57 protein-coding genes and 1 pseudogene (1 of these 58 cut by a window edge) are annotated in these 55,275 nt (G+C 73.3%); 23 read left to right on the top strand and 35 right to left on the bottom strand.

Annotated elements, in window-relative coordinates:
• The 4 genes from AB0H57_RS13635 to AB0H57_RS13620 all read left to right on the top strand — a co-directional run.
• Positions 1-67, top strand: partial view of a hypothetical protein gene (locus AB0H57_RS13635; protein WP_357506018.1) — the 3' portion only. Its footprint begins 56 nt before the window's first position; the window shows 67 of its 123 coding nt (coding positions 57-123); its start codon lies beyond the left edge, outside the window; it ends in the stop codon at positions 65-67.
• 31 nt (positions 68-98) lie between these two features.
• Complete coding sequence (locus tag AB0H57_RS13630) at positions 99-902, top strand: ABC transporter ATP-binding protein (RefSeq protein ID WP_357506016.1); 804 nt, start codon at positions 99-101, stop codon at positions 900-902.
• A 1-nt stretch (position 903) separates the two neighbouring features.
• Entirely contained in the window at positions 904-3,429 is a 2,526-nt protein-coding gene (locus AB0H57_RS13625; protein ID WP_357506015.1) for an FtsX-like permease family protein, read from the top strand.
• An 87-nt stretch (positions 3,430-3,516) separates the two neighbouring features.
• A complete protein-coding gene (locus AB0H57_RS13620) occupies positions 3,517-3,990 on the top strand; it encodes a GNAT family N-acetyltransferase (RefSeq protein ID WP_357506013.1) in 474 nt (157 codons plus the stop codon).
• 47 nt (positions 3,991-4,037) lie between these two features.
• Here AB0H57_RS13620 and pdxY read toward each other — a convergent pair whose 3' ends face one another.
• Positions 4,038-4,889 carry a pyridoxal kinase PdxY gene (gene pdxY / locus AB0H57_RS13615; protein WP_357506011.1) on the bottom strand — a complete coding sequence of 284 codons (852 nt, stop codon included), beginning with the start codon at positions 4,887-4,889 and terminating at the stop codon, positions 4,038-4,040.
• A 108-nt stretch (positions 4,890-4,997) separates the two neighbouring features.
• Between pdxY and AB0H57_RS13610 the strand changes: the two genes are divergently transcribed.
• Positions 4,998-5,612 (top strand): HD domain-containing protein, encoded by a 615-nt coding sequence (locus tag AB0H57_RS13610; protein WP_357506009.1) that lies wholly within the window; start codon positions 4,998-5,000, stop codon positions 5,610-5,612.
• Between the two features lie 61 nt (positions 5,613-5,673).
• Here the strand turns inward: AB0H57_RS13610 and AB0H57_RS13605 are convergent, their stop codons facing one another.
• Together AB0H57_RS13605 and AB0H57_RS13600 are read right to left on the bottom strand one after the other, a co-directional pair.
• Complete coding sequence (locus tag AB0H57_RS13605) at positions 5,674-6,900, bottom strand: sigma-70 family RNA polymerase sigma factor (protein WP_357506007.1); 1,227 nt, start codon at positions 6,898-6,900, stop codon at positions 5,674-5,676.
• On the bottom strand, positions 6,897-7,223 hold the full coding sequence (locus AB0H57_RS13600; protein WP_357506005.1) for a YciI family protein: 327 nt from the start codon (positions 7,221-7,223) through the stop codon (positions 6,897-6,899). Before AB0H57_RS13600 ends, AB0H57_RS13605 begins: the two co-directional genes overlap by 4 nt.
• Before the next feature lie 142 nt (positions 7,224-7,365).
• On the opposite strand from AB0H57_RS13600, the gene AB0H57_RS13595 reads away from it, so the two are divergent.
• Positions 7,366-8,022, top strand: coding sequence for an HAD family hydrolase (locus AB0H57_RS13595; RefSeq protein ID WP_357506003.1), 657 nt, complete (start codon positions 7,366-7,368; stop codon positions 8,020-8,022).
• Here AB0H57_RS13595 and AB0H57_RS13590 read toward each other — a convergent pair.
• Positions 8,019-8,285 carry a helix-turn-helix transcriptional regulator gene (locus tag AB0H57_RS13590; protein WP_357506001.1) on the bottom strand — a complete coding sequence of 89 codons (267 nt, stop codon included), beginning with the start codon at positions 8,283-8,285 and terminating at the stop codon, positions 8,019-8,021. The genes AB0H57_RS13595 and AB0H57_RS13590 overlap by 4 nt on opposite strands.
• A gap of 75 nt (positions 8,286-8,360) precedes the next feature.
• Between AB0H57_RS13590 and map the strand changes: the two genes are divergently transcribed.
• Entirely contained in the window at positions 8,361-9,179 is an 819-nt protein-coding gene (gene map, locus AB0H57_RS13585; protein ID WP_357505999.1) for a type I methionyl aminopeptidase, read from the top strand.
• A gap of 237 nt (positions 9,180-9,416) precedes the next feature.
• Entirely contained in the window at positions 9,417-10,841 is a 1,425-nt protein-coding gene (rox, locus tag AB0H57_RS13580) for a rifampin monooxygenase (protein ID WP_357505997.1), read from the top strand.
• A gap of 11 nt (positions 10,842-10,852) precedes the next feature.
• Here the strand turns inward: rox and AB0H57_RS13575 are convergent, their stop codons facing one another.
• The 5 genes from AB0H57_RS13575 to AB0H57_RS13555 form a co-directional block, all read right to left on the bottom strand.
• Positions 10,853-11,323: a hemerythrin domain-containing protein gene (locus tag AB0H57_RS13575; RefSeq protein WP_357505995.1), complete on the bottom strand. Its 471-nt coding sequence runs from the start codon at positions 11,321-11,323 to the stop codon at positions 10,853-10,855.
• A gap of 146 nt (positions 11,324-11,469) precedes the next feature.
• A complete protein-coding gene (locus AB0H57_RS13570; protein ID WP_357505993.1) occupies positions 11,470-11,688 on the bottom strand; it encodes a hypothetical protein in 219 nt (72 codons plus the stop codon).
• Complete coding sequence (locus AB0H57_RS13565) at positions 11,685-11,861, bottom strand: hypothetical protein (RefSeq protein WP_357505991.1); 177 nt, start codon at positions 11,859-11,861, stop codon at positions 11,685-11,687. Before AB0H57_RS13565 ends, AB0H57_RS13570 begins: the two co-directional genes overlap by 4 nt.
• Before the next feature lie 220 nt (positions 11,862-12,081).
• Positions 12,082-12,327: a hypothetical protein gene (locus AB0H57_RS13560; protein WP_357505989.1), complete on the bottom strand. Its 246-nt coding sequence runs from the start codon at positions 12,325-12,327 to the stop codon at positions 12,082-12,084.
• 153 nt (positions 12,328-12,480) lie between these two features.
• Positions 12,481-13,677, bottom strand: coding sequence for a helix-turn-helix transcriptional regulator (locus tag AB0H57_RS13555; RefSeq protein WP_357506034.1), 1,197 nt, complete (start codon positions 13,675-13,677; stop codon positions 12,481-12,483).
• A 210-nt stretch (positions 13,678-13,887) separates the two neighbouring features.
• On the opposite strand from AB0H57_RS13555, the gene AB0H57_RS13550 reads away from it, so the two are divergent.
• From AB0H57_RS13550 to AB0H57_RS13540, 3 genes are all read left to right on the top strand, one after another.
• Entirely contained in the window at positions 13,888-14,439 is a 552-nt protein-coding gene (locus AB0H57_RS13550; RefSeq protein ID WP_357505987.1) for a YciI family protein, read from the top strand.
• Between the two features lie 182 nt (positions 14,440-14,621).
• Positions 14,622-14,921, top strand: a complete 300-nt coding sequence (locus tag AB0H57_RS13545) for a GrpB family protein (RefSeq protein ID WP_357505985.1) — start codon at positions 14,622-14,624, stop codon at positions 14,919-14,921.
• A gap of 207 nt (positions 14,922-15,128) precedes the next feature.
• A complete protein-coding gene (locus AB0H57_RS13540) occupies positions 15,129-15,836 on the top strand; it encodes a DUF6745 domain-containing protein (RefSeq protein WP_357505983.1) in 708 nt (235 codons plus the stop codon).
• A 109-nt stretch (positions 15,837-15,945) separates the two neighbouring features.
• On the opposite strand, the gene AB0H57_RS13535 is transcribed toward AB0H57_RS13540, so the two are convergent.
• From AB0H57_RS13535 to AB0H57_RS13525, 3 genes are all read right to left on the bottom strand, one after another.
• Positions 15,946-17,454 (bottom strand): ATP-binding protein, encoded by a 1,509-nt coding sequence (locus AB0H57_RS13535; protein WP_357505981.1) that lies wholly within the window; start codon positions 17,452-17,454, stop codon positions 15,946-15,948.
• A gap of 305 nt (positions 17,455-17,759) precedes the next feature.
• A complete protein-coding gene (locus AB0H57_RS13530; RefSeq protein WP_357505979.1) occupies positions 17,760-18,929 on the bottom strand; it encodes an acyl-CoA desaturase in 1,170 nt (389 codons plus the stop codon).
• A 14-nt stretch (positions 18,930-18,943) separates the two neighbouring features.
• On the bottom strand, positions 18,944-20,035 hold the full coding sequence (locus tag AB0H57_RS13525) for a ferredoxin reductase (protein ID WP_357505977.1): 1,092 nt from the start codon (positions 20,033-20,035) through the stop codon (positions 18,944-18,946).
• An 85-nt stretch (positions 20,036-20,120) separates the two neighbouring features.
• Between AB0H57_RS13525 and AB0H57_RS13520 the strand changes: the two genes are divergently transcribed.
• Positions 20,121-21,350: a helix-turn-helix domain-containing protein gene (locus tag AB0H57_RS13520; protein ID WP_357505975.1), complete on the top strand. Its 1,230-nt coding sequence runs from the start codon at positions 20,121-20,123 to the stop codon at positions 21,348-21,350.
• A gap of 81 nt (positions 21,351-21,431) precedes the next feature.
• Here the strand turns inward: AB0H57_RS13520 and AB0H57_RS13515 are convergent, their stop codons facing one another.
• From AB0H57_RS13515 to AB0H57_RS13460, 12 genes and pseudogenes are all read right to left on the bottom strand, one after another.
• Positions 21,432-21,701 carry a GlsB/YeaQ/YmgE family stress response membrane protein gene (locus tag AB0H57_RS13515; protein WP_357506032.1) on the bottom strand — a complete coding sequence of 90 codons (270 nt, stop codon included), beginning with the start codon at positions 21,699-21,701 and terminating at the stop codon, positions 21,432-21,434.
• Positions 21,702-21,803: 102 nt separating this feature from the next.
• Positions 21,804-22,529, bottom strand: a complete 726-nt coding sequence (locus AB0H57_RS13510) for a nucleotidyltransferase domain-containing protein (protein WP_357505973.1) — start codon at positions 22,527-22,529, stop codon at positions 21,804-21,806.
• Between the two features lie 45 nt (positions 22,530-22,574).
• Positions 22,575-22,697: a hypothetical protein gene (locus AB0H57_RS13505; RefSeq protein WP_357506036.1), complete on the bottom strand. Its 123-nt coding sequence runs from the start codon at positions 22,695-22,697 to the stop codon at positions 22,575-22,577.
• A gap of 56 nt (positions 22,698-22,753) precedes the next feature.
• A pseudogene (locus AB0H57_RS13500) lies at positions 22,754-23,299 on the bottom strand (DUF993 family protein); the annotation flags it as partial.
• Between the two features lie 29 nt (positions 23,300-23,328).
• Positions 23,329-24,495, bottom strand: a complete 1,167-nt coding sequence (locus tag AB0H57_RS13495; protein ID WP_357505971.1) for a Gfo/Idh/MocA family oxidoreductase — start codon at positions 24,493-24,495, stop codon at positions 23,329-23,331.
• Positions 24,496-24,615: 120 nt separating this feature from the next.
• The gene (locus AB0H57_RS13490; RefSeq protein ID WP_357505969.1) at positions 24,616-26,721 is read right to left on the bottom strand and encodes a PQQ-dependent sugar dehydrogenase; all 2,106 of its coding nucleotides are present in this window, start codon (positions 26,719-26,721) and stop codon (positions 24,616-24,618) included.
• A 37-nt stretch (positions 26,722-26,758) separates the two neighbouring features.
• Positions 26,759-27,751 carry a hypothetical protein gene (locus AB0H57_RS13485; RefSeq protein WP_357505967.1) on the bottom strand — a complete coding sequence of 331 codons (993 nt, stop codon included), beginning with the start codon at positions 27,749-27,751 and terminating at the stop codon, positions 26,759-26,761.
• Positions 27,752-27,843: 92 nt separating this feature from the next.
• Positions 27,844-28,593, bottom strand: coding sequence for an ABC transporter ATP-binding protein (locus AB0H57_RS13480; protein WP_357505965.1), 750 nt, complete (start codon positions 28,591-28,593; stop codon positions 27,844-27,846).
• The gene (locus AB0H57_RS13475; protein WP_357505963.1) at positions 28,583-29,323 is read right to left on the bottom strand and encodes an ABC transporter ATP-binding protein; all 741 of its coding nucleotides are present in this window, start codon (positions 29,321-29,323) and stop codon (positions 28,583-28,585) included. The genes AB0H57_RS13480 and AB0H57_RS13475 overlap by 11 nt, the downstream gene beginning before the upstream one ends.
• A gap of 31 nt (positions 29,324-29,354) precedes the next feature.
• Entirely contained in the window at positions 29,355-30,545 is a 1,191-nt protein-coding gene (locus AB0H57_RS13470) for a branched-chain amino acid ABC transporter permease (RefSeq protein ID WP_357505961.1), read from the bottom strand.
• Positions 30,529-31,416, bottom strand: coding sequence for a branched-chain amino acid ABC transporter permease (locus tag AB0H57_RS13465; RefSeq protein ID WP_357506030.1), 888 nt, complete (start codon positions 31,414-31,416; stop codon positions 30,529-30,531). The genes AB0H57_RS13470 and AB0H57_RS13465 overlap by 17 nt, the downstream gene beginning before the upstream one ends.
• 5 nt (positions 31,417-31,421) lie before the next feature.
• Entirely contained in the window at positions 31,422-32,645 is a 1,224-nt protein-coding gene (locus AB0H57_RS13460; RefSeq protein ID WP_357505959.1) for an amino acid ABC transporter substrate-binding protein, read from the bottom strand.
• 113 nt (positions 32,646-32,758) lie between these two features.
• Between AB0H57_RS13460 and AB0H57_RS13455 the strand changes: the two genes are divergently transcribed.
• The 3 genes from AB0H57_RS13455 (at position 32,759) to AB0H57_RS13445 (ending at position 34,498) form a co-directional block, all read left to right on the top strand.
• Positions 32,759-33,793, top strand: coding sequence for a LacI family DNA-binding transcriptional regulator (locus tag AB0H57_RS13455; RefSeq protein ID WP_357505957.1), 1,035 nt, complete (start codon positions 32,759-32,761; stop codon positions 33,791-33,793).
• A 101-nt stretch (positions 33,794-33,894) separates the two neighbouring features.
• Positions 33,895-34,158 carry a nucleotidyltransferase domain-containing protein gene (locus AB0H57_RS13450; RefSeq protein WP_357505955.1) on the top strand — a complete coding sequence of 88 codons (264 nt, stop codon included), beginning with the start codon at positions 33,895-33,897 and terminating at the stop codon, positions 34,156-34,158.
• A gap of 10 nt (positions 34,159-34,168) precedes the next feature.
• Positions 34,169-34,498, top strand: coding sequence for a hypothetical protein (locus AB0H57_RS13445; RefSeq protein WP_357505953.1), 330 nt, complete (start codon positions 34,169-34,171; stop codon positions 34,496-34,498).
• A gap of 6 nt (positions 34,499-34,504) precedes the next feature.
• On the opposite strand, the gene AB0H57_RS13440 is transcribed toward AB0H57_RS13445, so the two are convergent.
• Complete coding sequence (locus tag AB0H57_RS13440) at positions 34,505-35,200, bottom strand: helix-turn-helix domain-containing protein (RefSeq protein WP_357505951.1); 696 nt, start codon at positions 35,198-35,200, stop codon at positions 34,505-34,507.
• A 60-nt stretch (positions 35,201-35,260) separates the two neighbouring features.
• Here AB0H57_RS13440 and AB0H57_RS13435 point away from each other — a divergent pair, with 60 nt between their 5' ends.
• A complete protein-coding gene (locus tag AB0H57_RS13435; RefSeq protein WP_357505949.1) occupies positions 35,261-36,097 on the top strand; it encodes an alpha/beta hydrolase in 837 nt (278 codons plus the stop codon).
• On the opposite strand, the gene AB0H57_RS13430 is transcribed toward AB0H57_RS13435, so the two are convergent.
• The 4 genes from AB0H57_RS13430 to AB0H57_RS13415 all read right to left on the bottom strand — a co-directional run bounded on the left by AB0H57_RS13430 (position 36,088) and on the right by AB0H57_RS13415 (position 41,718).
• On the bottom strand, positions 36,088-37,248 hold the full coding sequence (locus AB0H57_RS13430) for a glycosyl hydrolase (protein ID WP_357505947.1): 1,161 nt from the start codon (positions 37,246-37,248) through the stop codon (positions 36,088-36,090). The genes AB0H57_RS13435 and AB0H57_RS13430 overlap by 10 nt on opposite strands.
• A 112-nt stretch (positions 37,249-37,360) precedes the next feature.
• On the bottom strand, positions 37,361-38,527 hold the full coding sequence (locus AB0H57_RS13425; RefSeq protein ID WP_357505945.1) for a glycosyl hydrolase: 1,167 nt from the start codon (positions 38,525-38,527) through the stop codon (positions 37,361-37,363).
• Positions 38,515-40,293, bottom strand: a complete 1,779-nt coding sequence (locus AB0H57_RS13420) for a glycosyltransferase family 2 protein (protein WP_357505943.1) — start codon at positions 40,291-40,293, stop codon at positions 38,515-38,517. Before AB0H57_RS13420 ends, AB0H57_RS13425 begins: the two co-directional genes overlap by 13 nt.
• A gap of 255 nt (positions 40,294-40,548) precedes the next feature.
• Complete coding sequence (locus AB0H57_RS13415) at positions 40,549-41,718, bottom strand: glycosyltransferase family 39 protein (RefSeq protein ID WP_357505941.1); 1,170 nt, start codon at positions 41,716-41,718, stop codon at positions 40,549-40,551.
• A 255-nt stretch (positions 41,719-41,973) separates the two neighbouring features.
• Here AB0H57_RS13415 and AB0H57_RS13410 point away from each other — a divergent pair, with 255 nt between their 5' ends.
• From AB0H57_RS13410 to AB0H57_RS13385, 6 genes are all read left to right on the top strand, one after another.
• Positions 41,974-42,858, top strand: a complete 885-nt coding sequence (locus AB0H57_RS13410) for an aminoglycoside phosphotransferase family protein (protein WP_357505939.1) — start codon at positions 41,974-41,976, stop codon at positions 42,856-42,858.
• Positions 42,859-43,065: 207 nt separating this feature from the next.
• Positions 43,066-43,590 (top strand): sigma-70 family RNA polymerase sigma factor, encoded by a 525-nt coding sequence (locus AB0H57_RS13405; RefSeq protein WP_357505937.1) that lies wholly within the window; start codon positions 43,066-43,068, stop codon positions 43,588-43,590.
• Positions 43,574-44,662, top strand: coding sequence for a hypothetical protein (locus AB0H57_RS13400; protein ID WP_357505935.1), 1,089 nt, complete (start codon positions 43,574-43,576; stop codon positions 44,660-44,662). Before AB0H57_RS13405 ends, AB0H57_RS13400 begins: the two co-directional genes overlap by 17 nt.
• On the top strand, positions 44,650-45,645 hold the full coding sequence (locus tag AB0H57_RS13395; RefSeq protein ID WP_357505933.1) for an ABC transporter ATP-binding protein: 996 nt from the start codon (positions 44,650-44,652) through the stop codon (positions 45,643-45,645). The genes AB0H57_RS13400 and AB0H57_RS13395 overlap by 13 nt, the downstream gene beginning before the upstream one ends.
• Entirely contained in the window at positions 45,642-46,490 is an 849-nt protein-coding gene (locus AB0H57_RS13390) for an ABC transporter permease (protein WP_357505931.1), read from the top strand. The genes AB0H57_RS13395 and AB0H57_RS13390 overlap by 4 nt, the downstream gene beginning before the upstream one ends.
• 140 nt (positions 46,491-46,630) lie before the next feature.
• Entirely contained in the window at positions 46,631-47,959 is a 1,329-nt protein-coding gene (locus tag AB0H57_RS13385) for a PHB depolymerase family esterase (protein ID WP_357505929.1), read from the top strand.
• An 87-nt stretch (positions 47,960-48,046) separates the two neighbouring features.
• On the opposite strand, the gene mnhG is transcribed toward AB0H57_RS13385, so the two are convergent.
• Genes mnhG through AB0H57_RS13355 form a run of 6 tightly spaced genes read right to left on the bottom strand, consistent with a single transcriptional unit; the run spans position 48,047 to position 54,182 of the window.
• A complete protein-coding gene (gene mnhG, locus AB0H57_RS13380; protein ID WP_357505927.1) occupies positions 48,047-48,448 on the bottom strand; it encodes a monovalent cation/H(+) antiporter subunit G in 402 nt (133 codons plus the stop codon).
• A complete protein-coding gene (locus AB0H57_RS13375) occupies positions 48,445-48,708 on the bottom strand; it encodes a monovalent cation/H+ antiporter complex subunit F (RefSeq protein ID WP_357505925.1) in 264 nt (87 codons plus the stop codon). Before AB0H57_RS13375 ends, mnhG begins: the two co-directional genes overlap by 4 nt.
• Positions 48,705-49,328, bottom strand: coding sequence for a Na+/H+ antiporter subunit E (locus tag AB0H57_RS13370; RefSeq protein ID WP_357505923.1), 624 nt, complete (start codon positions 49,326-49,328; stop codon positions 48,705-48,707). Before AB0H57_RS13370 ends, AB0H57_RS13375 begins: the two co-directional genes overlap by 4 nt.
• Positions 49,325-50,896, bottom strand: coding sequence for a Na+/H+ antiporter subunit D (locus AB0H57_RS13365; protein ID WP_357505921.1), 1,572 nt, complete (start codon positions 50,894-50,896; stop codon positions 49,325-49,327). The genes AB0H57_RS13370 and AB0H57_RS13365 overlap by 4 nt, the downstream gene beginning before the upstream one ends.
• Positions 50,893-51,351, bottom strand: coding sequence for a Na(+)/H(+) antiporter subunit C (locus AB0H57_RS13360; protein WP_357505919.1), 459 nt, complete (start codon positions 51,349-51,351; stop codon positions 50,893-50,895). Before AB0H57_RS13360 ends, AB0H57_RS13365 begins: the two co-directional genes overlap by 4 nt.
• Positions 51,348-54,182, bottom strand: coding sequence for a Na+/H+ antiporter subunit A (locus tag AB0H57_RS13355; RefSeq protein ID WP_357505917.1), 2,835 nt, complete (start codon positions 54,180-54,182; stop codon positions 51,348-51,350). The genes AB0H57_RS13360 and AB0H57_RS13355 overlap by 4 nt, the downstream gene beginning before the upstream one ends.
• Before the next feature lie 504 nt (positions 54,183-54,686).
• Between AB0H57_RS13355 and AB0H57_RS13350 the strand changes: the two genes are divergently transcribed.
• Positions 54,687-55,169, top strand: coding sequence for a helix-turn-helix domain-containing protein (locus AB0H57_RS13350; protein ID WP_357505915.1), 483 nt, complete (start codon positions 54,687-54,689; stop codon positions 55,167-55,169).
• Positions 55,170-55,275: the final 106 nt, after the last annotated feature.

The raw sequence follows: 55,275 nt of genomic DNA, 5'->3' as shown, positions 1-55,275 counted from the left end.
CCGGCTGCGCCGTCGCGCCCGGCACCGCGTCGAGGTCCGCCCCGCCCGCACCACCCGAGTCCGCTGACCGGCCGTCCCGCACCGAGGAGAGGAACGCCATGACCAACCGCACCGCCGTCCTGCCGTCCGCCGCCGACCCGCGTCCCGCGGCCGAGCCCGACGTCGCCGCCCGCACCCGGGCGGTGGTCAAGACGTACGGCCGGGGCACGACCGCCGTCCGCGCCCTGGACGGGGTCAGCGTGTCCATCGCCCGCGGCCGGTTCACCGCCGTGATGGGCCCGTCCGGCTCCGGCAAGTCCACCCTGCTGCACGCGTTGGCCGGACTGGACACCGTGGACTCCGGCGAGGTCCTGCTCGGCGGAACCGACCTGGCCCGCCTCGGCGAACGGCAGCGCACGCTGCTGCGCCGCGACCGGGTGGGCTTCGTCTTCCAGAGCTTCAACCTGGTGCCCACGCTGACCGCGCGGGAGAACATCCTGCTCCCGCTGACCCTGGCCGGGCGCCGCCCCGACCCCGAGCGGCTGGACCACCTCGTCGCCACCCTCGGCCTGGCCGAACGACTACGGCACCGACCCGGTGAGCTGTCCGGCGGTCAGCAGCAGCGGGTCGCCGTGGCCCGCGCCCTGATCACCCGGCCGGAGATCGTCTTCGCCGACGAGCCGACCGGCAACCTGGACTCCCAGTCGGCCCGGGCGCTGCTCGGGTTCCTGCGCCGGGCCGCCGACGAGCTGGGCCAGACCATCGTCATGGTCACCCACGACCCGCACGCCGCCGCGTACGCCGACCGGGTGCTGTTCCTCGCCGACGGCCGGGTCGACGGCGAACTGGCCGATCCGACGGCGGCGTCGGTGCTGGACCGGATGGCGCGGCTGACCCGCTCCACCGACGAGGAAGGTGCCTGAGATGTGGCGGTTGACGCTGCGCAGCACGCTGGCCCGCCGGGCCCGGCTGGCGCTCACGGTGGTCGCGGTCGTGCTCGGGGTGGCCTTCGTGACCGGCAGCCTGGTGCTGACCGACACCTCGGGCCGGCTGCTCGACGACCAGTTCCGCACCGCCACGGCGGGCACCGACCTGACCGTGCGGGACGCCGTCGCGTTCGACTCGGCCATGGGGGTCGAGGTGGCCCGCGACCCGCTGCCCGACGCCACCGTGCGGCGCGTCGCCGCGCTGCCCGGGGTGTCCGCCGCCCGGCCGCTGGTGCGCGGCGAGGGCCTGCTGGAGGTGGCCGGCCGGCCGGTGGTCCCCCGCGGGGCCTCGGTGCTGGCCTCCTGGGAGCCGGCCCCGGTCGGGGCGTTCCCGGTGCGCGCCGGCCGGGCGCCGGCGGCGGCCGACGAGGTGGTGGTCGACGAGGACACCGCGCGCGCCCACGGCGTACGGGTGGGCGACACCGTGACGGTCCGCGCGGTGGAGAGCGCCCGGCTGCGGGTGGTCGGCCTGGTCGGGTTCGGGGACCGGTCCGGCCTGCCCAACAGCACGGTCACGCTGGTGGACCTGGCGACGGCCCAGCGGCTGCTCCGGCTCGGCACCGGCGTCTCCGAGGTGGCGGTGGTCGCGGCGCCGGACGTTCCCGCGGGTGACCTGCGGCAGCGGCTCAGCCAGGCGTTCGGCGCCGAGGTGGAGGTCGCCACCAGCCAGGACATCGCGGCGGCCGGCGCGAAGGCCGCCCGCTCCCAGCTGGACCTGATCCGGGTGATGCTGCTCGCGCTGGCCGCCGCCGCGCTGCTGGTCGGCGGCTTCCTCATCGCCAACACGTTCTCGATCGTGGTCACCCAGCGGGCCCGCGAACTGGCCCTGCTGCGGGCCGCCGGCGCGACCGGTGGGCAGGTGCTGCGGTCCATCCTCGGCGAGGCGCTGCTGGTGGGCGTGGCCGCCGCCGGGCTCGGCGCCGCGCTCGGGGTGGGCGCCGCCGCGGCGATGCGACGGCTGGCGGGCGTGTTCGGCGTAGCGCTGCCGGACGGCGGGCTGGTGGTCACCCCACGTACGCTGCTGGTCGCCGCCGTGGTGGGGGTGCTGGTCACGGTGCTCGCGGCGGCCGGGCCGGCCCGCCGGGCCGCCACGGTCGCACCGGTGGCGGCGCTGCGCCGGGCCGGCGCCGCCGGCACCGGCCGGGCCCGGACCGGGCTGGGCCTGCTGGCCGCCGCGACGGGCGGCACCGCGGCCGTGCTGGTCGCCACGGGCGGACCGGTCACCCTGCTGGCGGTCGCCGCGACCGGGGCGGTGACGGGCCTGGCGCTGCTCGGCCCGGCTCTCGCCCCGCCCCTGGTCCGCCTGCTCGGCCGGCCGCTGCGGCTGGCCGGTACGCCGGGCCGGCTGGCCGTCGAGGCCGCCGCCCGCACCCCCGCCCGGACCGCCGCCACCGCGCTGGCCCTGGCCCTCGGGCTGGCGCTGATCAGCTACATGGCGGTGCTCGGCACGTCGGTGAAGAACTCGATCCGCGACTCGTACGCCGAGGTGGTCACCGCGGACCTGGTGGTGGAGAGCGCCCGCGGCGAGATGCTCGGCGGCCTCGCCCCGGAGGTGCACGAGCGGATCGCCCGGCTGCCCGAGGTGGCGGTGACCTCCCGGATCCGGTACGGGCACTGGCGCGACGGCGAGCAGGTGTCCGCGCTCACCGCCGTGGACCCGGCCACCCTCCCCCGGGTCGCCGCGCTGCGGATGACCGCAGGCAGCCTGGACGCGCTGCGCGGCGGCGGGGTGGTGCTCGCCGAGCACGTGGCCCGGCAGCGCGGACTGCGGGTCGGCGACGAACTGCCGATGACGTTCTCGCACACCGGCACCCGCCGGCTGCCGGTGGTCGGCCTGCTGCGCGACTCCGACGCCCGGGCGCTCGCCACCGACCACATCATCGCGCTGGACACCTTCGCCGCGCTCTACCGGGAGCGGGCCGACGCGAGCGTGCTGGTCCGGCTCGCACCGGACGCCGACCCGGCGGCCGCGCGGCGGGCGGTCACCGCGGCCCTGGCCGACACCCCCACCGCCGACGTACGCGACCAGGCCGCCGCGGTGGCCGGGCGGACCGGGATGGTGGACCAGGTCCTCGGCCTGGTGACCGCGCTGCTGATGCTGGCCGTGCTGATCGCCCTGCTGGGCATCACCAACACGCTGGCCCTGTCCATCACCGAACGGACCGCCGAGCTGGGCCTGCTGCGGGCCGTCGGGGCGAGCCGCCGCCAGGTGGGCTGGACCATCCGCTGGGAGGCCGTGCTCGTCGCCGCCCTGGCCACCACCGTCGGGGTGACGCTCGGCGCCGGGTTCGCCGCGGCCACCGTGGCGGTCCTCGACCGGAACGCCCCGACCGCGCTGGCGCTGCCGGCGGGCCGGCTGGCGGCGGTGGTGGCGGTCGCCCTCGCCGCGGGGCTGCTGGCCGGGCTGCTGCCGGCCCGGCGGGCCGCCCGGATGGACGTACTGCGGGCCATCGCCACTCCCTGACCCACGACGGCGGTGGCGGTCCGCGCCGCCGCCGCACCGACCGCCGGCCGACCGGCCGGCGAGGCGACGACGACGAGAGGAAAGACCATGATCACCGACAGCGTGCCGACCCTGCGCCGGGCCGCCCCGGCCGACGCAGCGACCGTGGACGCCCTGGTCCGGGAGCTCGCCACGCACGAGGGCGACGCCGAGCATGTCACCACCGACGTCCCGCGCTGGCGGGAGATGCTGGGCCGCGACGACGTGGTGGTGCTGCTCGCGGAGCGGGCCGGCCGCCCCCTCGGGTACGTCTCCGCGCAGCGCCGCCCGCACCTGTGGAGCGGCCGGGACATCCTCGCCCTCGACGACCTGTACGTGCGGGCGGACGCCCGGGACGCGGGCGTCGGCCGGCGGTTGATGACCGGCCTGGCCGCCTCGGTGGCCGATGAGGGCCTGCTGATCCGGTGGGAGGTGAAGCCGGGCAACGCCGCCGCGCAGCGGTTCTACCGGCGGCTCGGCGCGAAGCTGTGGACCAAGGTGGTGGCGGCCTGGCAGCCGGCCACCGCGCCCACCCGGCCGTAGCCGGCTGCCGGGTCGGGCGGCCGGTCCGCTGGGACCGGCCGCCCGGTTCAGCGCACCCGGCGGGCGGCGAACCTGGCCGGCGGCGCGGCGATCGCGTCCTGGGCCGCGATCAGCTGCAACTCCCGGGTGCCCGCCGCGAGGGTTGCCTCGAGCACGGCGAACACGGAGTTGATGGTGCGTTCCAGCGCCGTCGCCGGCGAGCCCGTCGTCGACAGGTGCGCCAGGTACAGCGCCGCGGTCACGTCGCCGCCGCCGTTGGGGGTGATCGGCAGCAGCGGCGTGGTCAGCGCCCAGGCCCCCTCGTCCGAGACGGCCACCACCTCCAACGACCCCTCCGGCACGTCACCGTGCAGCACGCTGGTGACCAGGACGTGCCGCGGCCCGGTCGCGCGGACCATGTCCACCGCGGCCAGCACCTCCGGCAGGGTGGTCGTGGTACGGCCGGCGAGGAAGTCCAGCTCGAAGTGGTTCGGGGTGATGATGTCCGCCCGCGGCACGACGACGTCGCGCAGGTACTCGGGGATGCCGGGCCGGACGAACATGCCCCGCCCGACGTCGCCCATCACCGGGTCGCAGCAGTAGACGGCGTCCGGGTTCGCGGTCTTCACCAGGGTCATCGCGTCGAGGATGACCGCACCCATCGCCGGGTCGCCCTGGTAGCCCGAGAGCACCGCGTCGGCGTCACCGAGGACCCCGCGATCGGCGATGCCGGCGATCACCTCGGCGACGTCGGCCGGGGCCAGCAGCGGGCCGCGCCACGCGCCGTACCCGGTGTGGTTGGAGAAGTGCACGGTCAGCACCGGCCACACCTCGTGCCCGAGCCGCTGGAGCGGGAAGACGGCCGCCGAGTTGCCGACGTGGCCGTAGGCGACCGAGGACTGGATGGACAGGATCTTCACCAGCTCATCATGCCGGTTCCGCCGGCACGCGATGCGTCAGGAGGGCTCCTTGGGCGCCGGCGTAGGGTGTGGCGGTCAGCGGCGGCCAGGTGCAACGGGGCGAGGGACGTGACGATCCAACACGCGTCGGTCATCCCGACCGACGAGCAGATCCGGGCGCTGCACGAACGGTACGCGCCGACCGAGGAAGCCTTCGACCTCGTCTACACCCACTGCCGGATCGTGTGCGACGTGGCCGAGCAGCTGCTCGACCGGCACCGCCCGGCGGTCGACGTCGAGCTGGTACGCGCCGGAAGCCTGCTGCACGACATCGGCGTGTACCGCCTCTACGACGCGACCGGGCGACTTGATCACGAGAACTACCTCCGGCACGGCGTGCTGGGCCAGGCGCTCCTGCGTGACCTCGGCTTCCCCGAGCTGGTGAGCAGGTTCTGCGCCCACCACACCGGTGTCGGGCTCACCCGCGACGACGTGCTGCGGCAGGGCCTGGCGCTGCCGGTCGGCGACTACACGGCAGACACCGTGGAGGAGCAGCTGGTGATGTACGCCGACAAGTTCCACAGCAAGACAACACCACCGGCCTTCGTGAGCGCGGCGTCCTATGCCGCCGGGGTGCGGCGGTTCGGCGCGGACAAGGTGGTCCGGTTCGCGGAGCTGGTGGAGAGGTTCGGCGAGCCCGACCTGCTCGCTCTGTCCCGGCGTCACCAGCACCCGGTGCGCTGAGCCACGCGCGTCGTCTCGAACGGCCCGGCGATCGCGAGCGGTCCGATGTGGATGGCGCGGCTCACCGAGCGGCCAGCTGATCGCGGCGGCGGATCAGGTACGCCGTCTCGGCGGTGTTGCCGGCCAGCCCGATGGCCCGCTCGTACGCCGCCCGCGACTGCGCGCTCCGGCCCAGCCGGCGCAGCAGGTCGGCGCGGGTGGCGTGGTAGGCGTGGTAACCCTCCAGGGGCAGACCGTCCACCTGCGCCAGCGCGACCTGCGGGCCGTCGACCTCGGCGACCGCGATCGCCCGGTTGAGCCGCACGATCGGCGAGGGGTCGAGGCGGACCAGCTGGTCGTAGAGCGCGACGACCTGCGACCAGTCGGTGTCACGGGCGTCCCGGGCATCGGTGTGGACGGCGTTGATCGCGGCGAGGATCTGGTAGCGCCCCGGCGCCTGGCCGGCGGCGAGGCGCGCGCGGACCAGGGCGTGGCCCTCGGCGATCAGCGCCCGGTCCCAGGCGCCGCGATCCTGCTCGCCGAGGGGGACGAGCTCACCGCTCGCCGACACCCGGGTGGCCCGCCGGGCCTCGGTCAGCAGCATCAGCGCCAGGAGTCCGACCACCTCGCCGTCCGCCGGCATCAGCGCACGGACCAGCCGGGTCAGCCGGATCGCCTCGGCGGTCAGGTCGCCGCGGACCGCCGCCTGCCCGGGGTCCGAGGGCAGGTAGCCCTCGTTGAAGATCAGGTAGAGGACGGCGAGCACCCCGCTGACCCGGGCCGGAAGGTCCGCCCGCAACGGCACGCGGTACGGGATCCTCGCTACCTTGATCTTTGCCTTCGCGCGAGTGATCCGCTGACCCACGGTGGCCTCCTGGACCAGGAAGGCCCGGGCGATCTCGGGCACGGTGAGCCCGCCGACCATCCGCAGGGTCAGCGCGATCCGCGCCTCCATGGCGAGCGCGGGGTGGCAACAGGTGAAGAGCAGGCGGAGCCGGTCGTCGTCGATGGCGCCGAGCGGATCGGGGGTGTCGAACAACATCAGCGCCTCCTTGTGCTTCTCCTCACGCCTGGCCTCCCGGCGGATCCGGTCGATGGCCTTGCGGTGGGCGGTGGTGGTGAGCCATCCGCCGGGATTCGGCGGGACGCCGTCGACCGGCCAGCGCTCGACGGCGCTCGCGAACGCCTCGGCGGCCATCTCCTCGGCGACGTCAAGGTCGCCGAGGCGCCGGGCCAGGGTCGCGACCAGCCGGGCCCACTCCGCGCGGTGCACCCGGATGATCGCCTCGCCGACGTCGGTCGGGCTCACCGCAGCGGCCGGAGCTCGACCCTCCGGTTGCAGCTCTTCGAGCCGAGGGCCGCGAGCCGCAGCGCCACGTCGAGGTCGGGTGCCTCGATGATCCAGCAGCCGGCGATGTGCTCCTTCGACTCCAGGTAGGGGCCGTCGGTGAACACCGGCTCCCCGTGCCGGCCGTCGACGACGGTGGCCGTGTCGGGCGAGGCGAGGCCGCCGGCGAAGACCCAGTGGCCGTCGGCCTGGAGTTGCTCGTTGAAGACGTCGATCGCGGCCATCTCCGCCGTGGTGGCGAGGCCGGCCGTCTCGTCGAGCACGGACATCAGGTACTGCGCCATCGGGATCATCTCCTGCCGTCGGGTGACCGCCCCCTCGGGCAGCCTCTCACCCCTGCTACGAACGCCGCTGCCTCGATCCGACCCGCGCCGCCGAGATTCTTCTATGATCCGTTGGCAGCGCGACCGGGACGGGGGGACTCAGGTGATCGACGCGGTCTTCTTCGATGTCGGCGGGACGATTCTCGACGAGTCCCGCGAGTTCGCGACCTGGGCGGACTGGCTCGGCGTCCCCCGGCACACGTTCTCGGCGGTCTCCGGCGCGGCGATCGCCCGGGGCCTGCACTGGCAGGAACCGTTCCGGGTCTTCCGGCCCGATTTCGATCTCGCGACCGAGATCGAGCGCCGAGCCGCTGCCGGTGACCTGGAGTCGTTCGGCGAAGAGGATCTCTACCCGGACGCGCGAGCGTGCCTGACCTCCTTGAAGGATCAGGGCCTGTTCGTGGGCCTGGCCGGCAATCAGCCGGCTCATGCCGAGGCGACGCTGCGCGCCCTCGACCTGCCGGTGGACGTGATCGGCACGTCGCACGCCTGGGGCGTGGAGAAGCCGTCGCCGGCCTTCTTCGAGCGGGTCGTGCGCGAAGGTGGCGGCGACGCGTCCTCGATCCTGTACGTCGGTGATCGGCCCGACAACGACGCCCGCCCGGCCGGGCAGGCCGGCATGAAGACGTGCCTGATCCGGCGCGGTCCGTGGGGTCACATCCTCGACGACCCGGCGGTGGCTGAGCGGTGCCTGTTCCGCATCGATTCGCTGGACGAACTCCCGGACCTGGTGGCGAAGCACAATGCCACAGGCGGTTAGGACGCCTGGCGGACGGGCATGGCGGCCAGCCAGACATCGGCCAGATCGCTGAGAGGGACGTCGAGGGCCTGGCTGAGGCAGACCACCGTGCCGAACGCCGGTGCGGGCAGCCGGCCCGACTCGATCTTGCGTAGCGTCTCGGGGGAGATCTCGGCCGCCAGGGCCACCTCGACGAGGCTGCGGCCGGCCCGCGCGGCCCGGAGGGCGGCTCCCAGGCGCTGGCCCGCGGCGATCTGTTCGGCGGTGAGTGGTTGGCGAACCATGCCAGCAGGATATCCCTCCGGAGCGCCCCGACCTGACGTGGTATAAAAATACCGCAGACGGAGAGGGAGGCTGTCGTGATCGAGCTCAAGTCCGCCGAGGAAATCGGCCGGATGGCGGTGACCGGCCAGTTCGTCGGCGAGCTGCTCGCCGAGCTGAGCGCTGTCGCCGCGGTCGGCGTCAACCTGATGGACCTCGAACACCACGCCCGTCGCCGGATCGCCGAACGCGGCGCCGAATCCTGCTACTGGGACTACGCCCCATCGTTCGGCCGCGGTCCGTTCCGCAACGTGCTGTGCCTGTCGGTCAACGACGCGGTGCTGCACGGCCTGCCGCACGACTACGTGCTGCGCGACGGTGACCTGCTCAGCATCGACATGGCGGTCGGCATCGACGGCTGGGTCGCCGACTCCGCGCTCTCCGTCGTGGTCGGCACCCCCGACCCGGCCGACCTGAAGCTGATCGAGGCCACCGAGGTCGCCCTGGCGGCCGCCATCGCCGCCGCCCAGCCCGGCGGCCGCCTCGGCGACGTCTCCGCCGCGATCGGCGAGGTCGCCCACTCCTACGGCTACGGCGTCAACGCCGAGTTCGGCGGCCACGGCATCGGCCGCACCATGCACGAGGCCCCGCACGTGGCCAACAACGGCCGCCCCCGCCGCGGCATGAAACTCGTCCCGGGCCTCACCATCGCCATCGAGCCCTGGTTCTGCCGCTCCACCGACAAAATCAGGTACGACAAGGACGGCTGGACGATTCGTTCCGCGGACGGCTCCCGCACCGCCCACTCCGAACACACGGTCGCGATCACGGCTTCCGGTCCCCAGGTCCTGACCCGCCGCCCCGCTCACGGCGGCACCTCGGCCGATCCCACCAGGAAGCCGGCCGAAGCCTCCTGACCGCCGCCCGCCCTGAGCAGGCAGAACTCCACCGACGCAAATGGCAGGGAGATCGCTTCTCCCTGCCATTCTTAACGTATACCGCACTGGGGGCCTTGCCGCAAGACCCGGGTCATGCCGCAGAATTTCCGACCGAAGCCAAATCTGCGGCAATCGGAATCCGCAAAGCGTGCAAACGCGCGCACCCGGCCGCGCCAATCAGCCGGCCGAAACGCGACCCCAGTGAATGGACGGTTCATGTTTGACGTGATCATCGCCGGTGGCGGACCAACCGGCCTGATGCTGGCCGCCGAGTTGCGGCTGCACGGCGTGCGGGTGCTGGTGCTGGAGAAGGAGACGGAGCCGACCCGGTACGTCCGCTCGCTGGGCCTGCACGTACGCAGCATCGAGGTGATGGACCAGCGTGGCCTGCTGGAGCGGTTCCTGGCGCACGGCCAGCGGCACCCGGTCGCCGGCTTCTTCGCGGCGATCCCGAAACCCGCGCCCCGGCTGGACACCGCGCACGGCTACGTCCTCGGCATCCCGCAGACCACCACCGATCGCCTGCTGGCCGAGCACGCCGTCGAGATGGGTACCGAGGTGCGGCGCGGTTGCGCGCTGGTCGGGCTGAGCCAGGACGACGACGGGGTGACGGCCGAGCTGGCCGACGGCACGACACTGCGTTCCCGATACCTCGTCGGCTGCGACGGCGGCCGCAGCACGGTGCGCAAGCTGCTCGGCGTCAACTTCCCCGGTGAGCCCAGCCGCAACGAGACGCTGCTGGGCGAGATGGAGGTGACCGCGTCGCCGGAGACGGTCGCCGCCGTGGTGGCCGAGGTCCGCAAGACCCAGATACGGTTCGGCCTCGGGCCGGTCACCGAGCACGGGGCATACCGGGTCGTCGTGCCCGCCGAGGGAGTGGCCGGGGACCGCACGCCGCCGACGCTGGAGGAGTTCAAGCGACAGCTGCGGGCGTACGCCGGCACCGACTTCGGCGTGCACTCGCCGCGCTGGCTGTCCCGCTTCGGCGACGCCACCCGGCTGGCCGAGCGGTACCGGGTCGACCGGGTGCTGCTGGCCGGCGACGCCGCGCACGTCCACCCGCCGACCGGCGGGCAGGGGCTCAACCTCGGCATCCAGGACGCGTTCAACCTGGGCTGGAAACTGGCCGCCGCGGTCGCCGGCTGGGCGCCGGAAGGGCTGCTGGACAGCTACCACGCCGAGCGGCGACCGGTGGCCGCCGACGTGCTCGCCAACACCCGCGCCCAGATGGAACTGATGTCCACCGAGCCCGGCCCCCGGGCGGTGCGCCGGCTGGTGGCGGAGCTGATGGACTTCGAGGAGGTCAACCGGCACCTGACCGAGAAGGTCACCGCGCTCGGGGTCCGCTACGACTTCGGCGAGGGCCACGACCTGCTCGGCCGGCGGATGCGGGACGTACGGCTGAAGCCGGGCCGCCTATACGAGCTGACCCGCGGCGGCCGGGGCCTGCTGCTCGACCAGACCGGGCAGCTCTCGGTGACGGGCTGGGCCGATCGGGTCGACCACGTCGTCGACGTCAGCGAGGAGCTGGCCGCGCCCGCCGTGCTGCTGCGGCCCGACGGGCACGTCGCGTGGGCCGGCGACGACCAACAGGAGCTGCTGCCCAAGCTGGCCCGCTGGTTCGGCGCCGCCGCCCACTGAGCCGGGCCGGCTCACAGTGGGCCCAGCACGGCCTCCGGGGCCGCGTCCAGCGCCAGGGTCTCCAGCACCGTACGCAGCTGGCGTTCCTCGTACCGGAAGTGCGACTCCATGATGGCCGCCACGCCCTCCAGGTGGCGGGCCAGCTCTTCCGGTGGGGCTGCTCGGGCCACGGCGTCCTGCAACCCGGCCAGCAGATGCGCGATCATCGAGTGGTCCTGCCGCAGGTGGCGCAGCGCCTCGCGCAACTCGGGGTGCCGCTCGGCGATCGCCGGGAACAGGTCGCGATCCTCGCCCTCGTGGTGGGCGGTCAGCGCGGCGCAGAACCCGTGACAGAACAACAGCAGGTCCCTGGTGGCCGGCTGCGCCGGCTCGCCGGCGGCCAGGGCCTGCCGGGTCACGGTCAGCGCTTCGCGGAGCCGGTGATGGACGGCCTGCAACTCTCGACTCCAGGCAACCAGCCTGGTCTTCTCGCCCTCACCCATGGGTGGCGGGCGAAGGGACGACGATCATCACCGTCGTACTCCCCTCGGTCCGGCGCCTCCATGCCTGACACGGCCTGCCACCGGCACGCGACGCTCCGGGCAGCCTACCGCAGCGCCGGGTGCGCGATCGCCCCGCCGCTGGAGGCTCACCGCAGCCAGCCCAGAAAGCGCCGGTGCAGGGTGCCGGCCGGCGCCCAGGTCAGATCCGCGGTGGCGCGGACGAGCTGCGCTCCCAGGTACAACGCCAGCGAGACCGGCGCGTCCGCGTACTCGGCCCGCAGCTCCTGCCGCCGCGTCGCGCACGGCCACGGCGCCCCGCAACCGCCGCAGGTCCAGATCGGCAGCACCGGCCCGTGGCTGGTCACGACCCGACCCCCAGGAAGCGCGCGGTGATCGCCCGCGCCCGCCGGCTGGTCGCCCACTCCACCTGCCAGCACGGGTACGGCGTGAGGCGCCCCCACCACACCCGGCACCCGGCACACATGCCGTCGAGCCCGCGCACGTGCACGGCCAGGATCGCCTGCACCTGGTCGATCATCTGGTCTTCCCCTGCGGCCAGTGGGCGCGACCGATCGGTATCCGGTGACTGGCACGGCAGGGCAGGTCCGCTCCGCAGCGGCAGATCCGACGCCACCTCCGCCATGACCACATCGGCCGGTGGCGTCGGGCGAGGGTCAGCGCGACGGCGAGAAGATATTCCTCGTACGAGACGCGCTGCCTGTCGGACGTCGTGCCATGAGTCGGGCCCGTTGCTCGGCTCACGGGCAGCCCTTCGGCCCGTAGGGGATGCGCTCGCGTGACCACGTCGGCGCAGTGGGAAGAACCTGCGTCAGCTCCCGGTGCAACGTGCTGTCCCGCAACCGCGCTGCCTGCTCAAGCAGCCGCCGCCGTGCCCCCGCCTGCTCGCTCGCCTGGTACCGCTGCCCGGTGCCGGGAGACGGCGGCGGTACCCGCCGCCGGAACAGCCACCGCATCAGGTTGCGCAACTCGGACCGGATCGACACAGGTTCGGCCTCCTCGCCACACGTCGGGAGGCAACGGCGCGTTCTCGTCAGGCCCGCTCAGGCCCGGCCGGAAAGGCGCTCGCCGCCGCCAGTGACCTGGACGCTACGAGCGGTCACGGGCGGCGGCGGGGACAGTTTGTACCCGAGGGAGGGTTACCCAGGCACTCCGATCGCCAGGGCCAGGTCCCGCGCGTCCTCCCCGACTGTCCCCGGCCGGTTCGACAGCTCCAGCGCCACCGTGCGGGCGTACGGGTGGTGGCGCACGGTGTCCACGCTTTCGCGCAGCGCCCGGCCGAGCAGATGTACTGCCGCGACCTCACCCCGGTTCAGCAGGTGCGCCCGGGTGGCCTCGATCAGGGCGGCAGCCCGCCGAGTGTGCGACGGCAGCGCACGGAAGTCCGCCGTGTCGGCCCTCCGGACGGCCTCACCAGGTCGACACAGGTCTGTCTCGATGGTGATCGCGTACGTCGCGCAGGCCGCCGGACCGAACATCAGCCAGGGGTGGGCGTACCCGCTGCCGAGCCGGCGTCCGGCCCCCTCGGCGGCGTCCCACGCACGCCAAGCCTTGCCGGCACGCCCGGCCTTGCTGTGGCCGAGCGCGATGCCGAGCTGCGCCTGCCCCCATCGGGCCAACTGCTCACCATCGGCAGCTGGATCGATCCGGCCTGCGGCGTCGACGAGCACCTGCTCGGCAGCGTCGGTCTGATTGGAACCCCGGTAGACGTGGGCGTAGTACCAGGCGGCGACGGCGATCGCGCAGGGGTCGTCCGCCTCCTGTGCTGCGAGCATCGCTCGGTCGGCGGCGAGCCATACCAACTCCGGACAGGGCTGGTGGGCCAGGTACAACTGCGTGAGGTGGTAGACGCGCGCCAACTCGACCAGTGCCTGCCGGCGGGCCACGCCGTCCAGCCGGCGGACGCTGCGTTGCGCGTCCGCGAGCAGGCCAGGAAGAACTGCGGCCACCTCCGTACGCTCGATGGTCGACCGGTGCCAGAGCGTCCACGCCTGATCGACCAGGCCACGCAGTACGTCAACTGGCGTCGGCTCGCCCACCGGCGCCGTCGCGCGCTGCATCGCGGCGGCGACGTTGTCGATATCGGGGTGACCGGCGCGGGTCACCGACGCCACCGGAAGGGACTGGTCGCCGGTCAGGTCCGCCAGGTCGGAGATCTCCAGCACCTCGGCCAGGCGGAGCAGCATCGGTAGGCGGGGCGGGAGAAGACGGCCGTTCTCCAGGGCCTTGACCCACTCGGCGCTACGGCCGACGAGACCACCGAGCACGGGACGGGTCTTGCCCGCACGTTCGCGGTGGGCGCGGAGGCGCGCGCCGAATGTCATGGAGTCGGTCATCGTCGTCCCCCAGGTAGCGGTCTGGGCGTCGGGCCGCCACTCCGGCATGCCGCCATAGTCGACGGTACCCGGGCGACCGCCTCAACGCAGTCACCTCCGGTTGGCTTCGGCGTGCGAGATTCCACTCGATCACCGCGAGGAGTTGCCGCGACGGTGACCCGGGCGCCACCCGCCTGAATCGACGCCGGACACAGCGAGCAGGATCGCGGCATGGAATTCTTCTGCTATCACCGGGACCGCCACGGCTCGCTGGCCCTGCGCGAGGAACTGCGAGAGGCGCACTGGTCCTACATGGACGGGTTCGCGGCGGTGATGATCGCCCGGGGTCCGACGTTCGCTGAGGACGGCGAGACGCCAACCGGCAGCGTGCACATCGTCGACCTGCCCGATGCCGCGACCGCCCGGGCGTTCGCCTTCGACGAACCTAACTACCAGGCGGGCGCGTACCGGGACGTGCTGCTGCGCCGGTGGCGCAACACGCTGGGGCGCACGATGTGGGACTTCCCCGGCGGTCGGACCGGCGGCAACCGCTACCTGGTGCTCGGTCTCGGCACCGGGCCGGCCGCCGACCTCGCCGTGCCGTCCGGGCGGCAGGAGCTGATCGCGTACGGGCCGCTGCTGTCCGACGACGGTAGGACCTGGCTGGGTACGGCGGCGCTGGTCCGGGCGGCGGACCCGGATGAGGCACGCGCCGTCCTGACCGCCGAGCGGTACGCCGAGATCGAGGTGCACGACTGGACGTTCGGCGGACGGCCGTCCTGACCGGAAGCCCCGGCGGCTACCGACAGCCCGCCCCCACAGGGCGTACGGCGAGGCGCGACCCGTGAGCCGGCGGGCCGCCTCGGCGGCGGTGTTGTAGTCTGGCCGACTTTGATTGTGGGAGGTTGACGTGGCCGAGTACCCGCCGGATGTCGTCGAGCGCTTCCACGGCTCCCCCGAGCAGATTGCCGCGGCACCGGCTGCTGGTCGGCCCCGCGCAGGACGTCAACCTCCACGTCTGGCCGCAGGACGCCCCCGAACCGATCCGGCATCGGCTCTTCCGGGACTGGTTACGCGCGCACCCCGCGGACCGGGACCGCTATGCGACGGCCAAGCGGCGGCTGGCGCGCGACACCGCCGACCGGGCCAGCGACTACAGCCTGGCGAAGAACGACGTCATCGACCAGATCCTGGCGCGCGCCTTCGCGGCGGCCGGCGCCGTGACCGCGGAACCGGTTGCGCCGGTGCCGCGCCGTACGCCATAGTCGGTCCATGATCTCTTACCGGAAGGGCGGCGACGCCCAGGCGCGATGAGCGCCCCCGCGCGGCGTGACGGCGCCGCGAATCCTCTCCAGGCCGCTCGCGGAGGCGACTTCCGCGACCTATGGCAGCAGGCCGAACTGATCCGCCAGGAATGGCTCGGCCACGGTCTGTCCACAGAGCCGGCCGACAGATCGACCGCCGAACGCTGCGTGACCGCCATCTACGCCAGGGCATCGCGGCCACGACCCCGGTTCGAGTGGGTCGACTCCCCGGCCAAGGCACTGCCGTTGGTCACCGGCTGGCCCACCCTCGATGACCTCTACGAGCGGATCCGGGATCCCCACCCGCACGGAACGCCGCCACTGGCCAGCGATCTCGCCATGGTCGTCTCCCAGCTACGCGCCGCGCTGAGCGCGGACGTCACGCACACCGACCCGGAGTTGTCCCCGGCGCGCATGGGCAAGACCAGGGAACCGTGGCCGGAACTGGCGCCGATGTCCGCGCTCGACCGCGGCGTTCCGCTCGCCGTGGTGCTGCACCAGGGCGTACGCACGGCGCTGCACCGGAGCCTCGCGCACGGTTTTCGGCTACCCGTACGCGCGGCACTCGCCGGTGGCACGCCGCTGCCGGTGTGCTGGTACGGGCAGCAGGACGCCTCCTGGATCGCCTACTACGACGTGCTGCGTCGACTCGGCCTGGCCTGGTACGGACCGGACGAGGGCGAGCACCTCGACGTCTGGGCCGGCCTGGCCCGCTCCTGCGGCTGGTGGTGGCCCGGTGAGAACGTCTGTGTCATGGTGGACCGCCCCGAGATGGTACGCACCGAGCCGGTTCCCGGGACGGTGCACGATCAGATCCGGCTCCAGCCTCGCGGCGTGCGCTACCGCGACGGCTGGCAGCCACTCCTGACCTCGTGACCTGAGCGGACAGCCGGGCCGGGACGAGGCGACCTGCCCGTTCCGGCCCGCTCCGCCGGTGGAGCAGGGGCTACCGGCGACCGTCCTACCTGGACCGGCAGGCGACGGCTCAGCCCTGGCGCAGCCCGGCGACGCCCTCGCGCAGGTCGTGCTGGCTGATCGGGCCGACCGGGCCGGCACCGGTCGCCTCCGCCATCGCCTTGGCCAACTGCACCCGGCGCAGCACCTCGCGGATGTCGGCGCCGGTGAGGCCGGGGGTGAGCGCGGCCAGGTCCGCCGGGTCGACGTCCTCGGCGAACATCCGGAAGCCGGCCCGTTCGTGCTTGGTGATCAACTCCCGGATCATCTTGGCGATGATCTCGGCGCGGCCCCGCTCGTCGGGCAGCGGGATGGCCACCTTGATGTCGAAGCGTCCGGACCGGGTGAGTGACGCGTCCACCCGGTGCGGGAAGTTGGTGGTCGCCACCACGATGACGTTCGGGTTCTCCTCGATCAGCGTGTTCATCTCCTGCTTGAAGATGCCCGCGACCGCGTTGACCGCCTGGCTGGCGGCGTCCCCGCCCGCCCCGGCGTAGCTGATGATGCTGTCGAACTCGTCGAAGAGCATCACCGTGGGCTCCCGGTACCGCCGGGCGTCCCGGAAGATCTGCTTGATGTTGCGCTCGGAGCCGCCGAGGTACTTGTCCAGGATCTCCGGGGTGCGGATCTCGACGAACTCCGCGCCGATCTCGTTGGCCAGGGCCCGGGCCAGCATGGTCTTGCCGGTGCCCGGCGGGCCGTACATGAGGATGCCCTGCGGCCGGCGGGCCCCCCAGCGGGCCAGCACGGCCGGATGCCGGAAGGAGATCGCGATCTCCCGGAACCGGGCGACCACCTCGTCGAGGCCGCCGACCATGTCCAGGGTGACCGTCTCGCTGCGCGGGGCGGCGGTGGCGACGACCGGCCCCGCCGGCCGGCCGAGCAGGTACGTACGCCCGCGCAGCACCCGCGGCTCCGGGGTGTCGCCGGCCAGTTCCCGCACGGCCTGGAACACCAACCCGATCATGGCCCGCAGGTGCGCCGGAGTCACCACGGCGCTGGCGACCGACCCGCGGACGATGCTGGTGTGGCCGCCGTCGGGCGTCTCCCGGTGCTCGACGTCCGGGCGCAGGCCCAGCTCCTCGGCCTGGCGCAGCACCGCCGCGCCGGCCTCGTCGGGGTCGGCGACCACGGTCGGCCCGGTGGCGACCAGGCCGAGCCGGCGGGTCGCCTCGGCGGCCACCCGGCCCGCGCCGGCCACCACCCGGCCCGCCGTCGGGTCGGCGGCGGCGAGCCGGCGGGCGAGCAGCACCCCGGCCGGGCCGACGGCCCCCAGCGCGAACAGCCCGGAGGCCCGGCCGCCGGGCGTGCTGCGCACCTCGGCGTCGAAGCGGTGGGTCGGCACGGTGTCGGTCTCGACCACCCGGATCGTGAGCCGCACGTCGCGCACCGGCGCCGGGAACACGCACCCGTTGAACAGCTCCACTGGGCCGGCGCCGGCCGTGGTCAGCAGCGCCGCCGCGTCCAGCAGCGTCACCTGGGCGCCGAACAGGTCGAAGCGCTCGGCGTCCGGCCGAAGGTCGTACTTCTGCTGCGTCATGCGAACCACGCCCCTCGCCCCACGGTGCCAGGTGTTGCCGCGGCAAGTCTGACAGCTGCCCCGGGCGACCGCCACTGTTCGCCGCCCTGGTCAGCAGCGGTCTGGCGGCCCGCCCTGTCGTGACTGAAGTGATGTCGTCCGGGGGGAAGGCCCGGAAGAGCGTGACACCTGTGAGGTATCAATATGACTGAGAGGTATCACGCTCGAAGAGGTGTCGCTCCGCCGCGGCGCGGTCACCGCCGGCGCCGGTGACCGCCGGCGGGACGGGTGACCGCCGGGCCGGCCCCGGGCGAGGATCGTCGAGGTCAGGCGGGCGAGCCGGCCAGCGCCGGCACCGGGGCCTCCGCCGGCCCGCCGTCGATCGGCCGGTCCTGGACCGGTCCGGCCTCGCGGCGGTTGGGCAGGGAGAGCCGGATGACCTTCCACCAGGCCGAGGCGACCTGCCGGGGCAGGGAGCCGGTGGTGTACGTCAGCCCGTACCGGTCGAAGAGGTCGCGGACCTTGGGGGCGATCTCCTGGTAGCGGTTGCTGGGCAGGTCGGGGAAGAGGTGGTGCTCGATCTGGAAGGACAGGTTGCCGGTCATGATGTGCATCAGCTTGCTGCCGCTGATGTTGCCGGAGCCGAGCATCTGCCGCAGGTACCACTCGCCGCGGGTCTCTCCCTCGATGGAGGTCTTCTCGAAGGTCTCCACCCCCTGCGGGAAGTGCCCGCACATGATCACTGAGTGGCTCCACAGGTTGCGGAGCAGGTTCGCGGTGAAGGTGGCGGCCAGGGTGCTCAGGAAGGACGGGCCGGAGAGCAGCGGGTGCACGACGTAGTCCTTGAGCACCTGCCGGCGGATCTTGCGGCCGACCGCCCGGGCCCGCTTGCGGAACTCGGGGGCCTTGTGCCGGCCGTTCTTGAGGTTGTGGCCCAGCTCCAGGTCGTACGCGGCGATACCGTATTCGAAGAAGCACGCGTTGACGAAGTTGTAGAAGGGCTGGCCCAGGTGCGCCGGGTGCCACCGCTGGTCCTCGTCGACCCGCATGATGCCGTACCCGAGGTCGTTGTCCTTGCCGAGCACGTTGGTGTACGTGTGGTGCAGCTCGTTGTGTGAGTGCTTCCACTGGGCGGCGGGCGAGACGTGGTCCCACTCCCAGACCGTCGAGTGGATCTTCGGGTCGCGCATCCAGTCCCACTGGCCGTGCAGGACGTTGTGCCCGATCTCCATGTTCTCCAGGATCTTCGCCACCGTGAGGCCGGCGGTGCCCACCAGCCAGGCCGGCGGGAAGAGCGAGAAGAGCAGCACCGCCCGGCTGCTGATCTCCAACGACCGCTGCGTCTTGATCACGCGACGGATGTAGGCCGCGTCCCGCTCCCCCCGGCTGGCGATCACCTCGTCGCGGATGGCGTCGAGCTCCTTGCCGAGCGTCTCGATGTCCTCGGCGCTGAGGTGTGCGATGGGGTTGCGGGCCTTCTTTTGGATCGCGGTCACGTGTGGTTCCTCCGTCAGAGTTCGATGTCGCAGGGGCCGGCCGCCGCCGACACGCAGGTCTGGATGAGCACCCCGTCGCCCGGCTCGGCCGTGGTCAATTCCCCGTTGCGCAGGTCTCGCACCGCACCATCCCGAAGTGGCGCCACACAGCCGAAGCAGATGCCCATCCGGCAGCCGGACGGCATCAGCACCCCGGCCTGCTCGCCGGCCTCGAGGATGGGGGTGGCCCCGTCGGCCGCCACGGTGACCGCCGAGCGGGCGAAGCTCACCATGCCGCCCTCGCCGACCGCGGCGACCGAGCGGCGGAACCGCTCGATGTGCAGCCGGTCGGCGGCTCCGTGCGACGCCCAGCGCTCCTGCAGCGCGTCGAGCAGCCCGACCGGCCCACAGGCCCAGGTCTGGCGCTCCAGGTGGTCGGGGACCAGGTCGGCCAGCTCGTCCGGGCCGAGCAGCCCCTCGACCTCGGTGTGCCGCTCCACGAGTCGGATGACACCACGGGCGGCGAGCTCCCGCACCTCGGCGCCGAAGATCACGTCCTCCGGACGGGGAGCGGAGTGCACCAGCACCACGTCCGCGTCGCTGTGCGCGCCGGCCCGCAGCATCCCCATCACCGGGGTGACGCCGCTGCCGGCGGTGACGAAGAGCAGCTGCCGCGGCGCCGCCGCCGGCAGCACGAAGTCACCCTGCGCCTGGTCGAGCTGGACGATGGTGCCGGCCCGGACCCGGCGGACCAGGTGGTTGCTGACCTTGCCGTCCGGGATGGCCTTGACGGTGATCGTGATGCAGCGGTCCGGGCGTCCGGGCGGCGAGGTCACCGAGTACGCCCGCCACTGGCGGACCCCGTCGACGTCCACCCCGAGCCGGACGTACTGGCCGGGGGTGTGCCCGCGCCACCCGCGGCCGGGCCGGATGACCACCGTCGCCGCGTCCGCGGTCTCCGGCTCGACGGCCACGATCCGCCCGCGCAGCTCCGCGCCGGCGCGCAGCGGCGCGACCAGGTCGAGGTAGTCGTCCGGCAGCAGCGGGGTGGTGACCGTCTCGGCGAGGCGCAGCAGCCTGTCCCGGAAGGAGACCTTCGCGGGAGGACGCGGGACAGTTGTGGTCATACAACCAGCGTGGCCGCCCTGATCGCATAACATCTTGACCGGCTAAGGTGAATTGTCCAAGGGTTTTTGTTCGGGGAGTACAAGAATGTCGGACGAAACCGGTACGACCCGCTGGGCGGCACACCTGGAACTGGACGAACAGGTCGCCGGCCGGCTACTCGACCGGCTGCCGCTGGTCGCCGAGCGGACGGTCAGCGCGATCACCGCCGAGGTGCCCAGCTACTCCGGCGCCCTCACCGGCTCCATGCGCGAGAAGATACAGAACGCGGTACGCATCGCGCTGGGCACGTTCCTCCAGCTCATCAAGGGCGCCCAGGCCACCGATCCGAGCACCCCGCTGACCCCGGCGCTGGAGGCGGCGTACGCGCTGGGCAGCGGCGAGGCCCGCTCCGGACGCAGCATGGACGCGCTGCTTGCCGCGTACCGGGTGGGGGCCCGGGTGGCCTGGCGCGAGGTCTCCACCACCACCGTACGCAGCGGCCTCGCCGCCGGGACGGTGGCCGAGTTCGCCGAGCTGATGTTCGCCTACATCGACGAGCTCTCCGCGGCCAGCGTGGCCGGGCACGCCGACGAGCTGGCCAGCGCGGGCCGGGTCCGGCGGCGCGACCTGGAGCGGCTGACCCAGCAACTGCTCGCCGCCGAGCCGGAGGAGACGCTGCGCCGCAGCGCCGACCGGGCGGACTGGCCGCCGCCGCAGACCCTGACCGTCGTGCTGCTGCCGCGCAGCAACGTCCGGGCGGTCCTCGCCCTGCTCAGCCCGCAAACCCTGGAGAGCGAGGAGGACCTGCCGGGGGTGGAGCTGGCCGAGGAGATGGGGGTGCTGCTGGTGCCCGACATGCACGGCCCGCGACGCCGCCAGCTGACCCGGCTGCTGCACGGGCACCGGGCGGTGCTGGGCCCGGTCCGCCCGTGGACGCGGGTGAGCCGCTCGTACCAGCGGGCCGCCCGGGCGCTGGCCCTCGGGCTCGGCCCGGGCCACCGCGGCCCGGCGCTCGACACCGAACAGCACCTGGCCCAGCTGGTGCTCAGCATGGACCCGGAGGGCCTGGCCGACCTGCGCGCCCAGGTGCTGGAGCCGCTGTCCGGCCTGCCCCCGGCAACCGCGCAACGCCTCGCCGAGACGCTGCGCTCCTGGCTGCTGCACCAGGGGCGGCGGGAGGACGTGGCGGCGGACCTCTTCGTCCACCCGCAGACCGTCCGCTACCGGATGGGCAAGCTGCGGGAGCTGTACGGCGACAGGCTGCACGACCCGGCCGTCGTCCTGGACCTCACCCTCGCGCTGGCCGTCCCGCCCCCGGTCGCGGCCGAGGACTGAGCAGGCGCCCGACCGGCCGGATCGACTGGGACACGCGTCGGCCCGCCACGCGGCACGTGGCGGGCCGGCGAAGTGGGTCGGTCAGAGCCGACGACGGCCGTACGCCCCGGCGACCAGCCAGACGCCTGCGGCGGCGAAGAGGACCTGGAGCAGCAGCTCGATCCAGTCGATGCCGCGGGTGTCGGCGACGCCGAACGCCCCGGCCACCAGCGTGCCGAGGATGGCGGCCACCACACCGATCAGCAGGGTGAGCCAGATCGGGATCCGCTGCTTGCCCGGCACCACCAGGCGGCCCAGCGCACCGATGATCAGACCGATGACAATGGCGGTGAAGAAGCCGGTGATTTCCACGTGATCGTCCTTCCCAGGGTTGCGTTCGGCGTCGCTCATGCCCGCAACGGGAGCTGACCGAAACCGACCGGCCCCGGAAGCGGCCGATTTGTCATGGGACTGTCATCTACCCGTGGGTGGGCTGTCATCGGCCGGGTGAGCCCCGCCACAGCCGAGCAGCGCGAGGTCGTCACCCCACGCGTCGACCACCTCCCCCAGCCCGTGCCGGCGGGCCAGCCGCACCACCTCCGGGGCCAACCCCACCGGGTCGCGCAACGCCCGCCCCGGCAGGTCCGCCGCGCCCCACGGCGCCGGCAACGGGTACGTCGCCAGCTCCCACCGCAGGTACCTGTTGTACGGACGCAGCCGCCCGTGCACGGCGAACACGGTGTCCAGCAGCCAGGAGACGCTCTCCCGGGCGTCCAGCTCGGCGGCCACCGGATCCCCGGCCCGCCGGCTCTTCGCCGACCGGTACGCGAGGTTGAGGTACCCGTCGAGCGCCTCCCGGGCCAGCATGCCCGCCTCCGCCACGGTGGGCACCGCCTGCCGGTGGACCAGCTCGGCGACGCCACCGTCGAGCCGGTCCAGCAGCACCCGCGCGCCCCGGTAGGCGTACCGCTGCCACCGGTCGGTGGTGTCGGCCAGCTCGTCGACCGTGCAGACGATCTCGTCCAGCTCGCGGCTGCGCCGGGTCCGGGTCCACCGGCCGCCGCGTTCCCGGACCACCACGATCACGTCCACATCCGACCACCGGGTCGCCATCCCGCGGGCGTGCGAGCCGGTCAGCACCAGCCCCACCACGGCGGAGTCGGCCTCGGCCCGGCCGCGCAGTTCGTCGAGGGCTTTCATGCCCGCAGTCTGCCGGCGCCGGCAAGCGGGTTTCCGCCCGGCCGCTCAGGCCACGTGGGTCAGGTAGCCGGCGATCGCCTCGTCGAGCACCTCCCGGCCCGGCCGCTGCCACACCTGCTCGGCGAAGACCTCCACCTCGACCGGTCCGGTGTAGCCGGCGGCGTCCACCGCCTCCCGGAACCGGCGCAGCTCGACGCAGCCGGCGCCGGGCAGCCCCCGGCGGTGAGCGCCGGGTCGAAGGCAGGCCCCCGCCAGTGCAGCAGCACCGGGCCGTCCGCCTCGGCGAGCAGGCGACCGTAGACGTCCAGGTAGTCGTCGGCGGAGCGGGCCGTCGCGGCGAGGTGACGGCTGCACATCAGCACCGGCCGGGCGCCGGCGGCCTGCACGTCGGCCAGTTGCTCGGCGTACGCCTTGCGGATCTCGTCCAGGGCCGCCGGGCCGGCGGACAACTGGTCGGTGGCGACGCCCGCGCAATTCGCGCCGCCGGCCTAGCGGGCCGCCCGCGCCGAGCGGCGGATCAGCTCCCGGGCCGTCGGGTGGTCCAGGCCCATGCCGCGCTGCGCGGTGTCCATCGCCTCGGCCACCCCGAAGCCGTACGACCACAGGTGCCGACGAAAGGCGAGGGTGGCGTCCCAGTCCAGGGCGGCCGGTGCGCCGGGCACGTTCTCGGCCCGCGGGTCGGCGACCACGTGCGCCGCGGCGTACGCGATCCGGCCGGTGAACGGCTCCCGCGGCGTGGCGTGCGCGGCGCCCCGACCGGTCAGGGTCAGCGGCCCGTCGGGCAGGGTGACGGTGGTGTTCACGCCGGCTCACCGCCGGTCAGCTCGGTGACCTCGACCCGCCGGCCCGCGCGGGCCGACCGCAGGCCCAGCTCCGCCAGCTGCACGCCGCGCGCGCCGGCCCACAGGTCCCAGGTGTACGGGGCGTCCTCGGCGACGTGCCGCAGGAACATCTTCCACTGCTCCTTGAAACCGTTGTCGTACTCCTCGTTGTCCGGCACGTCCTGCCACTGCGACCGGAAGTCGTCGGCGCCGGGCAGGTCCGGGTTCCACACCGGCTTCGGGGTGGTGGCCCGGTGCTGCACCCGGCAGTGGCGCAGCCCGGCGACGGCGCTGCCCTCGGTGCCGTCGACCTGGAACTCGACCAACTCGTCGCGGTTGACCCGGACCGCCCAGGAGGAGTTGATCTGGGCGACGACCCCGCCGTCGAGTTCGAAGATGGCGTACGCGGCGTCGTCGGCGGTCGCCTCGTACGGGCGGCCCCGCTCGTCCCAGCGGCGCGGGACGTGGGTGGTGACGTGGGCGGTGACCGCGCGCACCGGCGCGAAGATCTGCTCCAGCACGTAGTGCCAGTGCGGGAACATGTCGACGACGATGCCGCCGCCGTCGGCCGTCCGGTAGTTCCAGCTGGGCCGTTGCGCCTCCTGCCAGTCCCCCTCGAACACCCAGTAGCCGAACTCGCCGCGGACCGACAGGATCCGGCCGAAGAACCCACCGCGGACCAGCCGGTCGAGCTTGCGCAGGCCGGGCAGGAAGAGCTTGTCCTGCACCACGCCGTGCCGGACCCCGGCCGCGTCGGCCGCCCGGGCCAGCTCCACCGCCCCGCCGAGGGTGGTGGCGATCGGCTTCTCGGTGTAGACGTGCTTGCCCGCGGCGATGGCCAGGCCGAGCGCCTTCTCCCGTTCGCTGGTCACCTGGGCGTCGAAGTAGACGGCCATGTCCGGCCGGGCGAGGGCCGCGCCGAGGTCGGTGGTCCAGTCGGTGAGCCCGTGCCGCCGCGCGACGTCGCGCAGCTTCGCCTCGTTGCGCCCCACCAGGAGCGGCTCCGGCCAGAGCCGGCCCCCGCCACGCAGCGGCAGACCACCCTCCTCGCGGATCGCGAGCAGGGAACGGACCAGGTGCTGCCGGTAGCCCATCCGCCCGGTCACGCCGTTCACGACGATCCCGATCGGGACACGTGCCGTCATCGCCCCTCCAGGTAAGCGCTTCCGCCGGCGCCCGGTTCGTCCCGGGCGGCCGGTCAACCTCGTCCCGGGTGGTCCGGCGGGGGCGGGTGGCCGCGTCGCCACCGCCCCCGCCGGGCCGATTCAGGCCGGCGTACCGGTCACGGTGAAGTGACGCGCCCGGCCGATGTTGTCGAACGAGCCGAACCCGACCCGCCCGGAGCCGAAGGTGGTGTCCGTCGCGGTCATCAGCGGGTCCCGGCTGCCGTCGACGTAGACGGCGATCTCCCCGGTGGCCGGCAGGTGCCGGACCCGCACCTGGTGCCACTCGGCGTCGGTGATCGCCGGGTTGGCGCCCCGGGACCGACCGTTCCACTGCGCGTCGATGCGCTCCCGGTCGGCGTTGTTCACCTTGAAGATGCCGTTGTGCGGATAGATCGTGTTGTCGGTGGAGAGATGGGCGTAGTAGTACTCGGTGTCCGAGCGCCAGCCGAAGACGACGATCACGTCCCGGTTGCTGACCTCCACCGGCGTGTCCAGCCGTACCCGCGCCTCGACGTCCACGGAGGACCAGGCCGGCCCCTTGGTCAGCACCGCGTACTCGAACGGGCGGCGCGGGCCGGGCCGGCTCTCCCCGGCCTCGGCGAGGATCACCTGGTCGTGCTCGAACCGCCACTTCGCCGGGGTCACCGGCGCCCAGTTGCCCGCGCCCCCGGTGTGCACCACCTTGGCGCGGCCGACCGGGCCGTCGGCGACGGTACGGGTGCCGGTCACCTGCCAGACCTTGCCGTTGGCCTTGGCCAGGAGGTAGAGCTCGCCGGCCCGGTCGGTGCCGAAGCGCAGGTCCACCCGGTTCGGGTCGCCGGGCGCGCCGGGCGCGGAGAGGTCCTGCATCCGCACCGGGTCGCCGGCGGCGGTGAACAGGGCGAGCCGGTGGATGGTGGCCAGGCCCCTGCCGCGGCGCATCTCGCTGGCCTCGGTGTAGAGCACCTTGCCGTCGACCAGGTCACCGAAGACGTACTTGCCGCGCAGGGCGGGCAGCTCGCGACCGCGGTAGACGAAGCCGCCGGCCACCGCCACCCCCACGTCCGAGGTGCAGTTCCAGCCGGGTGCGGGGTCGTGGTCGTACGCGGCGACCGGGTAGGTGTAGCCGTACCGCTCGTCGTCGGCGGGCAGCGGGTAGAGCCGGTCGCAGGGGTTGGTCGGGGTTCGGTCGAAGACCCAGGAGCCCTCCCGCTCGCTCCAGCCGAAGTTGTCGCCGGGCCGCACCTCGTAGATCGCCTCGATGGCGTGCTCGCCGATGTGCCCGAGGTACATCCGGCCGGTGGCCCGGTCCCAGCTGAACCGGTGCGGGTCGCGGAAGCCCACCGCGTAGATCTCGCCGAGCGCGCCGTCCCGCCCCACGAACGGGTTGTCGGCGGGGATGCCGTACCGGCCGTTGGCGGAGTCGGTGCCTCCGGGGTCGATGCGCAGCAGCTTGCCGTGCGGCATCGCCAGGTTCTGCGGGTCGGTGTTGCGTACGCCGAGGCCGCCGTCGCCGACGGCCAGGTAGAGCAGCCCGTAATCGCGGTCGCGCGGCCGGGCGGTCGGGTTGAAGTTGACCTCCTGGATGCCGTGGATCTGGCCGCCGAAGCCGATCCGCAGCACCTCCCGGCGGCTGCCGGCGAAGGTGTCCGCGGCCGGGTTCGTCGCCGTCCACTCGGTGATCACGCCGTGGTAGATGGTGCCGGCCTGGGCGTGGTCGGGGACCTTGGTGGTGGCCGACGCCTGCTCGGTGTGGATGGTGTAGAAGCGGCCGTTGCGGCCGAAGTCCGGGTGGAAGGCGACGTACCCGAAGCCCTGGCCGAGGCCGCGGCCGGAGAAGAACTGCGGCGCGAAGGTGGCGGCCACGTCGAGGTAGACCCGCGGCACGCCGTCGCGCACCAGGTAGAGGTTGCCGTTGAGGTCGGGTACGGCCCGCCGGCCGGAGCCGTCCGGCAACTCCATGATGGTGTTGATCCGGGCGGTACGCATCAGCCGCTGGTCCACCGGGGCCGGGTTCGGGAACGACTGCGGGAAGCTGGCGTACTCGGTGAGCACCAGCCCGAGACGGGACTGTTCGGGCGTCTGCGGGATCGGGTCGTACACCGGGGCGTCGGCGGCCCGGGCGGGGCCGGCGATCAGGGTGGCCAGGACGAGGGTGGCGGCGGTGAGGGCGGCCGTGAACGCGGATCTGCGGGTGCCGTGCCGGCCGCGGGTTCGGTGGAGCACGCGGGTCTCCTTATCGGTGGGGCGGTGCCGAGGGTGGTCAACGGGCCATGAGCTGGTACTGCTTCTCCACGTCGCGCGCGGAGACGACGGTGTCGAGGAACATCAGCGCGTCCATCCGGCAGTCGCAGGGGTTGCGCTCCAGGTTGTTCTGCGGGAAGCTGCCGCCGATCTTGATGCCGCGAGGATCGGTGGCGGAGGTGACGTGCGGGCCGGGGCCGGAGACCCGCCACGGGTCGTCGTCGCGGGTGTAGAAGCCGGGCACGGGCCGCCCGTCGCGGTAGAGCCCCAGCTCGCCGGTGGTGAAGTCGAAGGTGGCCGCGAGGTGCACCCACTCCCCCTTCGGCAGCAGCGTGCGCCAGTCCTCGTGGGCGGCGAAGGTCTGCGACAGGCCGCCGTCGAGTCGCCGGCCGAGCGCGACCAGCCGCAGCTCGCCGTCGACGTCGATCAGCTCCAGCAGCGCCCGTACGCCGTGCCCGTCGGAGTCGCCGGTGAGGATGCCGGCCAGCCCGATCGCGTTGAACCGGTCCGCCGGGTCGGGGGTGGTGGAGTTGGGCTTCGGGCCGTCCATCTCCCGCTTGAACCAGCCCATGATGGTGGTGCCCTCGGCGCCGGCGAAGGGCCGCAGGGTGCGTACTCCACTGGCCGACCAGATGCCGGCCTTCCAGTCGTCGTTGCCCGCCGCCGCCGGGTCGATCTGGCGGGTCTGCACCGCGTGGCCGCTGCCCGGGTAGGCGTGCTCCCGCACCCGCATCGCCGCGCCGCCGTTGACCAGCTCGATCTCGGTGCCGGAGCGGCCCAGGTCGCGTTCGAGGGCGGGATCGCCCGGGACCGGGTGGTCGAAGTCGTAGTAGGCGACCAGGGACGGCCGCAGGGCGGGATGGACGTCGCGGGCGGCGGCTGGTCCGGCCGGCGTGGGCGGAGCCGCCGCGCCGGGCGGTTCGGCCAGCGCGGGCGGCGCCGCGGCACCGGCCAGCAGGCCGGTCGCCAGCAGTGCCGCGGTGGCGGTCGCCGCCCGTCGGGTTCTGGTCATGGCGTACACCTCGTTTCGGGTCGCGGCGGGTCCGGCGACGCGCCTGCGGTCCAGGGCTGCGGCGTCGCCGGCCGCCGGGTCGGACGGGGGGCTCACCGTTTCGGCGCGGGCACCGGCTCGGCGGGACGTCCGCCGAGGTACAGCTCGCCCAGTTGGGGGTCGGCGAGCAGCGCGCCCGCCGGCCCGGAGACGTGTACGCGCCCGAGGTCGAGCACGCACCCGAGGTCGGCGTTCTCCAGCGCGCGCCGGGCGTTCTGCTCGACGAGCAGCACCGCCGTGCCGGCGTCGCGCATCCGCACGACCTGTTCGAACACCGTGGCGGTCGCCTTCGGGTCCAGCCCCATGGACGGCTCGTCGAGGAGCACCACCCTGGGGTCGACCATCAGCGACCGGGCGAACTCCACCTGCTTCTGCTGACCGCCGGAGAGCAGGCCGGCCAGGGCGCCCCAGCGCTGGGCGACCACCGGGAAGAGTTCCCTGACGAACGCGGCCCGCTCGGCGAGCACCGCCCGGTCGCGCAGCGTGTAGCCGCCGAGCAGCACGTTCTCTGCCACGGTCATCTCGCGGAAGACGCTGTGCCCCTGCAGGACGTGGGCCACGCCGTGACGCAGCATCCGCTGCGGGCCGTGCCCGGTGACGTCCTCGCCACCGACCAGGATCCGGCCGGAACGCGGCCTGAGCAGGCCGCTGGCCACCTTGAGCACGGTGGACTTGCCGGCCCCGTTCGGGCCGACCAGGCAGACGATGCTGCCGGCCGGTACGGCGACGCTCAGTCCGCGCAGCACCGGCGCGGCCCGCCCGTAGCCGGCCTGGATGTCGACGAGTTCGATCTCAGACGCCAAGGTATGCCCCCAGGACGCGTTCGTCGGTACGGATCAGCGACGGCGGGCCCTCGGCGATCGGCCGGCCCCGGTCGAAGACCACGATGTGGTCGCTGACGCTCATCACCAGGTCCATGTTGTGCTCGACGATCACAAAGGTGCGCCCCTCCGCGTTCAGCTCGCGGACCAGCGTGCCGATCCGGTCCAGCAGCGCCGGGTTGACGCCGCCGGCCGGCTCGTCGAGCAGCACCGTCTCGGGGTCGCTCATCAGCACGCCGGCGAGCTCCAGCAGCTTCTGCTGCCCCCAGGACATGGTGCGGGCCTCGGCGTCGGCCAGGTGCTCGATGCCGAGCCGGGTCAGCCAGCCCCGGGCCCGGTCCAGTTCGGTCCGCCCCCGGGCACCGCGCAGGTGGCCGCCCAGCCCGGCGGGTCGGACCGCCGCCAGGACGTTCTCCAGCGCGGACATCCGCGGGAAGACCCGGCACAGCTGAAAGGTCCGGCCGATGCCGGCCCGCGCGATCGCGTGCGGCGCCCGTCGGGTGATCTCCCGACCCCGGTAGGTGGTCCGGCCGGAGTCGGGACGGATCATCCCGGTGATGCAGTTGAAGAAGGTGGTCTTGCCCGACCCGTTCGGTCCGATGAGCGCGTTCACCTGCCCGGGCCGGAAGGTCACCGTGGCGCCGTCCAGCGCCGCCACGCCACCGAACGCCTTGCTCAGGCCGACGGTCTCCAGGCTGCGTGTCTCAGTCATGGCGCACCACCGCGCCCGGCCCGTCGCCCGCTCATTCCTGGTCCTCCGTCGAGTGGGTGCGGCCACCGGTGGCGACCGGCCGGCGCTGCCGCGGCGCCTCGCCGGCCGTGCGGCGCTGCTCGCGCAGTTGCGCCGCGGTGACCTCGCGGATGGAGTTCTGCGCCGGGCGCAGGATCCGGGCGGCCAGTGCGCCGACGGCCGGCAGCACGCCGTCGGGCATGAAGAGCACCACCAGGGCGAGCAGCACGCCGGTGGCCACCAGATGCAGCGGGCTGTTGCCGAACTCCACCTTGAAGTACTCCAGGGCGATGCCGACCACCAGCGCCCCGACCACCGGCCCGAACAGGTGCCGCACCCCGCCGAGCAGGGCCATCAGCACCAGGTACGAGCCGGTCAGGATGGAGAACTGGAACACCGGGTCCAGGTCGCCGAACCAGAGCGCGTAGAGCCCTCCGGCCAACGCGGTGAAGCCGGCCGAGACCACGAACACCACCAGCTTGTACGCGAAGGTCGGGGTGCCCAGTGCCTCCGCCTTGTCCTCGTCCTCCCGGATCGCCTTGAGCCCGAGGCCGAACCGCGAGCGGTCGACCAGCCACCAGGCCAGCAGCGCGAGCCCGAGCAGGCCGGCGAAGAGGAAGTAGAAGACCCGGTGGTGCTCGGGGCGCAGCAACCCGGGGAACGGTCGCGGCACGACCAGGCCCCGCGAGCCGCCGGTGAGCGACGCCCAGCTCTGGAACACCAGCAGCATGATCAGCACCAGCGCGATGGAGACGATGACGAACGACGCCCCGCGCACCCGCAGCGCGGCGTAGCCGATCGGCACGGCGAGGGCGGCGACCAGCAGCGCCGCCACCACCAGCGCCACGAAGCTGGGCAGGCCGGCGCGGGTGACGAGCAGGGCGGTGCCGTAGCCGCCCAATCCGGCGAGCGCGCCGTGGCCGAGCGAGATGTAGCCGGTGAACCCGCCGACGAAGTTCCACGAGGTGGACAGCACCGCGTAGTTCAGTACCACGACGCCGGCGGACAGGACGTACGGGTTCGGCGCGAGCGACGGGAAGGCGAGCACCGCCGCGGCGAGCAGCAGCACGGCGGCCACCTGGGCGATCCGGCCGAGCCGGCGGCCACGCTCCCCGCCCGGCGTGGCGGGGACGTCCTCCACGGGCGGGGCGGCGGCGGTGGCCGGCCCGAACGGGGCGGCGGCGGTTTCAGAAGCGCTGGGCAAGGCGACCTCCGAAGAATCCCTGTGGCCGGAACGCCAGCGTGGCGAAGAGAGCGAGGTAGAAGATGGTCTGGGCCCAGGTGGTGCCGAGCGGGATCTGCAGCAGGCTCTGCGCCAGCCCCAGCACCATCGCGGCGATCGCCGCGCCGGGCACGCTGCCCAGCCCGCCCACCACGATGATCGCCATCAGCGGGCCGATCCAGTGCCAGTGCAGGGACGGGTAGATGGTGGTGTCCAGGGCCAGCGCGGTGCCGCCGATGGCGGCGGTGGCCAGACCCAGGCCGAAGCCGTACCCGGCAACCCGGTCGGTCTCGATGCCGACCAGCCGGGCGGCGTCGCGGTGCTGGATGGTGGCCCGCAGCGCCCAGCCGAAGGTGGTCTTCTTCAGCACCAGGTACAGGCCGGCCAGTGCCACCGCGGCCAGGCCGAACGCGATCAGCTTGACCACCGCCACCCGGGCCCCGAACAGGCCGAAACTGGCCGAGCCGTAGCCGAGCTGGATGCGCCGCTGGGTGCCGGTGAACGCGTACCCGAGCAGGCCCTCGATGACCACCGCGATGGCGAAGGTCAACAGCACCGACATCATGGTCAGGGTGACCGGGCGCAGCCGGGCCAGCAGCAGCCGTTGCAGCGCCACGCCGCAGGCGAAGAAGAGCGGCACCGTGACGATCATGGACAGCAGCGGGTCCACGCCCAGCCGGGTGTGACTCCACCAGGCCAGGTACGCGGCCAGGATGAGGAACGCCGAGTGGGCGATCATCACCACCCGCATGATGCCGAAGTAGAGGGTCAGGCCGGCCGCCAGGAGGGCGTAGAGCCCGCCCAGCAGCAGGCCGAGGATGATGGTCTGGAGGAGCAGCGCGCCGGAGGGCATCGCGGTCACCAGCCCGGCTTCGGATAGACCGGCTCGGCCTCCCGGGCGTCCTCCGGCAGCACGATCTGGATCTCGCCGCCCACCCACTGCTGGATCATGTGGGCGCCCTTGGGCTTGCCGGTCTCGTCCCAGGAGAGCGGGCCGACCACGGTCTCCACCGTGTTGCCGCGCACCCACTCGACCAGCTTGCGCTGGCAGTCGCCCTGCTCGGCGCAGCCGACCGCGCTGACCGCCGCGGCGACGACCTGGCCGGTGGTGTACGCGTTGGCCTCGTCCTCCTCGGGCGGGGAGCCGAACTGGGCGGTGTACTTCTCGACGAACTCCTTGTTGCTCGGGTACGGCGCCTTCTGGGTGTACCCGGTCGGGGCGATGATGCCCTCGGTCTTGTTGCCGACCGCCCTGGCGAACTCCGGGTTGGTCGGCGCGGTGGAGAAGGCGGCGAGCCTGGGCTGGTAGCGGAGCTGCTGGAGGGCGACGATCAGGTTGACGCCGTCCTGGTACTGGGAGCCGCCGACCACCATGTCCGCCCTGGACGCGGCGATCTTCGCGGCGATGCTGCCGAAGTCGGTGGTGTTCGGCGGGTACACCTCGTCCACCACGGTCCTGATCCCGCCGGCCTCCAGCTTCGCCTTCAGTCCGTACGCGGTGCCCTGCGCGAACGGGTCGTCCATGGCCGCGTACGCCGCGGTCCTCGGCCGCTGGTCGGCGGGCAGCGCGAGCAGGTACTCGGCCAGGTGGTTGTAGTGGTCGTCGGCGACGGCGGGGGCGGCGTAGAAGAGGTTCTTGAAGCCCTGCTGGAAGACCTCCTTGGCCGCGCCGGCCGGCTCGACGAAGAGCATGCCGTACTCCTCGGCGACCCGGGCCGCGGGCACCACCAGGCGGGTCGAGAAGGGGCCGACCACCACGTCGACCTCGTCCTTGCCGATCAGCTGCTCGTAGTCGGCGACCACCCGGTCGGCGTTGGACTGGTCGTCGAGGATCTTCAGCTCGATCATGCGGCCGAGCAGGCCGCCGTTGTCGTTGGTGATCTTCGCCCAGGCCTCGTATCCCCGCTGGACGCCCTTGCCGGGCTCGGAGAAGTCCCCGGTGAGCGGCAGCGAGATGCCGACCACGATGGGTTCGTCGCCGCCGGCCGCCTCACCGCCGTCGCCACCACAGGCTCCCAACGCGAGCGTCAGGGTCACGCCGAGGGCCGCCATCATCTGCAATCGCTTGACACGGGTCGTCATCCCGCAACGCTCCTTCGCCGGGACGGAAGCGCTTGCGTAAGCGCTTTCGCAGACTAGGCTGTGCTTTGCGCCACTGGCAATAGATGACCGTGTTTGTTTCTGGGGAGCTGCGGATGCCCAAGCCCGGCCCGAGGCTGCGCCTCGTCGATGTCGCCGAACGCGCCGGCGTCTCGCTGGCCACCGCCTCCCGCGCCCTGTCCGGACGGGACGGCGTGAGCGAGGAGGTCGCCAACCGCGTCCGGCAGGTGTCCCGGGAGCTGGGCTACGTGGCCAACCCGTACGCCCGCACCCTGGCCGGCGGGGCGAGCAACTCGGTGGGGCTGGTGGTGCACCAGGTCGACGACCCGTACTTCTCGGAGGTCGCCGGCGGGGTCATCCAGGTCGCCGCCGAGCAGGGGCTGCTGGTGCAGATCTGCCACTCCGGCCGGGACCCGGAGATCGAGCTGCGCCAACTGCGCCACCTCATCGCCCAGCGGGTCGGCATCATCCTCATCGCCGGGTCCGGCTACAACGACCCGCGGGTGGAGGCCGCGGCGCGGGCCGAGCTGGCCGAGTTCCAGCACGGCGGCGGCCGGGTAGCGGTGATCGGCCGGCACGCGCTGGGCGTCGACGCCGTCCTGCCCGACAACCAGGCCGGTGGGCGGGCGCTCACCGCGCACCTACTCGACCTGGGCCACCGGCGGATCGCGGTGGCCGCCGGCACCGCGCAGCTGACCACGGTCGCCGACCGGCTCGCCGGGGTCTCCGCCGCGCTGGCCGAACGCGGCCTCACCCTGACCGACCTGCCGGTGGTGCACTCGGACTTCACCCGCGACGGCGGCCGGGTGGCCGCCGAGCGGATCCTGCGCGAGCATCCGGCGACGACCGCGATCATCGCGCTCAACGACGCGATGGCGATCGGGGTGCTCGCCACGCTGCGCGCGCACCGGGTCGCGGTACCGGACCGGATGTCGGTGGTCGGCTTCGACGACGTGTCCGTGGCGGCTGATCTCGCCCCCAGCCTCACCACGGTACGGCTGCCGATGACCGACATGGGCCGGATGGCGCTCACCCTGGCGCTCAAGCCCCGCTCGGCCCGGCCCCGCCGCCGGGCGACCGGGCACTCGTTGCAGGTCCGCGACTCGACCGGGCCCGCCTCGGCCGACTGACCGCTTGTGACGGCTTGCCGGAGCGGGCCGGCGGACACCTTCCGGTGATCGAGGCCCCCAAAGGCGTTGAGCGTACGGCGCGAGCCGGGGAGAGTGGCCGGGTGAGCGGCAGAGGTCTGAATCCCGACGGGACCATCGCCCGGGAGGGCGCCCTGCACCGGGTGCGGGAGGGGTTCGTCCCGGTGGTCGAGGCGGCCCGGGCCCGGATCGCCGAGGTGTTCGGCGACGGCCGGCTGCACAGCGCGTACCTCTACGGCAGCGTCCCCCGTGGCACCGCCGTCCCCGGGGTGTCCGACCTGGACCTGCTGCTCGCCCTGCGGCGCGAGCCGGCCGACCTTCCTGCTCGCCCGGGAGACCAACGGTGATCTCGCCCTGGTGCTCCCCGGGTGGCGCGACCGGGCCGCGGGCGCCGGCACGGACGCCGCACGCCGGGCGCTGGCCCGGCTGATCGGCCGGCGCCTCGTCCGCACCGGCTTCACCCTGGTCATGCCGCGCTGGGGTGGCTGGATCAGCAACCTGGACCGGTGCACCGAGGTGTTCGGCGACTACCACCCCGAGCGGCTGGCGCAGATGCGGGTGGCCGCCGCCGTGGGACGCACACCCGGCGCGGACCCGGCGGTGCTGCGTCTCCTGATCGACGACCTTGCTCCCTGGCTCGCCGCCGAGTACACCGCCGTGCACGGCGAGAAGGCGCCGCGGCCGTGACGGCGCTCAGGTCGGGGTCGGCGGGTCGGGGGCGAGCAGGCCGGTCAGCAGGCTGCGCAGGGTGCGCTCGAACAGGTCCGCGCGGGGCGCGGGCACCGGGGGCTGGGCGAGGGCCGCGGCCAGGTGCGGGTACGCCGCCAGGTCCAGCGCGGGCAGTCCCGTCGCGGCGGTCGCCGCGGTGCGGGCGAAGAGGGTGACCACTCCGGTCATCATCGCGATCGCCTCGAACTTGGCGGCGACCGGGCAGCGTAGCGGGGCCAGGATCCGCAGGCAGTCGTCGAACCAGGCCAGGGTCTCGGGGCCCATGCCCGACGGTCGGTGCGCCACGTCGAGCAGCCATGGGTGCCGCTGGTAGAGGGCGAGTTGCCGGCGGGCCTGCCGGAGCATGCCGTCCAGCGGGTCGCCGTCCGCCGTGGGGTACGGCCGCAACTCCCCCACCACCCGGTCGGTCATCAGGTCCAGTAGGTCGTCCCGGGAGGACAGGTAGCGGTAGAGCGATCCGGCGCCGGTGCCCAGGGTGGTGGCGACGGCCCGCATGGACACCGCGGCGAGCCCTTCGGCGTCGGCCAGCGCGATGGCGGCGGTCACGATGTCGTCCCGGCTGTGCGTCGGGGCGGGTCCGCGGGTGCCGCGGTGCGGCCGGGTCCAGATCGGCTGCCGGGCGGCACCGCCGTCGGCGGAACCGGTGGTTGCGTCGGTCACGGGAACCACTCTAAACTGCAAACGTCGTTCGCAGTTTTGTTTGACGGGGGTGGGCGAACCATGGAAGGGATCACCGCGCCGGACGGGGCGACGATCGTGCTGCACTCGGCGGGCAGCGGCCCGGGCATCGTGGTGGTGCACGGCGGCGGCGTCACCATCGGCGTCTACCGTCGGCTCGCCGACCGGCTGGCCGACCGCTTCACGGTGCACCGCTACAACCGGCGGGGCCGCGCGGACGCCGCACCCCGCCACGAGCCGTACACCGTCGACCAGGACGTCGACGACCTGGCCGCCGTCCTGGCGCACACCGGCGCCGGCAACGTCATCGGGCAGAGTTCCGGCGGGTTCATCGCCCTGCGGGCCGCGCTCCGGCTGCCCGTCGAGCGGCTGGCGCTCTACGACGCGGCGGTCAGCATCGACGGCGGCTTCCCCACGGGATGGCTCGACGCGGCGCGGGAGGCGGCCCGGGCCGGCGACGTGGCCCGGGCCATGGCGCTCACCGGGGCCGGCATCAACACCCACTCCCCGACGGCCCAGCTCCCGCTCGGCGTCCAGATCGCGATGTGCCGGGCGTTCCTGCGTACGTCGATCGGCCGGACCATGGGCGAGTTGCTGCCGATGACGCTGGACGAGACGCACCAGATCCGGCTGCACGACGGCCCGGCCGACCAGTGGGCCGGGGTGCGCGCCGAGACGTTGCTGGCGTACGGCGCGGCCGGGCCGCGGTACTACGCCGGGCTCAACGAGGCGCTGGCCCGCGCCCTGCCCCGGGCCCGGGTCCTGCCGGTGCCGCGCAGCGGCCACGACGGCCTGAACCGGGCGCCCCGTCGGCTGATCGAGCCGCTCGCCGAGTTCTTCGCCGCCCCGGTGTCCCGGGCACCCGCCGGTCAGGGATGACCGACGTCGAGGCGTGGGCGCATGTCGGGCGACCAGGTGAACCGGTAGCGGGGGTCGGCCACGCCCTGGGCAAAGGCCGCCGCCACCGCCGGGCTGCTCGTGACCCGCCAGTCCAACTCCTTGTCCACCTCGAACCAGATGAGCCCGATGATGTTCTTGTGCCTCGGCAGCGTCTGGAACGTCTGCCGGATCCATTCCGCCTTGCGACCGGCGGCGTCGGAGGCGCCGGTCTCGGTGATGACCATCGGTTTGCTGGTGAAGCCGCCGATCTCGGTGATCGTGGGGCCGAAGATCGCGTCGAAGGACCAGTAGTTCGTGAAGACTCCGCTGCCGTAGTAGCCCGTGGCGCCCACCCAGTCGACGTAGTCGTCGCCGGGGTAGAGCTGGGACAGGCTGCCCGTCGACTTGTCCCACCTGGCGTTCGGGCTCCACACCCAGATCACGTTGGTGGCTCCGGCCGCCCGGAACAGATCATGGATGTGGCGCCATGCCTTGACGTAGTCGCCCGGTCGATTGCCGTTGGCCTTCTCGCACCACGGGTACCAGTCGCCGTTCATCTCGTGGGCGAACCGGATGGCCACCGGATAGCCGAGTGACTTGATCCCCTCGGCCCAGGAACGCAGATAGGGGTCGAAGCTTCCGCTGGTGATGCGGGACAACCGATAGTCGGGCTGGTCGGACCGGATCCTGTCGATCTGGCGGGCGAGCAGCCCATTCTTCTCCCGGGCCCGTTGGTCCACCGTGTAGTCCCACGGTTCCCAGCCCAGCATGGGCAGCATGCCCCGACCCCTGATCCGGTCGAAGAGCGTCCGGTCGAACTCGTCGGACGCCCACCCGGAACTGAAGAGCATCACCTGCGGCTGGTGTTCGGTGGCGGCGGTGAACGTGTCCAGCGCCGCGAAGTCGTGTGGACCCTTTTCGGTCATCACCCCGATGAACGCCTTGTCGGCCGGCGGGAAGAGCTCCACGGCCGGTCGGAGCGACGGGCTCGTCTCGGCCACCGCCGCCACCCGAGGCTCGACATTCGCAACCGGATCGGTCCGGCGACTCTCCGGCCCCCCGGAGGTGGTCGGTGCGATGGCGAACGCGTAGGTCAGCAGCAGCGCGCCGCCCAGCACCATCAGGGCCCGGGGCATGGTCAGTCTCATCATTGCGGAACTCCCTCTGCCGCCACCGCGACGTTCTCGGGTGGCGTTCCTTGCTGGCGGTGCCGAGCGACCGGCTCGGCCATGTCGTGGGACAACTGCCGGTCGGGTGGGGGCCCTAGTCCGCCACCGTCGGGCGCAGAACCATGTCTGGGGACCAGGTGAACGTGTAGCGCGGGTCGTCGACCGCCTGGGCAAAGGCCCGTGCGGCGTCCGGGGAACTCGCGATGCGCCAGTCCGTCTCCTTGTCCACCTCGAACCAGATGACGCCGATGATGTCCTTGTACTGGTGCAGTGAGCGGAAGGCCTCCGCGATCCACTCGGCCTTGCGCCCGTCCGCGTCGGAGGCGCCGGTTTCGGTGATGACGAGCGGCTTGCCGGTGAAGGCGCGGACGTCCTTGATGGATGCTGCGAAGATCTTGTTGAAGGATCGGTATTCCGTGGCGAAGACGGTGCTGTAGTAGCCCGAGATTCCCACCCAGTCGACGTATTCGTCGCCGGGGTAGAACGTGGACAGTTCGGGGGTCGAGGTGTCCCACCTGTTGTTCGGGCTCCAGACCCACGTGACGTTGGTGGCTCCAGCGGCTCGGAACAGATCGCGGACATGCCGCCACGCCTTGACGTAGTCGCCTGGTCCGTTGCCGTTGACCGTTTCGCACCACGGGTACCAGTAGCCGTTCATCTCGTGGGCGAACCGGATGGCCACCGGATAGCCGAGTGACTTGATCCCGTCGGCCCAGGATCGCAGGTAGCCGTCGAAGTCCCCGCGCGCTATGTTCGCCAACCGATACCGCGGTTGCTCGATGCGGGCCCGGTCGACCTCGTGCGTCGGGAGTCCTCGCTCGATGGCCGCTTCGCCCGGTCGGTAGTCCCACGGTTCCCAACCGAGCATCGGCAGCATGCCGCGGCTGCTGATCTGGTCGAACAGGGTCCGGTCGAACGTGTCGGCCGCCCAGCCCGCGCTGAAGAGCATGGCCTGCGGCTGGCGCTTCGCCGCTGCGGTGAACATGTTCGTCGCGGTGAAGTCGTGCGGGCCCTTCTCGGTCATGACCCCGATGAACGTCTTTCCCTGCGGTGGGAAGAGTTCTCGGGTCGGCCGGGGCGACCGGCCGGGTCGGTGGCGTGCCTCCGCCCCGGCCACCGCCTGGTCCGGTCCGGCCTCGGCGGCCGGGTCGGAACGGGCGTCCACCCGTGCACCGGAGGTGGTGGCGGACGTCAGGGCGTAGGCCATCAGCAGCACGCCGGCCAGCGCGAGCATGCCGCGCGGAAGCGTCAGCCGCGCCACGGCAAACCCCGATCGGCCGGCATCCGCGACCTCGCCGGAGGCCGCCGGCCACCCGGCACCCTGACCGGAGCGACTCGTGCCGAACGCTTCCGCCCCCGGGCGGCCAGGCCGGACGCGATCGCGATCAGCGGCGGCCCGAGCCCGGTCAGCAGGGTGAGCACCGGCCACACCCGCAGCAGGGTGACGTCGTGATCCAGCACGAAGCTGGCGCCGAGCAGCGCGGCGGCGAACCCCGCCCAGGCGAAGTGCAGCCGGAACGTGGCCAGCGACTCCGTGGTGCGCAGCTTTCCCTTGGCGGTGACGACGAAGGCCAGCTTGCGCCGCAGCAGCGCGCCGACGGCGGCCGCCACGTAGACGGGGCCGGTGAAGAACGCCAGCGCCATGCCGACCAGGCCGATCTCCTCGCGCTCGTGGGCGGCGAGGTTGAATCGGCGCAGCCACAACCACAGCAGGAACCAGGTGCCCATGGTCGAGCCCCACAGCGCCGCCCAGACCGTGACGTCGAGCTGGACCGTGCTGACGCCGGTGAGCAGGTACAGGGCGGTGGCCAGGTTGCCCAACACCAGGCTGACCGCCACGCTCGGGTAGTAGAACTGCAGCAGCCGGTACTGCCAGCGGCGCCGGGTGCTCAGCTCGCGCGGCGCGCGCAGATCGGGCCGCACCAGGATCTCGCAGATCCCGGCGGCCCACCGCTTCTGCTGGTTGAAGTAGTCCGCCCAGGACGTCGGGCCCTCCCCGATGGCCACCACGTCCGGCGTGTAGACGCCCTTCCAGCGGTTGCCCGTCGCCCGGTTGGTCGCGGCGTGCACCCGGATGCTGGTGAGATGATCCTCGATGATCGAGTCCTGGTAGCCGCCGATGGTCCGCCACGCCGCCGGGCGGTAGAGGTGTCCGGTGCCGGTGAGCAGCGGCGCGTCCAGGCCGTTGCCGCCGCGGGCGATGAGTCCGTTGTAGAGGTACTGCTGCACCGACGCGCCGTGGGCCACCCAGTTCTGGTGCATGTTGCCGTACACCTGCGGGGTGACCACGAAGGCGACGTCCGGGTCCCGGAAGTAGCCGAGGGTGCGCTCCAGGAACCCGGGCAGCGGCACGTGGTCCGGGTCGACGTTGGCGACCACGTCGTAGCGGTCCTCGTGCTCGGCCCGCCAGGCGTTGTGGTTGCCGGATTTCGTCCGGGCCCGGAACTCGCCGCTGGGCTGGTTGTACTCGGGGCGGCCGTGCCGGCTGAAGTGCCGCACCCCGAGCCGCGCCGCCATCGCCTTCACCGCCGGGTCGTCGCCCTCGTCGAGGATCCACACGTCGACCTGACCGCAGTACACGATCTCCTTCATCCGCCGCAGCGTGCGCTCCACGACGTCGATCGGTTCCTTGCTCGGCACGATGGTGGTCAGCAGCGCGACCCGCAGGCCGACCGGCGGGTCGACCGGCACCGGATCCTTGGCGTGGTACGCGAAGACCCAGATCACCAGGTTCTGCGCCAGACGGATCAGTTCCACGCCCACGACGACGCAGAAGCCGAGCCGGGCCGCCAGGGTCTGCCAGCTGTCGGCGCCGATGACGCCCGACCCGGGCACGTGCGCCGGCAGCAGCAGCCAGCCGACGAACACCAGCCCGGCCGCGCTGTTGACCAGCACCAGCAGGGTCAGGACCAACCGGGCCGCCGGGGTCAGGACGCGGCGGAACGTCACCGGCGCCGCCGTCCGCCGGGCCGCCGCGAGCGGGCCGGCGATCGCCCCGCAGCCCGCGTATGCCAGTCGCGCCCGCACGTTGCGCCACCCGCGCTCGGGCCGCGGATCGGACGTGACCTGCGGCGAGTCGCGGACCGGGTGACCGCCGCCGGCGGCCCCTTTCCGCGCGGCCCCGGACACGCGTGTATCGCTGGCGACGCCCACGTTTCCCCCATGAAAGTGAAGCTGCCGAGATCGGCTGAACCAATGCTATGCGGACATTCAACTTAAAACGTGCAAAGCTCACGAACCGTCCTCTGGTCACCGCGGACCGGCCACTGTGGACGGGCCCGCTCAACCACCAGCCCGGCCCTCCGGCGCGGGCCGGGCGGCCGCCACCCCGTCAGCGGGCTGCGTCCACACCTCGACGATGCGGACCAGCCAGCCACCGGGGCGCTGCGGCCCGTCGGGCCCCCGCAGGTCCAGCTGCACCGACACGGCGAGCACCGCGATCGCCACCAGCGCCGCCGCGGACCAACCGCCGCGCACCCGGGCGAGGGCGGCGGCCCCGAGGATCGCCCACGCCGGTAGCGTGAACAGCAGGAACTGCGGCTGCCACACGGGTGCCGCCTGCGCCGCGAGCAGCAGCACGACCGGCGGCAACACCGCCCACGCGGTGCAGACGGCGGCGACGCGGCGCAGTGGCAGGCTGAACAGCGCCAGCAGGAACAGCACCGCACCCAGCACCGCGACACCGAACACCTCCCGGGGGGCCGCGGCCAACGCGGCCGGACTCGCCGCCACGCCCCGCGCCGGCCACGTCCCACGTCCCGGGCCGAACAGCACCGCGGCGGCGGCGGGCGACACGCCCACCACCGTCACGAGCAGCCACCAGCCGGCCATCGCCCGCCGGAAGGACAGGACCACCCAGCCGTGCCCGACCACCAGCAGCAGCGCCATCAGGTGGCAGGAGCCGAGGATCAGCACGGCGGCGCCGTACACGGCGAGCGGTCCGGGCGCCGGCCGCTCGATGGCGCGGACCAGACACCAGGTGGTGAAGACCGCGGCGAGCACGGCCAGCGCGTACGGCTGGGCCTGCTGCGCGGACAGCGTCGACGTGGGCAACAGCGCGAAGATCACCCCGGCCAGCAGGCCGACCCGCGGCGCGTACAACCGGGTCGCCAGCGCGCCGACCAGGGCCGCGGCCGCGACGGCGGCCACCGTCGAGGGCACCCGCAGCGCCAGGTCCGACGTGCCGACGATCGCCACCCAGGTACGCAACACCAGGTGGAACAGCGGGGCCTCCTGCTCGGTGACCGTCGCCCCCGGCACGACCGGCCCGCCGGCGCGGAGCAGGCCGAGCCCGCCCATCAGCAGCGCCGGCACCAGCCAGGCGGCGAGGCGCCACCGCGCGGAGTCGACCGCCGGCTCGACGGCCGGGCCGTGGTCCTCTCCCCAGGGGTCCTCGACGCCCATCTCGGCCGGCCCCGTCCGGGGCAGAACCATCGTCTCCGCGTCCGTCATCGTCTCCCACGCATTCCGTTTCGGCGGGTTCGAGGCCACGGCAGAGCCCACCCGCCGCGGGGTACGGCGACCGCGACAACCGCGCGATCAGCACCACCGACGCCGGGCTTCCTGGATCGTTGCGGGATGCCCACACCGGAGCATATGAGCGCCAAACACCCGTGAAGGACTAAATGGTTCATATCGCCCGGGAGGGGTGGCGGTCCCCACACCGGTAGGTTGAGACCCGCTGTCACCGACCTGCGGGGAGGCGCCGTGCGGCCCGACGACGTCATCGCCAGCCTCGGTTGGGATCTGCGGCCGGTGGGCGCGCCACTGGCCGGCGCCGCGTCCGGGGCGGCGGTCTTGCGGGTACGGGCCGACAGCGCGGACGCGGTGCTGAAGCTGACCCGCGCCGGGCGCGGGCAGCCGGACGCCCGACGAGAACTCACCTTCTACCGCACCCTCGCCGGCCAGCTCCCGATCCGCACCCCCCGCCTGCTCCGGCACGCCGACGACGACCGGGTCACTGCGATCCTGCTGTCGGCCCACCCACCCACGCCGCCCGCCCGCGAGTGGGGCCGCTCCGCCTGGCTCGGGCTCGCCGAGGAGTTGGCCGCGCTGCACGCCACTCCGGTGCCCGAGCACCACGCCTGGCTCGACACGCCGTGGCTGCAACGGATCCTCGACCGGCCCCCCGTCGACGCCGCCCGGTCGTACTGGTCCGCCACCGTCACGGCGCGGCAGCTCGGCGCCGTGCTCGACGCGCCGGCGGCCCTTGCGGCGGCGGTGGCCGCAACCGGCGAAGGACTGCTGCACGGCGACTGCCACGTGGGGAACCTGCTGCACGGCGGGGACCGCCTGGTGTGGGCCGACTGGCAGGTGACCGGCGTGGGCAGTCGCGCCGTCGACCTCGCCTTCCTGTGCAGCCGAGCCCACGCCGACGGCGCCGACCTGCCGTACGCGGCGATGCACGACACGTACGCGGCCCGTGGTGGCCTGGACGGCGGCCTGCTGCGCCGGTCCCTGATCGCCGCCGAACTCGGGGTGCTGCTGTTCGGCTGGCCCGGGTACGCGACCCGCCGCGACCCGGCCGCGCGGGACCGGCTCACCCGCCGGCTGATCACGCTGATCGACCACTGGCGGTCCTGGACCCCCTGACCCGTGCCCGGCCTCGATCATCGGACGGCGACCTGGAAACTCTCGTCGCCTGGGGTGTCACATCCGGGGCGGCGGCGGTGCTACCAGGGTATGGAGGACGTACGGTTCCTCGGACAGAGTGGGACCCGACCGCCGGCCGGCGGGCCGGCGGTGCTGTCCTCCGACGGTTCCGGCACGGCCGGCGGGCGAGGCGAGCGGAGGGCCGGCGTGGCCGTGTCGACTCCCGGCCGGCGGGCACCCGTCCGAGCCGACCTCGAACAGGTCTTCCGCACCGCCTACGCCCGGGTCGTCGCGGTGGCCGCCCGGGTCCTCGGCTCGCGCGAGGAGGCCGAGGACGTGGCCCAGGAGGTGTTCCTGACGTTCGGGCGCTCCGGCGTGCCGGCCGGCGAGGCCCCCGCCTGGTTGTCCGTCGCCGCCGCGCACACCGCGCTGAACCACCTCCGCTCGGGTCGCCGGCGGGCCTCCCGCGAGCGGGTCGCCGGCGCCGCCGACCCGGTCAGCCCCGACATCGCCGACGCCGTCGTCACCCTCGACGAGCGCCGCCGGGTGCGGGTCGCGCTGGCCCGCCTCCCCCGCCGGCAGGCGCTCGCCCTCGTCCTGCGGCACAGCGGCCTCAGCTACGCCGAGGTCGCGACCGCCCTCGGTCTCTCCCCCGGCAGCGTCGGCACCGTCGTGCGGCGCGCCGAGTCCGCCCTACACAAGGAGTTGAGCCATCATGCGTCACCCGAGTGACGGCACCCTGCGCCGCCTCGTGGACGAGCCGGCCGGCGTGCCGGACGCCGACCGCGAACACGTCGCGGCCTGCCCCGGCTGCCTGTCCGGGTTGGCCGCCGCCCAGCGGGACGCCACGCTCACCGGCGCCGCGCTGGACGTGGAGCTGACCAGCGATGTCGACGCGGGCTGGCGCCGGCTGGCGAGCACGATCGCCGCCGACGGACGCCGGCGCTCGGCCGCCGCCCACCCCGCCCGCCGGTGGCGTGCCGCGCTGCGCAGCCCGGTGGTCGCGGCCGTCGCCGTCGCCGCCCTGCTGGCGGGGGCGAGCGCCGCGGCCGCCGCCAACTGGCTGGAGATCTTCCGGACCGAGCGGGTCGCCGCGGTCACGCTCAGCCGGGCCGACCTGGTCGCCCTGCCCGACCTGTCCGGCTACGGCACGCTCGCGGTGACCCACCAGCCCAACGTGCGCGAGGTGACCGGCGAGGCCGCCGCGCGGCAGGTCACCGGGCTGCCCGTCCCCCGGGTCGGAAAGCTGCCTCGCGGGGTCACCGGCGCACCGACGTACCAGATCGGCGACCGGGTGGAGGCGGTCTTCACCTTCTCCGCCGAGCAGGCCGCGCGGACCGCCGCGGCGGCCGGCGAGCCGCTGCCACCGCCGCCCGCGGGCCTCGACGGCAGCCGGTTCCGGCTGGTCGCCGGCCCGGGACTCGCCGCGGTCTGGTCGGAGGCCCGGGGCGTGCCCGCCCTGATCGTGGCCCGCGCCGTAGCGCCCACCGCCTACTCCTCCGGCGCGCCGTTCGACACCGCCCGCGACTACCTGCTCTCCCTGCCCGGCCTGCCCGAGGACGTGGCGGCGCAGCTGCGCCACTTCTCCGCCGACGGGACGACGCTGCCGCTGCCGGTGGCGGCGGATCAGCTGACCAGCCGCCCGGTCGACGTCGGCGGGAACCCCGCCACGCTGCTCACCGCGCGCGACGGCACGATGGCGGGCGTGGTCTGGGCGGACGACGGGCAGATCACCGCGGTGGCCGGCTCGATCAGCGCCGACGAGGTGCTCACCGTGGCCCGGGAGCTGCGGTGGAGCAGGTGACCGCCGCCCCGCCGGGCGGACCCGCCGTCGACGCCGCGCGGCGGCTGGTCACCGACCTGCCCCCGGCACCGGCGGTGTGGTGCTCGGGCCTGCGCAAGCGGTACCGGCGGCGCAGCGCCGTCGACGGCGTGTCGTTCACCGTCGACCGTGGCGAGGTGGTGGGCCTGCTAGGACCGAACGGAGCCGGCAAGACCACGGTCATCAAGATGCTGCTCGGTCTCGTTCGGCCCGATGCCGGCGAGGTGCTGCTGCTCGGCCGGCCGGCGCGGGACCCGCAGTCCCGCGCCCGGGTCGGCTATCTGCCGGAACTGTTCCGCTACCAGCCGTGGCTCACCGCCGCCGAGGTGCTGGCCCTGCACGTCCGGCTCGCCGGCATCGCCGTGCCGGTCGCCGAACAGCGCGACTGCCTGGCGCTCGTCGGCCTCGCCGACCGCCGCGGCGACCGGGTGGGCGGCTTCTCCAAGGGGATGCAGCAGCGCCTCGGGCTGGCCGTCGCGCTGGTGGCCCGCCCGGAGCTGGTCGTCCTCGACGAGCCCACCAGCGCCCTGGACCCGCTCGGCCGCGCCGACGTACGGGACCTGCTGCTGTCGCTGCGGTCCCGCCGGGTCGCCGTGCTGCTCAACTCCCACCTGATCGGCGAGGTCGAGCGGGTCTGCGATCGCGTCGTCATCCTCGACAAGGGCCGCGTCGCCGCCGCCGGCACCCTCGCCGAACTGCTCGGCCGGCGGAAACTGCGGCTGCGGCTCGACACGGTGAGCCCGCAGGCGCGGGCCCGGCTGGCCGAGGCGGGCCCGCTCACCCGGGACGGGGACGCGTACACCGTCACGCTGCCCACCGAGCCCGCGCCGGCCACCGTGCCGGACCTGGTGGCCGACCTGGTCGCCCTCGGCGTACGGGTGCACGCCGTCGAGCCCGGCCGGGTCAGCCTGGAGGAACGGCTGCTGGACATCCTGCGCGCCGCGCCGGGCGGTGAGCAGAAGTGACCGCCCGTACGGTGTTCACCGTCGCCGCCCTCACCCTGCGGGAGGCGGCCCGGCGACGGGTGCTGCGCGCCCTCGCCGCGCTGACGCTCACCCTGCTGGCGCTCAGCGCCTGGGGCTTCTCCCGGCTCGGCGCGGAGTTCGGCACCCTCACCAGCGGCGAGTCCCGGCTGGCCGCCTCCCAGGTGCTCAACCTGGTGATGTTCGGCCTGAGCCTGATCGCCGCGCTCGGTACGGCGTTCCTCGCCGCCCCCACCCTGGCCGGCGAGATCGAGTCGGGCACCGCGCTGGCCATGCTGGCGCGCCCGGTACGCCGCTCGGCGGTGCTGCTCGGCAAGTGGCTGGGGTTGGTGGTTTTCGGCGCCGGTTTTGTGGCCGTCGCCGGTTTCACCCAGATCCTCATCGTCCGGGCCACCGTCGGCTACTGGCCGCCGCAGCCCGTGGCCGGGCTGGCGCTGCTCGCCGCGCAGACGACTGTGCTGCTCACCCTGGGCCTGCTGCTGTCCACCGCCGTCTCGCCGATGGCGTCGGGCATCGTCGCAGTCGGCCTGTTCGGCGCGACCTGGATCGCGGGCGTGGTCGGCAGCGTCGGCGCCGCCCTGGACAACGAGGGCGTGACGCAGGTCGGCACGGTGTCCCGGATGCTGCTGCCCACCGACGGGCTGTGGCGCGGGGCGATGCACGCCTTCCAGGACCCGGGGGTGCTGGGCCAGTTCGGCCAGGCGGTCAACGCCTCGCCGTTCCTGAGCGTCGCCCCGCTGACCGCCGGCTACCTCGGCTGGGTCGGGCTGTGGGTGGCCCTCGTGCTCGGCCTCGCGGCGGTGGCCTTCCGGCGCCGCGACGTGTAGGCCCCGGGTGGGCGGCGAGGTTGTCAGCGGACGCCTCGGCATACATACTTGTGGATGTTCCTGAGCCGGACACGATCGGGCATCCGGGCAGCCCCGGTCACCACCCCCGCCCATCCGCGTCTGTCGGAGGAACCACCCCCATGAGAGTCAGGCTCAGACTGCTCGGCGCCGCCCTGCTGGCGGCCACCCTGGCCGCGCTCGCGGCGCTCACCCTGCCCACCCCGGCGTCGGCCGCCGCGCTGACCGAGGTCACCGGCTTCGGCACCAACCCGAGCAACCTGCGGATGTACCTGTACGTGCCGGACCGGGTCGCGCCCCGGCCCGGGCTCCTGGTGGCCGTGCACTACTGCACCGGCACCGGGCCGGCGATGTACTCCGGCACCCAGTTCGCGGCCCTCGCCGACCGGTACGGCTACATCGTCGTCTACCCGTCGGTGACCCGCAGCAGCCAGTGCTTCGACGTCTCCTCCCCGCAGGCGCTGCGCCGCGACGGCGGCAGCGACCCGGTCGGGATCATGTCGATGGTCAACTACGTACGGCAGCGCTACGCCGTCGACCCCGACCGGATCTTCGCCACCGGCACGTCGTCCGGAGCGATGATGACCAACGTCCTGCTCGGGCTCTACCCCGACGTGTTCAAGGCCGGCGCGGCCTTCGCCGGCGTGCCGTTCGGCTGCTTCGCCACCACCAACGGCTCCGAGTGGAACAGCGAGTGCGCCAACGGGCAGATCGTCCGCACCCCGCAGCAGTGGGGCGACCTGGTGCGCAACGCGTACCCCGGCTGGACCGGGCCGCGTCCCCGGATGCAGCTCTGGCACGGCACCAACGACGAGACGCTGCGCTACCAGAACTTCACCGAGGAGATCAAGCAGTGGACGAACCTGCACGGTCTCAGCCAGACCCCGACCTACACCGACAACCCGCAACCCAACTACACCCGCACCCGCTACGGCGGTAGCGGCGGCCAGGCGCCGGTCGAGGCGATCAGCATGCAGGGCGTGACGCACAACCTGCCGGTCGACGCCGCCCAGGCGATCCGCTTCTTCGGCCTGGACACCACCACCCCACCGACCAGCCCGCCGCCCACCACCCCGCCGCCCACCACCCCGCCCCCGACCACCCCGCCGCCCACCACTCCGCCGCCGTCGGCCGGCGCCTGCCGGGTGGCGTACGAGGTGAACGCCTGGAACACCGGCCTGACCGCCTCGCTGACCATCACCAACACCGGTAGCGCGACGGTCAACGGCTGGAACCTGGGCTTCACCCTGCCGGCGGGGCAGGCCATCACCAACGGCTGGAACGCCACGTACGCCCCGACCAGCGGCGCGGTCACCGCCCGCAACGTCTCCTACAACGCCGTCCTGGCACCCGGTGCGTCGGTGTCCATCGGCTTCCAGGCCACCCACACCGGCGGCACCGGCAAACCGGCCGCCTTCACCCTCAACGGCGCCGCCTGCACGACCGGCTGACCCCCGGCACCGCGCCGGGACGGGCGAGCACCCGCCACCCGTGCACCGCCGGTCCGTCGCCGCGACGGGCCGGCGGTGCACGGCCGCTCAGACCGGTCGCGCCGCCGGGTCGGGCTCCTCCGCCGCGTCCGCGCGCCGCGCCCGGACGTCGTCGAGGTGCGCGGCGAGTTCGTCGGTGAGCAGCAGGTCCCGGCGGATCTCGTCGTGCGGGTACGCGGCCCGGCCCACCATGTGCGCCGCGACCGGGGCGGTGGCGAGCTGGAACGCCCCCACCAGGACCAGTGTGGTGATGTCCACCCCGGTACGCAGGCGCAGCGCGCAGCCGAGCAGGACCAGCAGCAGGCCGAGGACCTGCGGCTTGGCCGCCGCGTGCAGCCGGGACAGCAGGTCCGGGAAACGGACCAGGGCGACCCCGGCGGCGAGGCTGAGCAGGGCGCCGGCGACGAGACAGCCGGCGGCGACGACGTCGAGGAGAGCGTCGAGCGTCATTTCGAGTTTCTCCGCGCCGCGAACCGCGCCACGCTGACCGACCCGACGAACCCGAGCACGGCGAGGACCACCAGCACCGGCAGCGCCGTGGCGTCCCGGGTGTAGGCCGCCTCGGTGGCGATGGCCGCGACGACGACGGCAAGCAGGACGTCGGTGGCGACCGCCCGGTCGAGGATCGACGGCCCACGGATGATGCGGGTGAGGGTGAGCGCGCCGGCCACGGCGAGCAGCGCGGCGACGAGCACGGCGACGACGGTCATCTCGATGCCCCTTCCAGGTCGACCGGCTCCACGGGGCCGGTGGGAGCGGGTTCGTCGAGGCGGCGCAGTTCCTCGGCCGACCCGATGGCGGCGATGATGCGCGCCTCCAGGTCGAGCACGCCGCCGCGGAACCGCTCCACCTCCTCCAGCGTGCGGAGCCCGAGGACGTGCACGTAGAGGGTGCCGGTCCCGCGGTCGGCCTCGAGGATGAGACTCCCGGGCACCAGCGACAACGCCTCGGCGGTGAGGGTGAGGTTGAGGTCGCTGTTCACCCGCAGCGGCACGGCGATGATCGCCCCGCGCGGGGGGTCCCCGAATCGCACCGCCAGCCAGGCGATCTGCACCGAGGCGACCACGAGGTCGCGCAGGAAGCGGAGCACGAACCGGAGCAGCCCGACCGGCCGGATCCGCCCGGCGAACGTCACCGGCGGCAGCGGGAACACCACCAGCAGCACGGCCGCGATCACCAGTCCCGTGATCACGTTCGCCCAGGAGAGCGTCCCCCACAGCAGCACCCACATGGTGGCCAGGCCGGTCACCGCCACCACCCGGTTGCGCCACCGGGCGCGACGGTCCAGCGGCGGGTTCGCCGGCCCGGTCGTCATCGACTCATCGGTCACGGGGCACCGTCCGGGAACACGGCCTCGACGTACGGGGCGCGGCGCAGCAGGTGGTCGGCGGCGTCGGTGCTGATGTCGAAGAGCGGCCCGGCCACCACCGTCAACGCCAGGCCGAGCGCCACCAGCGCGGCGGTGGAGCCGATCATCAGCCGGGGCAGCGCCGCCCCGGCCGGCTCCGAATCCTCGTGCGGCTGCTCGGCGCCGTCGGTGCGGGCCGCCCGGGCCGGGTCATCCGCCTCCGGCATCTCCGGATGCGGGGCCCGCCAGAACGCAAGGTTCCACACCCGGGCGATGGCGTACAGGGTGAGCAGGCTGGTGAGCAGGCCGCCGGCCACCAGCCCCCAGGCCAGGACCCCGCCGTCGGCCACCCCGGCCTGCACCAGGCCGAGCTTGCCGAGGAACCCGGAGAACGGTGGGATGCCGGCCAGGTTGAGCGCGGGCACGAAGAACAGCACCGCCAGCAGCGGTGACAGCCGGGCGAGCCCGCCGAGCCGGTCCAGCGCCGTGCTGCCGCCCCGCCGTTCGATCAGGCCGGCGGCGAGGAAGAGGGTGGTCTGGATGGTGATGTGGTGCACCACGTAGAAGATCGCGGCGGACAACCCCAGCGTGGTGGTCAACCCGACCCCGAACAGCATGTACCCGATGTGGCTGACCAGCGTGAACGACAACAGCCGCTTGATGTCCGACTGGGCCACCGCGCCGAGGATGCCGACCACCATGGTCAGCGCCGCGACCACCAGCAGCAGGTCGGCGGTGCGACCGCCGGGGAACAGCAGCGTCTCGGTGCGGATGATCGCGTACACGCCGACCTTGGTGAGCAGGCCCGCGAAGACCGCGGTGACCGGGGCGGGCGCGGTCGGGTAGCTGTCCGGCAGCCAGGCCGACAGCGGGAACACCGCGGCCTTGATGCCGAAGGCCAACAGCAGCATGCCCTGCAGGACCAGCCGCAGGTCATCCGGGAGGGCGTCCAGCCGGTCCACCAGCTGCGCCAGGTTGAGCGTCCCGGTCGAGGCGTACACCAGGCCGATCGCGACCAGGAAGAGCACCGACGACAGCAGGCTGACCACGACGTACGTGGTGCCGGCCCGGATCCGCGTCTCCGTGCTGCCCAGTGTCAGCAGGACGTAGCTCGCCACCAGCAGGATCTCGAAGCCGACGTAGAGGTTGAACAGGTCGCCGGAGAGGAACGCGTTGCACACCCCGGCGGTCAGCACCAGGTACGTCGGGTGGTACACCGACAGCGGCGTCTCCTCGTTCCCGTCGGCCATGCCCTGCCCGATGGAGTACACCAGCACGCACAGGGTCACCGCGGCGGACACCACGAGCATCAGCGCGGCGAGCTGGTCGGCCACCAGCACGATGCCCATCGGCGCGGCCCAGCCACCGACCTCGACGACCAGCGGGCCGCCCAGCGACGAGCGGACCAGCAGCAGTGCCGCGACCGCGACGGTGGCGGTCAGCACGGTGATGCTGACCCACCGCTGGGCGCGCGGCCGGCCGACCAGCAGCAGGGTCAGGGCGGCGCCGATCAGCGGCATCACCACCGGCAGCGGAACGAGCCAGGTCATGTCGCACTCCCCCGGGCACCGGTCACGGGCATCGGCTCGGTGGGATCGGCCGCCAGCTCGCGGACGGTGTCCGCGTCGGCGGTGCCGGGCCCTTCGTCCCGGTCCGCCAACTCCATGATCCGGCGGTCCTCGACGTCGTCCTGCACCTCGTCGTGCCCGTTGAGGTGCCAGCTGCGGTATGCCAGGGCGAGCAGGAACGCGGTCATCCCCAGGGTGATGACGATGGCGGTCAGCACCATCGCCTGCGGCAGCGGGTCCGCCATGTCCGCCTCGTCCGTCGTGCCGACGATCGGCGGGCCGCCGGCCCGGCCGCCGGTCAGCAGCAGCAGATTGGCACCGTTGCCGAGCAGGATGACTCCCATCAGCACCCGGGTCAGGCTGCGTTCCAGCAGCAACGTGATCCCGGCGGCGAACAGCACACCGACCACCAGGACGTAGATCAGGTTGGGGTTCACACCAGCTCCTTCGTCCGGGCCTCGGCCGGTTCGGCCTCCCGCTGGTCGACCTCCTGCTGGCGGTCCATCTCCGCGCCGAGGCTGCGCAGGATGTCCAGCACCAGGCCGACCACGATGAGGAAGACCCCGACGTCGAAGAAGACCGACGTGACGAAGTGGACGTCTCCCAGCACCGGCAGGTGGAAGTCGAGCAGCGCGCTCTGCAGGAAGTCGCCGCCCAGCAGCATCGCGGCGACCCCCGTGCCGAGCGCGACGAACAGGCCGGCTCCGAGCACCTTCCCGGCGTCCACCGGCGCCGCCCCGTTGAGCTCGGTACGCCCGCCCGCCAGGTAACGAACGGCCAGGCCGAGGCCGGCGACCAGGCCCGCGGCGAACCCGCCGCCGGGCGCGTTGTGGCCGGAGAAGAGCAGGTAGATCGAGAAGAGCACGATCGCGTGGAACAGCAGCCGGGTGACGACCTGGAGGATGACCGACTGCTGCCGGGTGGTGGCGCCGGTGGTGAGCCACCGCGACCGCACCGAGTCGCTACGGCCGACCCCCGGTATGCCGCTGCGCAGGTCCAGGGCGCGGGACCGGCGGAAGATCAGGCTGGCCACGCCCGTGGCGGCCGCCACCAGCACTGCGATCTCGCCCATGGTGTCCCAGGCCCGGATGTCCACCAGGGTCACGTTGACCACGTTCTTGCCGCCGCCGTACGACACGGCCTCGCCGGGGAAGCCGACCGAGATCGGGGTGGCCACCCGGGCGCCCGCCGCCACGTACGCCATGCCGGCGGTGACCAGGCCGACGGCGACGCCGAGCGCGACGCGCACCCGCCGGCTGGTGCGGATCGGCCGGGCGGAGAACTTCGCCGGCAGCCGGCGCAGCACCAGCACGAACATGACGATCGTGACGGTCTCCACCAGGAACTGGGTCAGCGCCAGGTCCGGGGCGCCGTGCAGGATGAACAGCAGCGCGGTGCCGTAACCAGAGACGCCCACCAGGATCATCGCGGTCAGCCGCCGCCGGGCCCGCGCCGCCGACACCGCCGACACCACCACCACGGCGCCGGCGACGGCCTGCAACGGGCTGTCCCACAGCTTGAACCGCTGCGGCCACGGCAGGCCGGCCAGCAGCGCACCGCCGGGCAGCACGACCAGCACCAGCAGGATGACGCCCAGATAGAACGGCAGCGAACCACGCTGGGTGGCGCCGGTCAGCTCCACCGCCGCCCGGTCGACGCCCCTGACCACCCAGTCGTAGGCGGTCGCGCCGTCGAACGGCAGCCGGGCCAGCCGGGGCCGGCGGCGGTGCAGCAGCAGGAACACCCCGACACCGGCGGCGACGGCCAGCGCCGACAGGCCCAGCGCCGGGGTCAGCCCGTGCCACAGCGCGAGGTGATAGCCGGGGTCGGCGTCCGGGAACAGATCCGCGTACGGGGCGAGCACCCGGTCCACCGCCGGCGCGAGCACGCCGACCGCGAGACCGGCGACGCCCAGCACCGCCGCCGGTGCGACGAACGGCCACTCCACCCGCCCCGGCCGGGTGACCGGCAGGTCCGGCTTGGCGGCGAACGCACCCCACAGGAAACGCATCGTGTACGCCACGGTCAGCGCCGAACCGATCACCAGCCCGGCCAGCACCAGCAGCTCCGCCGTGCCGCCGTGCAGGAACGCCTCCAGCGCCGCCTCCTTGGCGACGAACCCGGCCAGCGGCGGCAGCCCGGCCATCGACGCCGCCGCCAGGCCGGCCACCACCGCCAGCACCGGCGCCCGCCGGCCCAGCCCACTGAGCTCACGCAGGTCGCGGGTGCCGGCGACGTGGTCGACCACCCCGACGATCAGGAACAGCGTCGCCTTGAACAAGGCGTGCGCCAGCAGCATCGCCGCACCCGCCAGCGCGGTGCCCCGGGTGCCCGCGCCCAGGATCACCATCAGCAGGCCCAACTGGCTGACCGTGCCGTAGGCCAGCAGCAGCTTCAGGTCGACCTGCCGCAGCGCCGCCCAGCCGCCGAGGAACATGGTGACCAGGCCACCGACGAGCAGGACCGGCCGCCACGGCGTCGCCTCGCTCACCGCCGGCCCCATCAACGCGACCAGGAACACCCCGGCCTTCACCATGGCCGCCGCGTGCAGGTAGGCGCTGACCGGCGTGGGCGCGGCCATCGCGCGCGGCAACCAGAAGCTGAACGGGAAGATCGCCGACTTGCTCAGCACCCCCAGCAGGACGAGCACCAGGGCCACCGCGAGGTACGTCCCGTCCGGCAGGTCACCGGCGATCTCCGACCACCGGTACGTACCGGCGTGCTGGCCGAGCATGACGAACCCGGCGAGCATCGCCAGACCGCCCAGCGTGGTCAGCAGCAACGCCTGCATCGCGGCCCGCCGGCTCGCCCGCTGGGTCGGGTCGCTGCCGATGAGCAGGTACGAGAAAACGGTCGTCAGTTCCCAGAACACGTAGAGCAGCAGCAGGTCGTCGGAGACCACCAGGCCCAGCATCGCCCCGGCGAACGCCACGAAGACCGCCGCGAACCGGCCCAGGCCGGGATCGTCCGAGTGGAAGTACCGTGCGCTGTAGGCGAGCACGAGCGCGCCGACGCCACCGACGAGCAGCACCATCAACCAGGACAGCGTGCCCATCCGCAGCGCGAAGTCCAGGCCGAGCTGCGGCACCCAGCTGACCGTCTCGACCACCGGCGTGCCCGAGCGGACCGTTTCCGTGTGGGTCAGCGCCCAACCCATCGCCGCGGCGGGCACGAACGCCAACAGGTAGAGAGCCCGACGGCCCCAGATGCGTACCAGCACTGGGGCGATCACGGCTGCGAGCGCATGGACCGCCACCAGCACCAGCACACAACCTCCCAATGATCGAATCCCCGGTGAGTCAACCCTAACCGGCGATCAGGCCGACAGCACATGTCGTGATCGAGATCAATCGATCCGTCCCGGCCGTCCGGCTTCCCCACCGCCGACGGGCCATCGACGAAGTGCCCATTCCCGGCGCCCTCGCCGCCGGGCACCGTCGCGCCCGAACCGCCCGCCCCGCCGCACCCGCCAACCTGGTCGGCGTGGCCGTCCGGCCCCGCCCCGCCCGACCGGCGGCGCTCGGCCCCGCGGGTCGGCAGGTGACACTCCGCCGGCCCGCAGGACGATGGGATGCGTAGCCGCGGAAGCGACCCGCGACGACGACCCGGCGCGGGCGGTGCGACGGCTGACCCGCGCGCCCGTCCCGGCGCCCGGCGGACCGGACCGGCGCCGTGTCCTGCCGATCGTCGGGCGTGCGACTCACATCGGGGCGCCCGACGCCAGGCCGCCCGATGGTAGTTTGCAACCAGTCTGGACGAGGCGAGGTGCGGTGTGGAGCCGGCGCGTTCGGGTTGTCCCGTCAATGCTGCCGTCGAGGCGTTCGGTGACAGCTGGAGCCTGCTGGTGCTCCGGGACGTGATGTTCGGCGATCGGCGCTACTTCCGGGAGCTGCTGGCCGGCTCCGAGGAGGGCATCGCCTCCAACGTCCTGGCCGACCGGCTCAAGCGGCTGGTCGGTGCCGGCCTGCTGACCCGCGAGGACGCGGGGCCGGGACGGCGGGCCGCCTACAGCCTGACCGAAGCGTCGATCCAACTGGTGCCGGTCTTCGCCCAGCTCGGCGAGTGGGGGGTGCGCCACCGCCCGACCACGAGACGGCTGCGGGTGCGTGCGGAACTACTCGCGGCCGGCGGACCGGAGCTGTGGCAGGAGTTCATGGCCGAGCTGCGGGCCGCCCATCTCGGCGAGCCGTTGCCGCACCGGGAGGGCCCGAGCGTCATGCGACGGCTGGCCCAGGCCCAGGCCGCTACACCCTGACCGCTGAATCGATTCGACCAGGGGCGGCTACGAACGCCGCTGGAACTCTGCCGTCGCCAGGCCCGCCGCAACGTCCGCGCGGCGGGCAGCACGGTGCAGTGGGACC

Origin of the sequence: Micromonospora sp. NPDC050686 (assembly GCF_040654475.1) — a bacterium.
In the GTDB taxonomy this organism is placed as follows: Bacteria; Actinomycetota; Actinomycetes; order Mycobacteriales; family Micromonosporaceae; genus Micromonospora.
The sequence above is the reverse complement of the archived record's forward strand: the minus strand, read 5'-3'. Positions and strand labels throughout refer to the sequence as shown.

Excerpts from the sequence above, each read along its gene's own strand:
- AB0H57_RS13630 (WP_357506016.1), top strand. The coding sequence starts at position 99 with ATGACCAACCGCACCGCCGTCCTGCCGTCCGCCGCCGACCCGCGTCCC.
- AB0H57_RS13625 (WP_357506015.1), top strand. The coding sequence starts at position 904 with ATGTGGCGGTTGACGCTGCGCAGCACGCTGGCCCGCCGGGCCCGGCTG.
- AB0H57_RS13620 (WP_357506013.1), top strand. The coding sequence starts at position 3,517 with ATGATCACCGACAGCGTGCCGACCCTGCGCCGGGCCGCCCCGGCCGAC.
- AB0H57_RS13600 (WP_357506005.1), bottom strand. The coding sequence starts at position 7,223 with ATGGCGCAGTACCTGATGTCCGTGCTCGACGAGACGGCCGGCCTCGCC.
- AB0H57_RS13590 (WP_357506001.1), bottom strand. The coding sequence starts at position 8,285 with ATGGTTCGCCAACCACTCACCGCCGAACAGATCGCCGCGGGCCAGCGC.
- rox (WP_357505997.1), top strand. The coding sequence starts at position 9,417 with ATGTTTGACGTGATCATCGCCGGTGGCGGACCAACCGGCCTGATGCTG.
- AB0H57_RS13575 (WP_357505995.1), bottom strand. The coding sequence starts at position 11,323 with ATGGGTGAGGGCGAGAAGACCAGGCTGGTTGCCTGGAGTCGAGAGTTG.
- AB0H57_RS13565 (WP_357505991.1), bottom strand. The coding sequence starts at position 11,861 with ATGATCGACCAGGTGCAGGCGATCCTGGCCGTGCACGTGCGCGGGCTC.
- AB0H57_RS13555 (WP_357506034.1), bottom strand. The coding sequence starts at position 13,677 with ATGACCGACTCCATGACATTCGGCGCGCGCCTCCGCGCCCACCGCGAA.
- AB0H57_RS13550 (WP_357505987.1), top strand. The coding sequence starts at position 13,888 with ATGGAATTCTTCTGCTATCACCGGGACCGCCACGGCTCGCTGGCCCTG.
- AB0H57_RS13535 (WP_357505981.1), bottom strand. The coding sequence starts at position 17,454 with ATGACGCAGCAGAAGTACGACCTTCGGCCGGACGCCGAGCGCTTCGAC.
- AB0H57_RS13525 (WP_357505977.1), bottom strand. The coding sequence starts at position 20,035 with ATGACCACAACTGTCCCGCGTCCTCCCGCGAAGGTCTCCTTCCGGGAC.
- AB0H57_RS13520 (WP_357505975.1), top strand. The coding sequence starts at position 20,121 with ATGTCGGACGAAACCGGTACGACCCGCTGGGCGGCACACCTGGAACTG.
- AB0H57_RS13510 (WP_357505973.1), bottom strand. The coding sequence starts at position 22,529 with ATGAAAGCCCTCGACGAACTGCGCGGCCGGGCCGAGGCCGACTCCGCC.
- AB0H57_RS13495 (WP_357505971.1), bottom strand. The coding sequence starts at position 24,495 with ATGACGGCACGTGTCCCGATCGGGATCGTCGTGAACGGCGTGACCGGG.
- AB0H57_RS13485 (WP_357505967.1), bottom strand. The coding sequence starts at position 27,751 with ATGACCAGAACCCGACGGGCGGCGACCGCCACCGCGGCACTGCTGGCG.
- AB0H57_RS13475 (WP_357505963.1), bottom strand. The coding sequence starts at position 29,323 with ATGACTGAGACACGCAGCCTGGAGACCGTCGGCCTGAGCAAGGCGTTC.
- AB0H57_RS13465 (WP_357506030.1), bottom strand. The coding sequence starts at position 31,416 with ATGCCCTCCGGCGCGCTGCTCCTCCAGACCATCATCCTCGGCCTGCTG.
- AB0H57_RS13460 (WP_357505959.1), bottom strand. The coding sequence starts at position 32,645 with ATGACGACCCGTGTCAAGCGATTGCAGATGATGGCGGCCCTCGGCGTG.
- AB0H57_RS13455 (WP_357505957.1), top strand. The coding sequence starts at position 32,759 with ATGCCCAAGCCCGGCCCGAGGCTGCGCCTCGTCGATGTCGCCGAACGC.
- AB0H57_RS13435 (WP_357505949.1), top strand. The coding sequence starts at position 35,261 with ATGGAAGGGATCACCGCGCCGGACGGGGCGACGATCGTGCTGCACTCG.
- AB0H57_RS13430 (WP_357505947.1), bottom strand. The coding sequence starts at position 37,248 with ATGATGAGACTGACCATGCCCCGGGCCCTGATGGTGCTGGGCGGCGCG.
- AB0H57_RS13415 (WP_357505941.1), bottom strand. The coding sequence starts at position 41,718 with ATGACGGACGCGGAGACGATGGTTCTGCCCCGGACGGGGCCGGCCGAG.
- AB0H57_RS13400 (WP_357505935.1), top strand. The coding sequence starts at position 43,574 with ATGCGTCACCCGAGTGACGGCACCCTGCGCCGCCTCGTGGACGAGCCG.
- AB0H57_RS13385 (WP_357505929.1), top strand. The coding sequence starts at position 46,631 with ATGAGAGTCAGGCTCAGACTGCTCGGCGCCGCCCTGCTGGCGGCCACC.
- mnhG (WP_357505927.1), bottom strand. The coding sequence starts at position 48,448 with ATGACGCTCGACGCTCTCCTCGACGTCGTCGCCGCCGGCTGTCTCGTC.
- AB0H57_RS13375 (WP_357505925.1), bottom strand. The coding sequence starts at position 48,708 with ATGACCGTCGTCGCCGTGCTCGTCGCCGCGCTGCTCGCCGTGGCCGGC.
- AB0H57_RS13365 (WP_357505921.1), bottom strand. The coding sequence starts at position 50,896 with ATGACCTGGCTCGTTCCGCTGCCGGTGGTGATGCCGCTGATCGGCGCC.